Raw genomic sequence first — 57,209 nt, forward strand, 5'->3', positions numbered from 1 at the left:
GTACTCACCGTGCTGGGCGGTAGGCCCACGCGGGCGATGACCTACGTCTTCGGCAACGCCCTGATTGCTGTCGAGATGACGAAGCACTCCCCGCGCGTCGGGCTCTACGTGCCGCTCCGCCTTTTAGTGTACGAAATCGAACCCGGCCGTCTCGCAGTTACCTACGACGTCGCATCACGAGCCCTCGCGCAGTACGGCTCGCCAAAGGTCGACTCTGTTGCCCGGGGGTTGGACGCCAAGGTGGAGCAACTCGTAGCAGATGCTGTTCGTTTGTCGTCCTTGGCTATGGAGAACGCCTCATGACGGCGGCTCAGATCAGGCGCGTTGGGCCGGCTGAGGCCTCCGCGTATCAGTCCCTCTTTCTCGAGGCGCTGCGATCCGTTCCGACTGCCTTCGCCGCCGACTACGAACAGGAAGCGGCACGCGGCCTCGATGAAGTGGCCAGGCGTCTTGAGAGAGAGGCGAGCTACGGCGCGTTCCTGAGCGGAACATTGGTGGGAATCGTGACCCTGCAGGCGCAACCGACGCCGAAGCGACGCCATGTGGGGATGGTCTGGAATATGTACGTCGCCGATGGCCATCGAGGGACCGGCCTCGCGTCCGAGCTGTTCCAGCACGTGCTCCAGGTCGCGGAGCGCGAGGTGGACCAAGTCGACCTCTATGTCGCCGTGGTGAATCAACCGGCCTGGAAGTTCTATCGGCGATTCGCGTTCGAGTCGTACGGCGTCATGCCGCGCGCTCTGCGGGTCGCAGGGGTGGACTACGACGCGTTGATGATGACAAAGAAGTTTCGGTGACGGAGCAGCCAATGGAGACACCCGAGGCGATCGCACGCCACTACTCGGTTGGCACTGATCTCGACCGCCGGATCGACGAAGTGCTCGGCGCGGCGGGCTTTAACAAGGCGAAGCCCCCGTCGCCGGATATTCTTGCCGCGCTCGACCAGTTCCACGTCGGTGGAATCGGTGCTACGGCGGACCTTGGGCGCCTGCTGGCCCCGAATGCTGACGCCCGTGTCCTCGATGTCGGCTCCGGCTTAGGCGGGCCGTCGCGCTATCTGGCCGCACACTTCGGTTGCCGAGTCAGCGGAGTCGACCTGAGCGAGTCCTACTGTCGAGTCGCCTCCCTCCTCGCTCGACACACTGGCCTAGAGGATCGAGTGGACTACCGGCAGGCCGACGCGCTGCGTCTGCCATTCCCGGCGGAGTCTTTCGACGCCGTGTGGACGCAACACGTATCGATGAACATCTCGGAGAAGGAGACGTTCTACGAGGGAATCGCGAGAGTGCTCAAACGGACGGGCAGGTTCGCCCTGCACGACGTCGTGGGGTCCGGCGGCGAATCCATTCGCTTTCCGGTGCCCTGGGCGCGCGATGCAGCGTCGAGCTACCTCGTCACCGGTGATGAACTACGAAAGGCCGTACTGCACGCGGGCTTTTCTCTTGTCGCGTGGAACGACGTCTCCGTCGCCGCCCTGGACTGGCTCGGAGGCGTGATCGCGAACACAAGGACCTCCGGACCACCGACGCTCGGCTTGCACCTGGTGCTCGGCCCGGCGTTTCCGGAGATGATTGCGAACTTCCACAGGAACATCGAGGAACACCGGTGTGTGCTCGTGCAGGCCGTCTTCGAACGCATCGCATAGCACCCTGGGAGAGGGCTCAGTTGCGGTAACTTCTTTCGAACCTCCGACCTCTTGGTCCCGAACCACATCTCAGGTCCCCTCATGCTGCGGGGGGCCCTTTGGGGGCGGCGGATGAAGGCCGGCAACCCCGCTGACCGGTCCACGAGATTGCAGAGTGTTCCAAGAAGTCTCAAGAATGACGGAACCAAAATGGAACCACGGGGAGGCGGCTTGCGTGGAAGATTTTGCTAAGTTGTTGGCCTAATTGGTACGCCCGATAGGGCTCGAACCTATAACCTTCGGCTCCGGAGGCCGACGCTCTATCCAGTTGAGCTACGGGCGCATTGATATCAACTACTTATGGCTTGCGATTTCGCTGGCATCTCACTGGCAACATCGGCTTCAGCCTATTTTGCGACGCATCCAGCCGAAGACTGCCAGGGACCAAACGCACGAAACGAGTCTAGCACGTTCCGGCCGCGGTCGATTCCGCGGAATGTCCTTGCGGCTAGGGGCGGGCGAGCTCACAGATGTAGCGGTCTGATTTAGCAATCAGGAGGTTAACGTGATCGGGCTCCGCTCCTGACGCCCCTCTTGACCGTCCGCACGCCCTTGCCGACGTCCTCGACGACGCCGATGAACTCGTGACCCATGCGCCGCCCTTTCGCGGTCCGCTCCATCGACTGGTAGGGCCACAGGTCGCTGCCGCAGATGCAGGCCTTGGTCACCCTCACGAGGACGTCGGTCGGCTGGGCCAGCTTCGGGTCGGGTACTCTTTCCACACGGACGTCGCCGGCCGCGTACATCACGGTTGCTTTCATCGTGTTCTCACTTGCTCTCGAAGACGTCCTTGGCGACGGTGACGGCGGTGATCGCGCTCGGCCAGCCCGCGTAGAAAGCGAGGTGCGTGATCGACTCGACGATCTCCTCCTGGGTGACGCCGTTGTCGCGTGCGCGGACGAGGTGCGGTCGGAGTTGATCGGGGCGGTTCATGGCGATGAGCGCGCTGATCGTCACCAGGCTCCGGTCGCGAGGGGACAGCTGCGGGCGCGCCCACACGTCCCCGAACAGAACATCGTCGGTGAGCTGGATGAGCTTCGGCGAGAAATCGCCGATGAGGCGCTGGGCTGGCGTGGGCGGCCCGGCTGCGGCGGAAGGCGAGGCGGCGGTGGCGGCCGGCCGCCCGCGAACGGAACCGCTGTATTGCTCGTCGGTGACCTTCTCCATCCAGTCCGTGTTCTTGCCGTCGAGCTGCTCGACGATCGCGATGTGTGACATGCCCGCCGTGGGTGACGCGCCGTGCCAGTGCTTCTGGTCGGCCGGAATCCAGACGACGTCACCGGGACGGATCTCGTCGATGGGATCCCCCCACCGCTGCACGCGGCCGACCCCGCTCGCCACGATCAGGGATTGGCCGAGCGGATGGCTGTGCCACGCCGTGCGCGCTCCCGCTTCGAACGTCACGCGCGCGCCGGAAGCCCGCCCCGGAGCGGCGGCCTGGAACGGTTGATCGACGCGCACGGTACCCGTGAAGTTCTCGGCCGGTCCCTGGCGCGGGGACTGCCCCTCGGCCCGAGTGATGACGAGCCTGGCGTCCTGATCTGACATGGCAACCTCCTCTTCCGGCGCCGCCACTCCAATACCGAGCAGCGACGACACCGCGACCGCCACCAGCACTTGCGCTTTCATCGGTCCACCATGCGCTGCGAGGCCTCGGAATAGCGCGCGCCGTGGATCTCGATGCGCGATGTGGCCTCGTCGATCTCGCGCAGGTCGTCGGGGGTGAGAGACACGTCCACCGCGGCCAGGTTTTCCTCGAGGCGCGAGAGCTTGGTGGTGCCTGGGATGGGCACGATCCACGGCTTCCGGGCCAGCACCCAGGCGAGGGCGATCTGGGCCGGCGTCGCACGCTTGCGCGCCGCCACTCCGGCCACGAGGTCCACGATCGCCTGGTTGGCCTTGCGGTTCTCGGGTGAGAGCCGCGGCACCGTGTTACGGAAGTCGGTGCCGTCGAACTGCGTCGTCTCGTCGATCTTGCCGGTCAAGAAGCCTTTGCCCAGGGGACTGAAGGGCACGAAGCCGACGCCCAGCTCCTCGAGCACGGGGAGGATTTGCTCCTCCGGCTCCCGCCACCACAGCGAGTACTCGCTCTGCAGGGCGGTGACGGGCTGGACGGCGTGTGCCCGGCGGATGTTCTTCACACCCGCCTCGGAGAGGCCGAAGTGCCTCACCTTCCCCTGCCGGATCAGCTCCTTCACCGTGCCCGCCGCGTCCTCCATAGGCACGCTCGGATCGACGCGGTGCTGGTAGTAGAGGTCGATCACGTTCGTGCGGAGGCGCTTGAGCGACGCTTCCGTCATCCGCCGGATGTTCTCGGGACGGCTGTCGAGCCCCGACGGCTTGCCGTCGGCGTCGAATCCGAACGCGAACTTCGTCGCGATGACCACCTGGTCGCGCACGGGAGAGAGCGCCTCCCCGAGGAGCTCCTCGTTCGTGAAGGGGCCGTAGACCTGCGCGGTGTCGAAGAAGGTGACGCCGCGGTCGACCGCCGCCCGCAGGAGCGCGATCATCTCCTTCCTGTCCTTCGGGGGCCCGTAGCTGAAGCTCATCCCCATGCAGCCGAGGCCGATGGCGGAGACTTCGAGGTTGCTGTTTCCGAGCCTGCGCTTCTTCATCCGCGTCCTCCTCATCGAACTTACGCCCCCTGACCGGCGGCGACCAGACGGGGACGGCCGAATAGGGCTGTGAATGCAGCTCAACAATGCCGCAAAACGAGTTGAGCGTCCTCGCTGCCTTCGCGGTCGTGGCCGACGAGCGCAGCTTCACCAAAGCGGCAGTGCGGCTCGGCGTCAGCACGTCCGCAATCAGCCATTCCATCCGCGGGCTCGAGGAGCCTCTTCGCGTCCGGCTGTTCGCGCGCACCACGCGCACGGTCGCGCCGACCGAGGCCGGCCAGCGTCTCCTCGCCCAATTGGAGCCGACCCTCGGCGACATCGAGGCTGCCCTCACCGAGGTCGGCCGGCTCCGCAACGAGCCGGCCGGAACCATTCGCTTCATCGCCCCCGCCGTCGCCGCTTCTATGACGATCATGCCACACCTCGCTCGCTTCACGCGTAAGTATCCCGACGTGATGCTCGACGTCGTCACCCAGGACGACAGCCGGCACGACCTCGTCGCCGCGCGCTTCGGTGCCGGCATCCATCTCGGCGAGTTCCTGCAAAAGGACATGGTGGCCGTCCGCGTCTCGCACGAGCAGCGCACAGCGATCGTCGGCGCCCCGTCGTATTCAAGTCCCACCGCTCAAGACCGGAAGGACTTCAGCCCTTGGTAGTAGGTCCGTAGGGAGCCGCGACGCCTACCACCGTGTCGCCCATTCGGGTGCCTTCAGTAAACGCGGCTTGTTGAGATTCAGGTCCACCAGGAGCTGTTCACGGAGACCGTGCCCCCGAACCGCGGCACTGAACAGGCACCCATCTCCAGATGCCCGACAAAGCTTCTGCTTCTGGAGCGACCCCACGAGGTGGGTGCCCAGCCCTCGCCTGTTTGTTGGCTTGAACTCGTATACTGGACTTTGTATAATCCATCGGCGTGGTCAAGCCAATTCGCTGGATTGGACCCTCGCTGAACGATCTGAGGGCGTTTCCGGAGGACGCGTGACGCATGGCGGGATTCGAGCTTCGGAGGGTCCAGCAGGGGCTTCAGCCCACCGACTGGAAGCCGATGCCCAACGTGGGCACCGGTCTCGAAGAGATTCGAATCGGCACCGGGCAAGAGCACCGGGTCTTCTACGTTGCCCGCTTCGAGGAATGCGTCTACGTCTTGCACGCCTTCGAGAAGCGGTCTCGGAAGACTCCTGCCACGGAGATTGACATAGCGCGCGATCGGCTGCGTGAGGTGCTGGCGACGAGGCGGAGGCCACGATGAAGCAGAAGGCAAAGCCTAGAGTGACTCGCTCCAGCGGAAACGTGTTTCGGGATCTCGGGTTCCCTCCCGACAAGGCGGAGCACCTCCTGGTGCGTGCCGACCTCATGATCCGGCTCGAAAGGGAGCTCGACTCCCGTAGCTTTAAGCAAGCTCAGGCCGCCAAGCTTCTTGGAATCACTCAGCCACGAGTCAGCGACTTGCTCCGCGGCCGCGTCGAACTCTTCAGCGCCGATGCTCTCATCGACATGCTGGCTCGGCTCGGGATCAAGGTCCGTATCGTCGCCTCGACACGGAGGAGAGTCGCGTAGGGCCTGGATTCAGCTCCTGCTCGCCTGGTGCCGGCCAGCCGACAGTTCGACCACGCGACCCTTGGCCGGCTTGCCGCTGACGATCGCCTCGAGCCGGCGGCCCCACGCCTCAAGAGCCGCCCGTTTCTCCGGGTCATAGGAGTGATTAGATTACCTCGAGAGGAACGGCGGGCGCTGGCGCGTTGGGCCCGGCGAGCAGGACGAGGCCGGGTTCATCGGGCTATGCTAGGGGCCGTTCACCGCTTCGAGCAGACGGCGGCTGGATGACCGACGGGGACCCCGGCTCGCGACCCGCAGCCACGCGAGTCCGGCCGCCCTTGGCGGCTGAGTGATCCATCTGCGTCCAGGGCAAGGCCCTTCATGGTCAACGTTCGCCACCGGTTACTGGAAGCCCAACAAAGGGAGTAAGGCTGTGTTCGACAGCTATCGCAACAGATACGAAAACGCGAGAATGAAACGAGAAGATGGAATCCTCGAGGTCGCCTTGCATTCGGGAGGCGGGCCTCTTGTGTTCAACGGCTACGTGCATGAGGCCCTGGTTGGGGCATTCCGCGACATCGGTGATGATCGCGAGAACCACGTCGTCATCCTGACCGGCACCGGCACTGAATTCTGCGCCCAGATCACTCCCGATGGTTTCGACTTCTTCACACCTATTGGATTCGACAAGATCCTCCGGGAGGGCACCAAGCTCCTCGAGAACATTCTCGACATACAGGTCCCGATGATCGCGGCGATCAACGGGCCGGTGACGGTGCACTCCGAGTATGCCTTGCTCTGCGACATCGTCATTGCCACCGAAGATGCCTACTTCGAGGATGCGCCTCATCCCGCATTCGGCATCGTCCCAGGTGATGGCTTGCATATCGTGTGGCCCGAAGTCATCGGCGAGATTCGCGGTCGCTATTTCCTGCTCAGCGGCCAGAAACTGAGCGCCGCACAAGCGAAGGAGTATGGCGCGGTGAACGAGGTCGTTTCTCGTGAAGCCTTGCTGCCGCGTGCCTGGGAACTGGCACGGCACATGAAGAAGCAGAGCCCACTCACGTTACGGTACACGAGGATGGCGCTCTCGAATCGCTTTCGTCGCAGGCTCCAGGAGGGGTTGTCGTACGGACTCGCCCTCGAGGGCATCTCTGCGGCACAGGTCGCGCTGTTGAACGCTCGAGCCAAAAAGTAGGGCCTTGCTCCGTGGCTGCCGATACAGATGCCTTCCCGCAACTCAGCGGCGCCGAACTGGCGACGTTGGGGCAGCTCGGTGTTCGGCGAGCGGTCGGGGCGGGCGAGTACCTGTACCGGGAGAGCGACCCCGGTTACGATTTCTACGTCGTCCTTTCCGGCGCCGTCGAAATCATCGTCAAGTCTGAGGGTAAGGAACGCGTCATCGCCCGCCACGGAGCCGACCGGTTCCTTGGCGAGTTGAATCTCCTGACCGGCCAGCGCGTGTTCGTCTCGGCCCGGGTTGCCGAGGCCGGCGAAGTGATCGCCGTTCCGCGTGATGTGCTCAGGCGACTGATGGCCACGGACGCGAGTCTGAGCGACAAGATCCTGGCCGCTTTCCTCGCTCGCCGTGCGATTCTGATGAGTGGCGCCGCCTCGGCGATTCGCCTAATTGGATCGCGGTTCTCACCTGACTTCGGCCGCGTTCGCGAGTTCCTGGTCCGCAGTCATATCCCGCACGAGTGGCTGGACCCGGACGCTGACCGAGAAGTCGAGCGCCTTCTCCGGGAGTTCAATATCGCCCCCCAGGACTTGCCGGTCGTGATCGCCACGGGCGCGGTGCTGCGCCGCCCGACCCCGAGTGCTCTAGCCGACTACCTCGGGCTGACGGTCGGAAAACTGCCGGACCGCTGCTTCGATCTGATCGTCGTGGGCGCCGGTCCGGCTGGGCTCGCGGCAGCAGTGTACGGCGCCTCGGAGGGACTACGCACGCTCGTCCTCGAGATGGTCGCCGTCGGTGGCCAGGCGGGGTCCAGCTCAAGGATTGAAAACTACCTGGGCTTCCCGACTGGCATCTCTGGGGGGGACCTCACGCAGCGGGCAACGGTCCAAGCCCAGAAGTTCGGCGCATCTCTCAACAGCCCGTGCGCGGCGGTATCGCTGCGGGAGGAGGCCGGCCATCTCGTACTCCGCTTATCCGACGGCGCCGATGTCCCGGGTCGGGCGGTGATCGTCGCCACCGGAGCGCGCTACCGGAGGCTCGATGCCGTCGGGCTCGAGCAGTTCGAGTCCCGTGGCGTGTACTACGCCGCGACCGAGTTGGAGGCCCGGTCGTGCGCGGGGTCGCCTGTGGTGGTCGCCGGGGGCGGCAACTCCGCTGGACAGGCCACGCTGTTTCTAGCCACTGCGGCGAGCGCTGTCACCCTCGTGATCCGGGGACCGGACCTCGCGGCAAGCATGTCTCGCTACCTCGTCGATCGGATCGAAGCCGACAAGCGGATCGTCGTCCGGCGAAACACCAGGATCGTGGCGCTCGAGGGTGACCAAACTCTGACCGGAGTGCGGGTCAGCGGGCCCGATGGCGAGGAAAAGCTCGCCAGCACCGCCTTGTTCTCGTTCATCGGCGCTGACCCCGCCTCGGATTGGTTGTCGGGCTTCGTCGCGCTTGACGATAACGGATTCGTGCTCACCGACCGATCCCTCGAGCGCAAGCACCTCGATGGGCGTTGGGAAACGCTCGGACGCCCCCCGCTGCCCTTCGAGGCCAGCCACCCGGGGTTGTTCGCCGTCGGCGACGTCCGCTCCGGATCGACCAAACGAGTCGCGGCCGCGGTCGGCGAAGGCTCGGCCGCCGTTCGCTCGGTCCACGCCTACTTGGCATTCGATCGTCATGCCTGATTACGACGCGCGAGCCGCCCGGCGCAGGAGGATCTAGACATGGCGCCGCGCGTAACGACGACTCATCGCGGTAGGTCGCCTCGTTAGCGCAGCGAGCCGACCATGGAAATGGCATTCACGGGGTCAGGGGTTCGATCCCGATCTACTGCGGTGGCGCCCCCGCGTTCTGCGCGGCCTTTTCGATGAGAGAAGCAACCGCCGCCGGCTACGACACGTAAACCGCGCGGCTATCGGACCTACTTGAGCAGCTCTCCCGCACGCGCTATTAGATCCTTCTTTAGCTCGTCCTGGATGGGCTTCTCCCCCAGCCAAATGCCGAACACCGAGGCCGCAAAGGCCTTGTCCTTGATGGGAACCTTGTTGAGGCCCGCCACCTTGACCTCCAGCGCGCCCGCGGGGGTCAGATGGAACACGTACTCCTGCCCGTTCTTGGTGTCGCTGAAGTAACCCAAGAGGAGGTCAACTTTCGCGGCGTTGGCGCCCTTCAACGCGTCGCGGAAAGCGTCCCGAACCTGATCCGTGCTCACGTCACGAACGAACTTGAGCACCATCGCCTTCTCGAAGTCGCCCGAGACGAGAGCCTGGTAGAAGGCGGGTGAATTCGCCTGCCCCTTGTAGGCGGCGAGGGGCCCCGCCAGGGCGGAATCGGCCACATAGAGGCCCGCCGCGTAGACCTTGACTCTCCCCATCATCTTGCTGCGCACGCCCATCCCGAGCAGAGATGTGGGCCCCATCTTGGGCGCGAATCTCACTCCGCTTCGGGGCTCCACGATCTCCTGAGCCACGGCCGTCCCGACGAGACTTCCCGCGAGCAAAACGGTCACGATTGATCTCATGGCGAGGGATGTTACCACTGAGCAGGGGAGGAAGACGCGGCCAGGATCAACGCCGGCTGCGCTCCGCAGGCAACCGCCCGGTGAGGATCGGAGAGGCGTGTTAGGCTCCCCTAAATGATTCTTGACGAGCTCCTGTCGAAGCGTCTCCTGATTCTTTCCGGAAAGGGCGGCGTGGGCAAGAGCGCGGTGGGCACGGCCTTGGCTCTGACCGCGTGCGACCGTGCCAAACGCGTGCTCATGGTTGAGGTGGGTGCGTCCGTGGAGGCGGCTCGCTACCTAGGCGCACGGCCCGCAGGCGCGCAGGCCACCGAAGTGAGGCCCGGCCTCTTCACCGTTAACCTGGACCCGGGCGGTGTGCTCGACGAGTACGTCCGGCAGGTGGTGAAGATCCAGCTCTTGGTGCACCGAATCCTGGAGAACCCGGTCTACCGCCGCTTCGTCTCCGCCGCCCCCGGCTTGCGCGAGCTGATGGTGCTCGGGAAGCTCATGGTGTTGGAAGAGGCTCGCGACCGCTGGTCGCGGCGGCCCCTCTACGATCTGATCATCCTCGACGCTCCCGCCACCGGCCACGGTCTCTCTTTCCTCAAGGTTCCTTTGGCCGCGTCAGAGGCCATCCCCGTCGGCCCCGTGGGTCACAATGCCCGGCGCATCCTCCAGCTTTTGCGAGACCCTCGCCGCACCGGCCTGGCCATCGTGGCCACGCCCGAGGAGATGGCGGTGGTGGAGGCGCTGCAGTTCCACCGACAGGTGGCGAGCGAGGTCGGCATAGCCACGAGCGCGGTCATTCTGAACGCTTGCCATGAGAGGAGGCTGGGGGAGGCCCAGGAGAAGGAGGTACGGCGGCTCGTCGCTCAGGGTGCGCACGGACGGCTGGCGGGGAGGGTGAGCCTTGCCGCCGCCCTGCGGTCTGGCCAGCGGCACATCCGCCGACGGAAGCTCACCCGCTTCTACCAAACCCGGTTGCGGAAGGCTCTCGACCTGCCCCTCGTCTGCCTGCCCTACCTACCGTGTGAGGAGCTCGGTCCGGCCGAGGTTCGCCTGCTGGCGGACCGCCTCGAGGTCTCGTGACGGGCCGGCACGGAGCGAGCCCGGCGGATGCCCTGGCCAGCGAACTCCAGGCCCGGCGGATCGTTGTCGTCTGCGGCTCGGGGGGCGTCGGCAAGACGACCACCGCCGCCGCGCTTGGTTTGCGGGCGGCGCTTTGTGGCCGCCGCGTGCTGGTCTGCACGATCGACCCCTCCCGGCGGTTGGCCACCAGCCTCGGCCTCCAGCAGCTCTCCGGCCGTCCCCGCGCCCTGGACCTCGCCCGTTTCCACCCCCTGCCCGGGGGTTCACTCTCCGCGATGGTTCTCGACACCAAGACCACATTCGACGCTCTCGTGGAAGCGTACGCGCCCAGCGAGGCCGACCGGCGCCGCATCCTGGGGAACCGCTTTTACCGGCAGATCTCGGCCGCGCTCGCCGGTAGCCACGAGTACATGGCGATGGAGAAGCTCCTGGAACTGTCCGGGGACAAGCGCTTTCAGCTTGTGGTGCTGGACACGCCCCCCACCCGGCACGCCCTAGACTTCCTCGAGGCTCCCGACCGGCTCATGAGCTTCCTCGATACCAGCATCCTGCGCTGGTTCCTAAGGCCCTACTTTGTGGCCGGTAAGTTGACGATCAAGGTGGCCACCCGAACGGGGGCCACGGCCCTCAAGCTGGTCGACCGCTTCCTCGGCCTGCAGTTCCTCCGGGATCTCTCGGAGTTTTTCCTCGCCTTCGGGGGTATGTACGACGGGTTCAAGGACCGGGCCGCGCGCGTGCACGCCCTGCTGCGGGACGAGGCCTCGGGGTTTGTGTTGGTGGCCGGCCCCACTCGCCCCGCTCTCGAGGAGGCGCTCTATTTCCACGAGCGGCTTCGGGAAAAGAGGATGCCGTTCCTGGGCTTCATCGTGAACCGGGTCCATCCCGATCCCGGGCAGGAGATCGGGTCTGGGCCCCCCGACGCGGGCGGGGCGACGCGAGTCGACCCGAAGCTCGCCGAGGCCCTGCTCCAACTCTACCGCGATCAGCAAGGGGTGGCCCGGGTCCAGCACCGGGCCATTGCCCGCCTGGAGGTGGATACGGGAGAGCGCCCGATACTGGTCCCCGAGCTCGACCAGGACGTCCACGACCTGCGGGGTCTACGCGAAATGGGTGACGCGATGTTGGGGGAGCCCCCCGCGGACGGCCGAGCCCGGCGGCGGATATCTTCGTAAGATTAAGAAGAGATGCGCATCATCCTCTACTCGGGCAAGGGGGGCGTGGGCAAGACCAGCCTGTCGGCCTCCACCGCTCTCCGCGCCGCCGGGCTGGGACACCGGACCCTTGTCGTCTCCACGGACGCCGCCCACAGCCTGGCCGATGCCCTCGAGCAAGAGATTGGCCCCACCCCTACCCCCCTCGCTCCCAAGCTAGAGGGGCTGGAGGTGGACGTGAACCATGAGCTCGCAAATCGCTGGGGGGTGATCCACGAGTTCCTGACGCGCTTCATGACCTTCCGGGGTGTGGAGGAGGCGGTAGCGGAGGAGATCGCCATCCTGCCCGGCATGGAAGAGCTGTTCAGCCTGCTCAAAGTCAAGGACTACGCGGAGAGTGGCGCTTACGACGTGATCGTGATCGACTGCGCCCCCACCGGAGACACCCTCCGCATGCTGGGCATCCCCGAGATCCTGAACTTCTACTTCGCGCGCATCTTCCCCATCCAGCGCAAGGTCGTCCAAACCGTGCGGCCGGTGGCCCAGCGCATGACGGACATGCCCATCCCCTCCGACGAGGTCTTCGGCGCTGTCAAGTCGCTGTACCAGCAGCTCGAGGGCATGGGGCCCTTGCTTCAGGACCCGCGCCGAAGTTCGATCCGGATTGTTCTCAACCCCGAGAAGATGGTGATCAGCGAGTCGCAGCGACTCTACACCTATCTCAACCTCTTCGGCTTCCCGGTGGACGCCATCATCGCCAACCGGGTGCTGCCGGATCAAGCGCGCTCTCCCTACTTCGACCGCTGGTTCGGGATCCAGGCCGGGCACCTCGCGGCTGCCCGCCAGGCCTTCGACCCCCTCCCCTTCTTCCAGGCCCCCCTGTTCGACCGTGAAGTGGTGGGCGCGGCCCTCCTCGACGAGTTCGCCCGACGCGTGTTCGGCGACACCGACCCCACGGCCGTTCTCTACCAGGAGCGGCCGATGGAGGTGAAGAAGGAAGGCAAGGGCTACGCGCTCTACATTCGCCTGCCCTTTGTCGAGAGGGACCGGATTCAAGTCTGGACCCGGGGTGACGAGCTCGTCGTTCAGGTGGACAATCAGAAGCGACACCTCATGCTCCCGCGGACGTTGGCCTCGCGCCGGCTGCTGGGCGCCGCCTTCACCGAGCAGCGGCTGCGGGTGGCCTTCGGTGGGAAGGAGGACGCGTGAGCCGAGCCGATTCGAGCCCGAAGAAGGCGTGCTGCCTGATCTCGGAGATGCTGGAGGAAGCGGGCCTTGACCGCGAACGGGCGCGCCGCCTTCGGCGTCAGGTGTTGGAGGGAATTGTCGTTCTATGCCAGTGGCAGCTCGAGCGCATGGAAAGGCCGCCCGCCTCCTCCGCCTCCGGGCGGAAGACCCGCAAGGTCGCCGTGGAGTGACCATTCGTCCCCTCTGCTGAATCCCTGTGCAATCCGCTCTCGGGGCCGTCAGTCGTGGGTTCCCGCACGTCGATCCACAGCTTTTCCGCGACGTCTGTGGAAAAGCTTGGCTCGGGGGCGGTCTCCCGCCCGGAAGCACTCCCCAAGGACTCTCCACCCAGCCCCCACTCGAGCCGGGTTCGCCCGGTGGAGTGGACCTGGGGCCCGGGCCCCGACAGGGCTAACCGCTCGCACCGCGGTCTCGTCGCGTCGATGAACCTCTGGAACCCGGCGAGGGCTGGGCGCGCCGGTGCAGTCCCGAGTCGAGAGGTTAGCGGGCGATCTGGAGCGGTCGGGCATCAAACCCGATCGCGTAGGGGCAGAGGATGGGTGCACGCCGGGGCTCGCCGGCTGCGGTCACGGTGTAGGCCGTCAGGCGGAAATAGTGCTCGTCCGTGGTGCCGGAAAGCGACCCGTCGTCGTTGTAGTTCCAGGGCACCTCACGGAGCCGGTCGTTCACGCTCACGATGATGTAGACGTTCTCGGAGGTCATCCCCTGAAGGTCCGTCTCGCTGGGGTGGTTGGCGGCACGGCTGTACCCCCACATGGTGTGGGAGTGGAAATCCCCAATGACGGAGAGCTGGGGGATGTTTTGAAGGAAACGCTCGATCCTCTTGTGGGCTCGAGGGTTGCTGACCACGCCCTTGTGCCGGCGGCCCGCGGTCTGGAAGGGCAGGGCGTGCTCAACGATGAACGTCTCCTCAAGGCCCTTGCGGTCGCGGTAACCGATGAGCAGCCCGAAGCACTCGCGCTTGTAGACCTCGACCGCGGAGATGAGGAGGCCCCAGAAAGCGTTTTGTGAGACGTAGGCGGTCATGGGTGTGGGTGAGGGAGTTTCGGAGGACGCGATACCAAGAACAATTCTAGGGGGCCTCCCTCCTGCTGTCAACGAGTGTCTGAGATTTGACATAACCTGATCAAAATAGGATACTTAGCACATATGAGCCACTCAGACCGCCGCTATCACCGCACCGTCCGAGCCCTGCTCATCGCTGCCCTGCTCTTGGCGTCCCGGCCAGGGGGGGCGGCCGAGCTCGCCGCTTTCGTATCCGGCGCCACGCCGGGCCCCAACTGGAACGGCGGCGGGTTCGGTGTGTCTCTCACCATTACCCTCCTCAACCTGGTGGGGCTCGAGCTGGAAGGGGCCCGACAGGGAGGGGTCGTGACCGATTCGAGCATGCTGAGCGCTTCCAGCCGAGCGTTCCTCGCCCCTCCCATCGGTCGCTTCGTTCCCTACGCCGGCCTTGCCGTCGGCGCCTACAAGCAGACGCTCGCCTCGCACGACCAATGGGGGACGGTGTCGGGGGTCTTCGTCGGGGCCCGGATCAAGCTACCCCTCGGCATCCTCATCAAGGGCGAGTACGAATGGGTCAACCTCCCGAACGACGCCCTCATGAAGATGGATGCCCGTTATTACGGGGGCGTGGGCATCAGCTTCTGAACCCTCCGCCCGGGGAGCCGGGCAGCCCCGTGCTAAACTCATCGGCCCATGGTGTTCCTCAACTACACCACGATGCAGATGACGGCCAAGATCGTGTACTACGGTCCTGGCCTCTGCGGGAAGACCACCAACCTCCAGTGGATCCACCTCAAGACCGCCCCCCGTTCCCGGGGCGAGATGGTGAGCCTGGAGACCGAAACCGACCGAACCCTCTTCTTCGACCTCCTCCCTCTCGACGTGGGCGTGATCGGGGCCATGAAAGTCAGGTTGCAGCTCTATACCGTCCCCGGGCAGGTCTTTTATAACGCCACCAGAAGGCTGGTCCTCAAGGGCGTGGACGGAGTCGTTTTCGTGGCGGACAGCCAAACCGCGGCCATGGACACCAACCTCGAGTCGCTCAAGAACCTGCACGAGAACCTGGCCGAGCTCGGCCTCTCCATCGAACAGGTCCCCATCGTCTTTCAATACAACAAGCGCGACATACGCAACATCCTGCCCGTCGACAAACTGCACGAAGCGCTGAACCCGGGGGGAGTCCCGGAATTCGAAGCCGCGGCCATCCACGGGGTGGGCGTCTTCGAGACCCTAAAGGGAATCTCGCGTCTGGGCCTCGCTGCTATCCGGAGGAAGATCGCCGAAGACAACCGCAAGCAGGAGGCCGTTCAGCCCGTGGGCGTGGCCACGGGCAGGATTCCGAGGGGGGCGCCTGTGCCTGCGCCGCTGGCGATTTCGTTTTCCGCGCCTGCTCCTTCTGCCCCCGCTGCATCCTCGGCTCCCGCGGCCCCCATGGCCCCGGCCGCCAGCGCCACCAGCGCTGTCGACGCGGCCACCGCTGGCGATGATCTACTGGCTGGACTCGTCGCGGACTCCCCCGAGGTCAAGGAAGTGGAAGTCGAGTTCGCGGAGGAGGACACCGACAAGCACGCGGTACGGCCGGTGGCCACTCGGGACCTCCTTGACATCCATCGCGAGCTGGAGAAACTCCGGACCCTCGCCAACACCGGCCGCCGGAAGGCGTCTCCCCCCGCCCATGAGAAGGATGTCGAGCGGCTCTTCCAGGACTTGATGGTCTCCGAGCGGGACTCCCGGCAGGAGGTGAAGCGCAAGGTGAGCGTGGACGTGCCGAATGGCCTCCTCAAGGGCGCCTCCGACCTGCGCGTTCACCTGGCCTTCCAGCGGGACGGGAAGGAGGAAGTGGTGGAGGACGCGGTCACCGTCAAGTTGATGGGCAACCGTCGCCTGGAGCGGCTCATCCTCCACCTCGAACTGGACCTTAAGGGGAAGGGCTAGGGGTTAGACCGGCTCAATCGGGTGAAGAGGTCCTCCATCTTCCCCTCCACGCGCTCCCAGGAATACTCGTCTTCGACGTACCGCCGGCCCTGCGCACCCAGGGTCCGGCCCAGCTCAGGCCGGCTGAGCATCAGCTTCAGGGCCTCCACGAACTCCGCATAGCCGTGGTAGAAAAGCCCGCCCCCCGAACGCAGGCATTGACCCATGAGCACGCGGCAGCGGGCGTTGGCGAGGACGGGCGTGCCGAGCTTCCAGGCCTCGAGGGTGATGACGGACAGGCTCTCGTAGGGTGAGGGCACGAGCAGCAGACGGCACTGGCGGAGGGCCGCCACCTTCTCCTCCTCAGTTATGAAGCCTACGTGACGGATGCGGGGGTGGTCGGGAACGGGAATCACCGAGGTCCCGGCCAGCACAAGGTCCACGTCCTCCCCCGTCTCCTCCAGGAACTTCTGGAAATACGCGAAGAGGGTGATGCAGCCCTTGTTCTTGTCGATCCGGCCTACGTAGAGGAGGAAGGGGCGCGGGAGCCGGTGGCGGGCGCGGAAATCGAGGGCGGGGTCGGAGTCGGGCAGGTTGAGGCCGCTCCCGATCACCACCGAGGGCACCTCCCGGTTGCCGGCCGCGTCCTCGACCAGGGTCTGCTCCTCCGGGGTCAGATAGACGATGCCGCGCGGTGAGCGGAAGAAGGGCTTGAAGATCTGGAGGTGGATCGCGGGATCCTCCTCCGCGGTGGGGACGAGGAGGGCCCGTTCTCGAACCGCGGGCAAGCCGTAGTAGCTCTGGTAGTAGCGATAGCAATAGAAGAGGAAGAAATCGAACCGCGCGCGGGCCCCGGCCACGCCCTTGATGAGCTTGGGCGAATAAGGCCCGTTGGCCCTGACCCAGGCCTCCTCTTCCTCGCTGGTGTGCGGCTCGTGGAAGCACACGTTGCAGAGGGAGGCGAACTCTCGGGCGTTGCGGCGCTTGCCCACCGTGAAGCGGTGGACGGGGATGCCGTTCACGGTCGTGGTCCCCGCCGGATAATGGTTCCGCCATTCCAGATAATCGAGAGCCCGGGTGGCGAAGACCTCCACCTGGTGGCGGCGGGCCAGACGCTCGGCCAGCCATCGGCAATGCAGCTCGGCACCACCGTTGACCTCCGTCCCGTAGCGCTGGATCACGAAGGCTAGCCTCATGCCCCGGTCACGCGCGCGAGCAGCCGGTCGTACTTGGCCATGATGGCGTCCCAGGCGTAGTGGGTCTGGAAATAGGCGTGTCCCTGGCGGCCGAGGGTATCCGCGACCTTGGGCTCCGACCGCAAAAGGTCCAGGGCCTCCGCGAACTCTTCGTACCGTCGGTAGTAGAGGCCGCCCCCCGACCGCAGCACCTGGCCGCGCAGGACCTCGCAGTCCCCATTGACGAGGACCGGACGCTGCATCATCCAGGCCTCGAGAACCACCATGGAGAGGCTCTCGTGCCGCGAGGGCATGAGGAGGAGGCGCGCTCGGGCCAAGGCGGCCAGCTTTTCCGCCTCCGGCACCACCCCCAGCAAGCGGAGGTGGACGTTCTCCGAGATCTCCATGGTTCCCTTGCCCAGGAGGGCCAGGGTCAGGCTGGAGCGGGTCTCGCGCTGATAGCGAAGGAAGTGGTCCAGCATGACCGCACAGCCCTTCTCGGGTTCGATCCGACCGATGTAGATGAGGTAGTCCCCCAGAAGGTCCAGGCGGGAGGCCACCTCGTCCACCGGGATCACGGCCGGGCAGTTGATGCCGGTCCCCACCACGTCGCCTGGCACCGACTCGTTTGCGGTCACGCGTTGGATCAGGTCGCGTTCCTCAGGGGAGTTGTAGACGATGGCGGCGGGACGCTTGAAGAAGGGGGCAAAGAGCCGCAGGTAGATCACGCGGTCGTGCTCGGCGGTGGGTACGAGCAGGCTCTTCCCGGGGGCCACCTGCAACCCGTAGAAGGAGGTCCAGTACCGATAGGAGAAGAAGATGAGGGCATCGTAGCCGGCATGGCTCGCCTGCAGGTGCGCAAGGAGGGCCGGGCAGTAGGGGCCGTGCTCGTCCATCCACCGGCGTTCCTCTTCGTCCGTGTGCTCAAAGAAGCAGACCTTGTTCGCGACCTCGTCGTAGGTCTCGACCCTACGGGGGCGCTCGACCGAGAAGCGGCGTACCGCCACCCCGTTGATGTGGCTGGGACCGACGGGGTACTCGTTCGCCCAGGTCAAGTAGTCGGTGGCGGTGGTGGTCAGCACCTCAACCGCATGCCGCTCGGCCAGGTGCTCGGCCACCCAGCGGCAATGCAACTCCGCCCCCCCCACGACCTCGAGTCCGTAGCGTTGGACGACGAGCCCGATCCTCAAGGCCTCCCTTCCCGCCCCCGCTCCCGCTCGAGCTCCTCGCAGCGGTTCTTGAGGGCGGTGTGCTCAAGCTGGAGGCGGGTGAGCTCTCGGACCACGTTGTGGCAGAGGTGGACCATGTAGAGGTTGATCTGGGCCTGACGGCTCAACACGTGATCGGTGTAGAGGCGCACCAGCGGACGCACCAGCTTCTTGACGAAGACGATGAGCTGGCCGGGCAGGCCCCGCCGGTGGGTCTGGATCCGGTAGTCCACGGAGATGTTCCAGTTGTGGTCGGGGGCCATGAGGCGGGCCAGGAGCTCGGGGTCGATCTCGGCCTCGTCCGCGAAGGCCTGGAGCTTGAGGGCCGTCATCTCCTGAACCTCTTCGTCCGTGTAGCGGCCTAGCTCGCGCTTCCTGCGGATCCGCTCCCGAATCTCGGCCATGACCTCGGCGACGTCGATCCGCCCGTCCGGCTTGACCGTCCCGGCGTCTCCCATAGGAACCTTCCAAAAAACAAAAGGAGACGGGATCGCTCCCGTCTCCCTGGGCTCGTCGCAGTTGCCGACGGCTAGGGCTTCTTCGTGGCCGCCGGGGCCTTGGGAACCGGGGCCTTCCCCGCCGTGGCCGGGAGGGGTCCTGCGTCCACGACCTCGGGCCCGGACAGGGGACCCAGTTTGTCCGCCTCACCCACGTACAGATGGTAAACCAGGAGGCCCAGCTCCCGGTCATCGTTGTTGAGAGGGGGGGTCAAGAGCTTGGGGACGAACGACTGGTTCATGGCCAACCGGAGGTCGACCCACTCGTCGTTGCCCAAGTCGGCGGCCTTGACCCGGATCTTCTTCCGGAACACCTCCGAGCCTTCGATTGGGATCACGACCCCGTTCTTGCCCCCGATGGAGACCGTGAGCACGGGGGGCTGGGGGAAGAACTTCACGCTGGTGTCGGCCTGGAGGTACACGATCACGTCTTTCCTGGGGTTCTTGAAGGAGACCAGGGCCTCCTTCTTGGTCCAGGTCCTTTCCACGCTGGGGTTCTCGGGCTGGGCCTCGGGGTTGTGCCAGCCCTCCTTGTAGACCAAGAAGATGTTCTCGGTCTGGGGCAAAAGCTCCATCCGGGCGACCTTGTATTCGCGCAGCCCCTTGTCCTCGCCCTTCAGGGGCAGCCGCTCCCCCCGTCCCGGGTGCGGGTAGAGGCCCATGCGGACCTCCAGCTCGCCCACGTAGGGATAGATGGGAATGAACTTGGTGCGGGTGTAGGTGTAGGTCTTGCCCGGCTCCCAGGCGGAGGGAGGCGGGGTCGGCATGTGGTCGTCCTCGAAGAGCATGACATCGTGCGAGTCAAGGAAGTGCACGAGGGCGCGGTAGTCCTTGTCCAGCTTCTTGGCCCCTGGTTCCACCGTCCAGGTGTAGGTGATTTCGATGGCGCTGCCCAGGGGCGCGCGCTCCCGGTTGACCTTGAAGGACGGCACTATAGGGTTGACTTCGGCCGGCTTGCGCCGGTTGCAGGCGGGCAGCAGGGCCATGACCGCGAATGCGGCGGCCAGCCCCGTGGAACGTCCAAGCTTCATTCTCCCTCTCCTGGCGGTCCTTGATAGTTGCAGTTTGGCGGCCAAAACCCCCCAACGATACTGATTCGGGACAGGTGTGTCAATGAAGGCCCCACCCCATATGCTATAGTCGCGCTGTTCCCGGTCGACGCCTACCAAGCCGGCCTCGGGAGGTTCGAATGTCCATGGAAGCACTGGGGATGGTGGAGACCAAGGGACTCGTCGGCTCCATCGAAGCCGCCGATGCCATGGTCAAAGCCGCCAATGTTGTCCTCGTCGGGAAGGAATACATCGGGGCCGGCTACGTCACGGTGCTCGTGCGGGGCGACGTGGGAGCGGTCAAGGCGGCCACCGACGCCGGCGCGGCCGCCGCTCGCCGGGTAGGGGAACTGGTGTCGGTGCATGTGATTCCGCGCCCCCACCAGGAGGTGGAGAAGGTCCTCCCCGGCGGCGCCGACGCCAAGAAGGCTTAGCCTCTTCCCCCGCCGTCCATGACGATCCAGGACCCGGACCTCCTCTCCATCCAGCAGGCGCGGAGCTTGGCCGCGAAAGCGCGCGAGGCCCAGCGGGCGCTGGCCGAGTTCTCGCAGGAGAAAATCGACCGCGTCGTGGACGCCATGGCCGAGGCCAGCCGGGGCGCAGCCGAGCAGCTGGCCCGCCTGGCCCACGAGGAAACTGGCTTCGGCAACGTCAAGGACAAGACGACCAAGAACCTTTTCTCGGCGGTGGATGTGCACGCCTACATCCGGCCCCTGCGAACGGTCGGCATCCTGCGCGAGGACCCCGTGGCCCGGGTGGTGGAGATTGCCGAGCCCATGGGTGTGGTGGCCGCGATCATCCCCTCCACCAACCCCACCTCGACCGCGATCTTCAAGGCCCTCATCTCCATCAAGGCCCGCGACGCGGTCGTCCTGAGCCCACACCCTTCCGCTCGGCGCTGCATCCAGGAGACGGTCAAGGTCATGCACGGGGCGGCGGTGGCCGCGGGGCTGCCCCCCGACGCCCTCTCCTGCATGACGGACGTGACCCTCGAGGGGACCCAGGAGCTGATGCGCACCCGGGCCACGGGGGTGATCCTGGCCACGGGAGGGATCGGCCTCGTCCGCGCCGCCTACTCCTCCGGCAAGCCCGCCTACGGGGTGGGTCCGGGCAATGTCCCCGCCTACATCGAGAAGACCGCCGACGTGCCCAAGGCGGTGCGGGACGTGATCAACGGCAAGACCTTCGACTACGGCACCCTCTGCTCGTCCGAGCAGTCGCTCGTCTGCGACGAGGCGATCCGGGACCAGGTCATCGCGGAGGTGAAGAAAAACGGCGGGTACTTCCTGAACGAGGCGGAAACGGCCGCGGTCTCCCGGGTGGTGGTCACCCCCCAGCGTCTGGCCAATCCCGAGATCGTGGGCCGACCCGCCCCCTACATCGCCGAGAAGGCGGGCTTCGCGGTCCCCCCCGCTACTCGTGTCCTCCTGGCCCCCCTCGCGGGGGTGGGCCGTGACTTCCCGCTCTCGATCGAGAAGCTGTCACCGGTGCTGGCCTTCTATGTGGTCAAGGACTGGCACGAGGGCTGCGAGCGCTGCCTCCAACTCCTGCGCTACGGAGGAACCGGCCACACGCTGGGAATCCACAGCGGAGACGACGCGGTAATCCGGGAGTTCGCCTTCAAGAAGCCGGTTTTCCGGATCGTGGCCAACACCCAGACCTCGATGGGGGCCACCGGCTATACGACCGGCCTCGCCCCCTCCATGAGCCTCGGTTGCGGGGCCTACGCCGGCAACATCACCTCCGACAACATCACGCCCCTCCACCTCATCAACATAAAGCGCCTGGCCTACGAGCGGCCGCGCGGCGCCTCCGCCAAGACCCCGCCTGCCTTGATCGACAAGGTGGCCGCCTTCGTCGAGGGCCGCCTCGGTTCGACGCCGGCGCCGCCCCCAACCCCACCCCTGACCACCCGTGCCCCTGCCCCTGATGCCCTCCTCGACTTCGTGTCCGAGGACGATGTCCGGCGGGCTCTACGGGAAGGCCGGGTCTTGCGCCTGGCCCCCCGAGCCATTGTGACCCCCGCCGCCCGGGACGCTGCCTCCGGGACCCAGGTTCTCCTCGCGCCGGAAGGCCCGCCCGCCAAGTCCTGAGCGCTCTGTGCTACTATCCTGTGACACGCCGCCCGGAGGGTGCACTTGGGTCCATCGTGGACGGGTCGGAGGTGCGAAATTGTTGTGCTCGCGGGGGTTATTGCCTCCGGATGCGCTCACGGCGGCTCCGCTCCTCCCACTGCACCCCGGGCCCAAGCCAGCCCCTCTCCGGATCCAGTCGCGTCCCTGATCGCGGACGCGGACGCCCACCTTTCCACCGGTCTCGCCGAGGCCGGCAATGGCCACCTGAACCGCGCCCGCGAGGAATTCGATCGTGCCGTCGACACCTACTTGACGGCTCCCGGCGGTGCTCTGGCCAGCGTCCGGCTCGGCGAGGCCTACCGCCGAACCCTCGAGGTCATCCACCTACGCGAGATGGAAGCCTTTGCGGCCGGAGACGGCTTCACCGAAGCCCGGACCGAGCCCGCCTCCATCGATGACGTGGGCGACCTGCCCGTGGCCGAGCAGCCCGTCTCCGAGGAGTCGCGGGCGCGGGCCGCGGAGGCGGTCCAGGGTGAGGCCTTTGACCTCCCGGTCGAGCTGAACGACAAGGTGCTGTCCTGCGTCGAGCTCTACCAGGGCCGGCTCCGGGACTGGTTCGAGGCGGCCCTGTCCCGTGGCCAGCGCTACCTGCCCCGGATCCGGCAGGTCCTGGCTTCGGAGGGCGTCCCCCAGGACCTGGCCTATGTGGCTATGGTGGAGAGCGCCTTCCGGCCCGCGGCCTACTCCCGGGCCAAGGCCAAGGGAGTGTGGCAGTTCATCGCGGCCACGGGAAAGCGCTACGGCCTGGAGCAGGACTGGTGGGTCGACGAGCGCAGCGATCCCGAGAAGGCCACGCGTGCGGCGGCCGCATACCTGAAGGCGCTGTACGCTATGTTCGGGGACTGGAACCTGGCCCTGGCCGCCTACAACGCAGGCGAGCTGGTGGTGCAGCGAGGGATCGATCGGTACAAGACGAGCGACTTCTGGCAGCTCAGCCGAACCCGCGCACTGCGTCGGGAGACGCGGAACTACGTCCCCCTAATACACGCGGCGATCGTGGTGGCCAAGGCTCCAGAGAAGTACGGCATCGAGATCTCCCCCGAGCCCGTCCCGGCCTACGAGAGCGTCCCCGTGCGGGGAGCGGTGGATCTGCGCGTGATCGCGGAGTGCGTAGAGACGCCCGTGCAGGATCTCCAGATGCTCAACCCCGAGCTCCGGCGCCTGGCGACCCCCGCCAACCGGACCTTCGATCTCAAGGTTCCGGAGGGACGGGGCGCGCCGCTCGGAGCCTGCCTTGAGGCCTTGCCGCCTGAGAAGCGGGTCAAGTTCCGGACGCACGTGGTCGCCCGTGGCCAGACGCTCGCCAGCATCGCACAGGCCAATGCGGTGCGCGCCCGCGACATCGCCGACGCCAATGGCCTGTCGCTCCAGAAACGGCTGGCCGTGGGCACCGAGTTGATCATCCCCATCGATCCCCGCACCAAGGCGCCCCCGGTGCGACAGGCGGCCAAGGTGGCCCCCCCGCCGGTCAAGCCTTCCCCGACGGACCTCGCCGACCGCCGGCCCGCCCGCATCACCTACAAGGTCAAGCCCGGTGACACCCTGACCGCCATCGCCTCCCAGTACGGCACCACGATCCGTGATCTGCAGACCTGGAACGGGCTGCGTGGGACCCGTATCGCCGCGGGAGAGACGCTGACCATCTACACCGCCAGCGGCTCAAAGAACTGAGCCCGCCCCGTTCGCCCGAACGGAGCCGCGGTGGAAATCGCTCGGGGCGGCCCTCCGGACCCTGGGGCGGCACCATCGGGGATGTTGCGCTCCGGATACGGAATCGACCCATCTTCTTCAAGAAGTTGGAGAATTGCCTTGACCGGCCTACTCTCCCGTGCTAGCCTTCGTGGCCTTTCGCTCAAAGCCAGGGACGAAGTGTAAACGTCTGGTGACCTAAGTTTGGGCGGCCCCGCGCAGGGCCCGAGAAAGCTCGGAGCAGAGATGGCGAACGAGTTTTACACCCTCATCGTGGTTCCGCACGCCAAGGCCCGCTTTCGGAAATTCCAGATTTCGGTTCGGCTCACCAAATGGGTACTGGGCGTGGTCGCGGTTCTGGCCCTCGCTCTGGTCGGCATCCTCGCCCATTACACCTGGATAAACGTGGAGGTGGCCGAGCTGCGCCGCCTGCGCGTGGAGAACCTAGCCCTTTCTACCAAGGCACAAGCCTACGAACAGAATACAGGCAAGCTCCAGGCCAAGCTGCTCACCCTCCAGAACATGGTGATGAAGCTGGGGGTCATGGCCGGTCTCGAGCCCAGCCTGCCCGACGCCAAGCTGGGAGGCGTGGGGGGCGTCTCAAGCCTGGAGTCCACCGCGCCGTCCATCGAGCCGTCGCTCTCGATGCAGGCCATGGAGAAGAACGTCGAGGACCTGACGGAGCGGTCCTCGAGGCTTGAAGAGTTCTACCAGGACCAGAAGGTCCTCCTAGCCTCGACCCCGTCCATCTGGCCGGTTCGCGGGTACCTCTCGGCCGCATTCGGCAACCGGCTGGATCCCTTCACCGGGCTCAAGGACTTCCACTCCGGTATCGACATCTCCACGCCTCTGGGCACCAAGGTCCAGGCCCCGGCCGACGGGCTTGTGATTGCGGCGCACCCCAGCGGTGGCTACGGTAACGCGGTCGTAATCGACCACGGCTTCGGCATCGTCACCCGCTACGCCCACCTGGCCGGGTTCAACTCCCGGCCCGGGCAGCGCGTGCGGCGGGGGGACGTTATCGGTTTCGTGGGCAGCACCGGCAAGTCCACGGCTCCTCACCTGCACTACGAGGTCTGGGTCCGTGACCAGGCCCAGAACCCGATCCAGTTCATCCTGGACGAGTATCGGAGCTTTGGTTAGGCGGGGCGCCTCCTTTTAGGAGCCCCAGATCTCCCCTCCCTCCCCTAGCACCCTCCGTTCGCGGCCGGTCGCTCCAGACTCACTATTCCCTTCGCCTGCCGGGGTTTGACCCTGTCGGGGCCGCCCTGTTATTCTGTTGGGCTATAGTGGGGTCGAGGGCGGCTCAGCATCGGCTCCCCCCGCTGGATCCGCCCTCTCTCCGGGGGTGACCGTGGAGGCTCATTGCTGAACGCGATCCTCACCAAGATCATCGGCACCAAGAACGAGCGCGAGCTCAAGAAGATCAGGCCCCTGGTGCAGCGCATCGGGGAACTGGAACCATCCCTCCTCGGCCAGAGCGACGCCGCCCTCGCCGCCCGCACGGCCGAGTTCAGGCACCGCCTGGAGAAGGGCGAGAGCCTGGACGCCCTTCTTCCCGAGGCCTTCGCGGTCGTGCGCGAGGCCGGCCGGCGCGTGCTCAACATGCGCCACTTCGACGTCCAGCTCATAGGCGGCATCGTCCTCCACCGCGGCACCATCGCGGAGATGAAGACGGGCGAGGGCAAGACTCTGGTCGCCACCCTCGCCGCCTATCTGAACGCGCTCGAGGGCAAGGGCGTCCATGTGGTCACCGTCAACGATTACTTGGCCAAGCGCGACAGCGAGTGGATGGGCCGCATCTTCCGGTTCCTGGGTCTCACGGTGGGGGTGATCCAGCACCACCTGAGCGACCAGGAGCGCCAGGTGGCCTACGGGGCCGACATCACTTACGGCACCAACAACGAGTTCGGCTTCGACTACCTGCGCGACAACATGAAGTTCGACCTCGGAAGTTACGTCCAGCGCGGGCATCACTTCGCGATCGTGGACGAGGTGGACTCCATCCTCATCGACGAGGCCCGCACCCCCCTCATCATCAGCGGCCCCGCGGAGGAATCCACCGACAAGTACTACCGCATCAACGGAGTGGTGCCCAAGCTGAAGCCGGGGGCCCGCATCACGGGCGACAAGAAGGCCGAGGAGCGGGCGGAGCTGGAGAAGACCGGGGACTACATCGTCGACGAGAAGGCCAAGACGGTCACCCTCACCGAGCAGGGCATGCTGCACGCGGAGGGCCTGCTGGGGGTCCAGAACCTCTGGGACCCCTCCAACATGGAGGTCCTCCACCACGTCAACCAGGCCCTGCGGGCCCACACCCTTTTCCAGCGCGATGTGGACTACGTGGTCAACGACGGCCAGGTCGTGATCGTGGACGAGTTCACGGGCCGGCTCATGCCCGGTCGTCGCTGGTCGGACGGGCTGCACCAGGCGGTGGAAGCCAAGGAGAAGGTGAAGATCGAGCGGGAGAACCAGACCCTCGCCACCATCACCTTCCAGAACTACTTCCGGATGTACAAGAAGCTGGCGGGCATGACCGGCACCGCGGAGACCGAGGCCCCGGAGTTCGACAAGATCTACAAGCTCGAGGTCCTGGTCATTCCCACTAACCGGCCCCTGATCCGGGTCGAGAACCCGGACGTGGTCTACCGGACGGAGCCGGAAAAGTTCGAGGCCGTGCTGACCGAGATCAAGGAACTGCACGCCTCCGGACGGCCGGTGCTGGTAGGCACGATCTCCATCGAGAAGTCCGAGCATCTCTCGGGCCTGCTGAAGCGGGCGGGGATCAAGCATGTGGTCCTGAACGCCAAGTACCACGAGCGCGAAGCGGAGATCGTGGCCCAGGCCGGTCGCTTCGGGGCGGTGACCATCGCCACCAACATGGCCGGGCGGGGAACCGACATCATCCTGGGAGGAGTGCCCGACCACCGCGTCAAGGCGATCCTCCTCGAGAAGGAGATCGAGCCCGAGAAGGTAACACCCGCGGAGCGACAGGTCGCCACCGACCAGGCCTTGGGGGAAATGGCGGCCGAGTACAAGAAGACGCTGGTCGAGCACAAGCCCTCGGCGGAGGACCGCCAAACGTTGGCCCGGCGCTATCTCGGAATCCTCGCCTCCTTTGCCCCCGACCACCCTTCCGTCCAGGCCCTGCTCACCCTGGCCCCGGAAGCCTCCGGGCTAAGGGCCTACCTGGACACGGTGCGCGGCCTGCCCCGGCCGGCTAAGGAGAAGATCGCCCGCGCCTTCTATCCCCAGATCGAGAAGCCGGTGGACTTCCTCGCCGTTCATCCCCTGAGAGCGACGATCGACGGCATCGCGGCCTCCCGCGAGTTCGCCGCCGTGGACTCCTTTCTGGAAGCCAACGAGCGCGAACGGGTGGTGGCCCTGGGCGGCCTGCACATCCTGGCCACGGAGCGCCACGAGGCCCGCCGCATCGACAACCAGCTCCGGGGCCGGGCCGGCCGCCAAGGGGACCCCGGCTCCTCGCGGTTCTATCTCTCCTTGCAGGACGACCTCATGCGCATCTTCGGCTCCGACCGCATCAGCGGCCTGATGCTGAAGCTGGGCATGGAGGAAGGGGTGCCCATCGAGCATCGGATGGTCACCCGCTCCATCGAGCGGGCCCAGAAGCAGGTGGAGGCTCAGAACTTCGCGGTCCGCAAGCACCTCCTCGAGTACGACGACGTCATGAACAAGCAGCGGACCGCCGTCTACGACATGCGGCGCATGGTCCTGGAGGGGAAGGACACCCGCGCCTATGTGGTTAACCTCGCGCGCGAGGTGCTGGACTGGTACCTGGACAACTACTGCGCGGAGGCGCAGGACCCGGGGGAGTGGAACCTGGAGGGCCTGCGCCTGGCCTTGAAGGAGACCTACGGGATCGAAGTCAGCCTCGCGGAGCTCTCGCAGCTGGGCCGGACGGAGGCGGCAGAGAGCCTGGAGGCCCGGATCAAGGCCAAGTACGAGGAGAAGGAGCGCCAGGTCGGGCCGGAGCTCATGCTCTTCCACCAGCGCATGATCATGCTCCAGATCGTGGACACCCAGTGGAAGGACCACCTCTACTCCCTGGATCACCTCAAGGAGGGCATCGGGCTGCGCGGGTATGGCCAGCGCGACCCCCTGGTGGAGTACAAGAAGGAATCCTTCAACATGTTCCAGGCCCTCATGGACCGGATCGACGAGGAGATCCTGCGCTGGATCTTCCTCTACCAGCCGGTGCCGGTGCCGCCGGAGGACGAGGGGAGCGGCGGCGGTCCGACAACGCCCGCGCGGAGGCCGACCAGAGACCACCGCGGTGCCCCCGTGGACGCACGGATCCGGGAGCCGGAGCTGGCGCTGGCCGGAGCGCGCGCGCTCCCCCGCAACTTGAGCTTCAATGACCCCACCGAATCTCCCTCCGCCTTCGCGCGGGCGGAGCCCCGGGAGGCGCAGGGCGGGGGGGACGAGGTGCAGACCTACCGCCGGGAGGGCAAGAAGGTGGGCCGGAACGATCCCTGCCCCTGCGGGAGCGGCAAGAAATACAAGCGGTGTCACGGGGGGAATTGAAGGAGATGCTCGACGAGCGACTGCCGGAGGCCCTGACTTTCGACGACGTGCTCCTGGTCCCCCAGAAGTCGGAGGTACTGCCCTCCGACGTGGACGTGACCACCCGCCTCACCCGGAATCTCGCCCTCCAGGTCCCCATCATCTCTGCGGCCATGGACACGGTGACGGAGGCGCCCCTGGCCATCGCCATGGCCCAGGAGGGGGGCATCGGCATCATTCACAAGAACATGTCCATCGCCGCCCAGGCCTCGGAAGTGGACAAGGTCAAGAGATCCGAGTCCGGGATGATCGTGGATCCGGTCACCGTGGCCCCCCAGGCCAGGGTGGAGGACGCCCTGGCGGTCATGGCCAAGTACCGCATCAGCGGGGTTCCCGTCACGGTGGGGAGCAAGCTAGTGGGGATCTTGACCAACCGCGACCTTCGCTTCGAGACCCGCACCAGCCTGCCCGTCTCGGAGTTGATGACCAAGGACAACCTTGTCACTGTGCCCGTAGGTACCACCCTGCAGCAGGCCAAAGAGATCCTGCACCGGCACAAGATCGAGAAGCTCCTGGTCGTGGACAAGGACTTCAACCTGAAGGGTCTCATCACGGTCAAGGACATCCAGAAGCAGATCAAGTACCCGCGGGCCTGCAAGGACGCCCTGGGCCGGCTGCGCGTGGGAGCCGCGCTCGGCGTGACCCCCGACGTCCTCGAACGGGCGGCCGCCCTCGCGGAAGCCAAGGCGGACGTGGTGGTGGTGGACACCGCCCACGGCCACACCAAGGGCGTGCGCGAGACGGTGGAGGCGCTCAAGAAGCGCTTCCCCGATCTGGAGCTGATCGCGGGGAACGTAGGCACCCACGACGGGGCAGCCGAGCTGGTGGCGGCAGGAGTGAACGCGGTCAAGGTGGGAATGGGGCCGGGCTCGATCTGCACCACGCGGGTGGTCTCGGGAGCGGGCATGCCCCAGATAACGGCCATCGCCGAGGCGGCGCGGGCCACCGCCAAGGCCGGGGTGCCCATCATCGCCGACGGGGGGGTCAAGTTTTCGGGGGACGTGGTGAAGGCCATTGCCGCCGGGGCTTCCTCGGTGATGATCGGATCGCTCTTCGCGGGCACCGACGAGAGCCCGGGGGAGCTGATTCTCCGCCAAGGCCGCTCCTTCAAGAGCTATCGCGGCATGGGTTCGATCGGAGCCATGAAAGAGGGTTCTCGCGACCGCTACTTTCAGGAGTTCGAAGGCTCCGGGGACAAGCTGGTGCCGGAGGGCATCGAAGGGATGGTCCCCTACAAGGGCCCGCTCTCGGCCATGATCCAGCAGCTGGTGGGGGGCCTGCGGGCGGGCATGGGCTATTGCGGGGCGGCCTCCGTCCGGGACCTCCAGACCCGCTCGCGGTTTGTGCGGATCTCCCCCGCAGGGCTCAAAGAGAGCCACGTCCACGACGTCATCATCACGAAAGAAGCCCCCAATTACCGCCTCGAATAGGAAGGCCGGCAGGCGCTTCCTGCTCGCGGCCGTCCTGGCTTCGGCCTCCTGCGGGGGCGGGCCCCGCGAGCCGCTCCTCACCTACTTCAACGGAGAGTACGGCCTTTCCCTGCGCTATCCCGCGGGCTGGAAGACCGACCAGGCGGAGCAAGACGGGGTCTGGTACCGGTACTTCCTGGGGCCCCCCGCCGGCCCCGGAAAGAAGCCGGCCGTTTCCGTCACCCTGCTCGTGGGGCGCCTGGGCTCCACCCTGGACGACTATGCCCAGACCTATCTGGCCGGCAACACCCTGGCCTCATCCCGTGACGAGGTCCGCGGCGACGCCAAGGGCCGGTCCTATCTTTTCGCGTCGCCGGATGGGTCCACCCGCCACTCCCTCCTGCTTCTCGAGGAGAAGGGCCGGGTGTACGGCCTCTACACCCAGGCCGAGGCCCCCCTCTTCGAGCGCCACTTCCCCATCCTCGAGGAGATGGCGAAGAGCCTGAACCTGGAGCGGCTCGGCGCCTATCCCGAGCAGCCTTATCCGACCTTTTCCTTCTCCGTTCGCGTACCCCCGTCTTGGCGCGAGAGCCGCCACTTCGGGGGCGGGGGCACGCTGCTCCTGCAATACACGAGCCCCGCCCTGGCCGTGGACAAGGACCTTCAGACCGCCCACGCCTCCCTCACCCTGACCGTGGAACCGATACCGGGGGCCGGCACCCTGGACGCCTTCTACGAGGGGACGCGGCAGAAGCTGGGCTCCAACTTCCAAGTCCTCACCCACGAGGCCTGGCGGGGCGGCTACGCGGACGTGATGCGTACGGAGACGCCGATGGCGGTCTCCCGGGTCAAGCGTTTCTACCGTGCGCAGGAGGGTCGGGGTTACTCGCTCACCTTCGAGGCCCGCGAGGACGTCTACCCCCGCGTCTCGCGCTGGTACGATATCATTGCCTCCGGCCTGAAAATCGGGCCAGAAATGCAGAACCCGTGACGACGACCGCGCTCGGCCGCTGGGGCGGCGCCCTGGGACGGATGTGGCGGGGGCCCGAACGCCTGGAGATGGAGGTGGGCCCCGCAGGGCCCCGGGGAGAGCTGGGCGTGCCCTCCGCGGAGGACGGGGTCTGGGAAGTGGTGACCGTCCAGGGCCGGCCGTGCCTGACCCCGAACGAGACCTCCTACTACCTCTACGTAACCCTGCCCCCCCACGTCCTGGCCCGCTCCCCGGAGGCGATCTGGCTCGACGTCGAGTACTTTGGGGAGCGTTACGGTGAATTCCGCGTCCAATACGCCTCCCAGGACCGATCCCTTCCCCAAGACGGGCTCTACAAGCCCGCCGAGCAGCGCTGGACGGGCGACACCGCCGGCCTCCGTCGCTTCCGCCGGGCCCTCTTCTTCCTCCCGGCCTTCGACCCTGGCCGGACCCAGAATCAGGGCGCCTCGCTCCGTCTGGAGTTTCGCCGCGAGCTCCTAGTCTCCCGACTCCGCGCGAGCTTCGAGGAGCCCACCGACGTGGCCGCTTTCCCCGCGCTCGCCCCTCTCCCCGAGCTCAGAAAGATGCCGGGGCGGTTCTATCCCATCAACTACCTGTTCATCGAGATCACCAACGCCTGCAACTTCAAGTGCACCTGGTGCCCCGACGAGATCATGAACCGCCGCCGCGGCTTCATGAAGAAGGACAAGGTTTTCCGCCTCCTGGACCAGATTGCGGAGAAGAAGTCCTGGCTGGGCCCCCTCTACCCAGTGAAGCTCCACCAGATGGGCGAGCCCATGCTGCACCCGGACCTGGTCGAGATCGTGGAGCGGGCGGAGCGCCAGGGGGTGGGCATCGAGCTCAACACCAACTGTGGCCTCATCACGCAGGAGAAAGTGGACGGCCTCTACCGGGCCGGCCTCACCAACCTCATCCTCTCCTACCAGACCCCGGACCCCGACTCCTTCAAGACCCGGAAGGCCCCCCGCCTGGTGTTCGATGAGTACCGGGACAAGGTGCGCCTGGCCGTGGAGCGCAAGGCGGCCTTGCGGGCCCGGACCAACATCGAGATCGACATCATGAACACCAAGCACGTCGATGGCCAGCGGATCGTGAGCGCGGAGGAACAAGCGGTGGCCTTCGTGCAAGACTGGATCGCCTTCGCCCGGTCCCTCGAGAAGAAGTACGGGCTTCCCCCGCGAGACCACAACGACGAGGAGGTTCGCTCCCGCCGCTTCCTCGATCAGGACGAGAACGGCAGCCGCTACACCCTCTTGGACGGCGTCCACCTCATCTGGAAGCGCTACCACACCTGGGGCAACGTGATCGGGGGCCACACCACCGCCGTCGTGCCCGATACCTACTGCCCCGCCCCCTACGACCAGTTCGTGGTCCAGTGGAACGGCGACGTCACCACTTGTTGCACGGACTACGAAGGCCGCACCAAGACCGCCAATGTGTTCGCCACCTCCATCGAGGCCATCTGGAAGGGCGACCGTCTCAAGCAGCGCAAGAAGGACATGCTCGCGGGGCGCCTCTTGGACGTGTGCGCGAAGTGTCAGGGGGTCAAGTAGGCGGCGCGCCGGTCTCGGCGGGGGTCAGGCGGGGTGGGTACGGGTGAGGGCCCGGATGCGCTCGGCCTCCCCCGGGTAGCGCCGGATCAGCGCCTCCCGCTCGCCGCCTTCGTAGTCCAGGACGTCCCAGCCGGGGGCCATGGTCGTGCCCAGGAGGGCAAGGCGTCCTCCGGCCCGCAGCCGCGAACCCTGCCAGGCGCCGCGCGGTACCACCAGCTGCACACTCTGGCCAGCCTCCAGGTCGGGCCCCAGGACCGCGAGCTCGCTCTTTCCGTCGGCGTGGAGCAGGAGGAGCTCCACCGGGTCTCCCAGATAGAAGTGGTAGACCTCCTCGGTGGGGAGGCGGTGGAGGGCGGAGAAGGAGTCGGCTTCGTCGGTGAGAAGGTAGTAAATGGCGGTGGAGAGGGGCTTCGCGCGCCCGTAGCGGGCGGGCAGGGCGGCGGCGGGAAGCATCTCTTCCGACACGTAGGTCTGGCGGAAATGACCCCCTTCCACAGGCAGGGGGTCGAGGCGAAGCCGGGCGATCAATTCCTGGGCCGTGATCATGGCGCGCCTCAGCGCAGCGCCTCCTCGAGGGCGGCCGCGGCCTCCGTTTTCTCGTCGCGGTATTTGACGATCACGGGGGTGGCGAGGGCGAGGCCGTGCCGCTCCGCGAACGGCTCCGCCAGCCGGCGGGAGCCCGGTACCACCACCGCTCCCTCGGGGATCCGCAGGGGCGTGTCCGGAGTCCGCCGATAGGTCGTCTTCCGGGGGATGTCGTAGACGGTCACGGAGCCGGTCAGGACCACCCCCGAGCCCAGCACCGCCCTCCGGCCTACGATCGCCCCCTCGTAGACACCGCAGTTGCCCCCCACCAGCACCTCGTCCTCCACGATCACGGGCAACGCCCCCACCGGCTCCAGCACCCCCCCTAGCATGGCCCCGGCCGAGAGATGAACGCGCCGCCCCACCTGCGCGCAGGAGCCCACGAGGGCGTGGGAGTCGATCATCGTTCCCTCTCCCACGTGGGCTCCCACGTTCACATAGGCGGGGGGCATGATCACCACCCCCGGCCCGAGATGGGCGCCGGACCGCACGGCGGAGCCGCCGGGTACGATTCGGACACCGTCCTTCAAGCCCAGCCGACGGGGCGGAAGAGTGTCCTTGTCCACGAAGTGGAGGGGCCCCGCGGGCGGGAACTCGAGGAGGCGGCCGAGCCGGAATCCGAGCAGGATTCCCTTCTTCACCCAGGCGTTCACCCGCCAACCGTCACCGCCCGGCTCGGCGGCGCGGATAAGGCCCAGTTCCAGACCCTCCCGGAAGGCGTCGAAGACGGCGCGGGCCTCGTCGCCCAGGGCCTCCGCGGGCAAGGAGTAATACGCCTCGATCTGCTCGGGAAGCGCCTTTGGCACGCTCAGAGCAGCTCCAGCTCCTCTAAGGCGGAGCGGAGGGCCTCCCGGGTGGAGTCGGCAGGCGGGCAGAGGGGCAAGCGGAAGCTCTCCTCACAGAGGCCCAAGAGGGCGAGCGAGGCCTTTACGGGGATGGGGTTGGATTCGAGGAAATTCAGGTTCATGAGGCGCAGGAGCCGGTTGTGGAGCCGCCGGGCCTCCGCGAAGTCCCCGCGCGCGCAGGCTGCCACCAGGTCGTGCATGGGACGGGGAACCTGGTTAGCGGCCACGGAGATGACCCCTTCGGCTCCCAGCGCCATCAGGGCCAAGGTGAAGGCGTCGTCTCCGGAGAGTACCTCGAAGCCTGGTGGCCGGTCGCGGAGGATGTCCATGATCTGGCCCAGGTTGCCGGAGGCCTCTTTCACCGCGGCCACGTTCCCGTGCTGGGCCAGGCGCAGGAGGGCCTTGGCGTCGATGTTGCTTCCCGTCCGGCCGGGAACGTTGTAGACCACCACCGGCACCGAGCTCGCGTCGGCAATGGCCGCAAAGTGGCGGTAGTAGCCCTCGGAGGTGGGCTTGTTGTAGTAGGGACCCACCGAGAGCACGCCGTGTGCGCCCTGGGCCGCCGCGGCCCGCGCTTTCTCGATGGCGACCCGCGTGTCGTTGCTGCCCGCCCCGGCCAGGACCGGGGTCCTCCCCGCCTCCGCGAGCGTGATCTCGATGACCCGCCGCTGCTCCTCCCCGCTGAGGGTCGCGCTCTCCCCCGTCGTCCCGCAGGGCACCAGGACGTCGATCCCTCCTTCAACCTGGCGACGCACCAGCCGGCGGAGCGCGCCCTCGTCCAGGCTCCCGTCCTTCGTGAAAGGGGTGACCAGGGCCACCCCCGCACCCGCGAACGATCGTGCCATCCCTAACCTCTCTCGGATCGATACTCTCACGTCGGAGTCAGCGTCCTCGACGTGCCGTTCACGCTTCCCGCGGCGTCCGCCTAACGTCGGCGGGGGTCTGGACGCTCCACGTGCTTAACCTTCGGCCTCCTGGCCGTAGCGCCCGTCATGTGGGCGAGTCAGGATGCCACGCTACCACGAACCGACGCCGAGTCAGGTCCCATAGCCTTGTCCAGCCTCGGTTAGATCACAACCCGCTGGCGGGGATCGCGTTCGACTAGGTGCTTCAAGGGCAACCCTCCGGGACGTAGCCGATCGCCCGCAGCTTCTCGCAAGTCTCAGGGCTCAGGGGGGGCGGCCCCGGCTTCCCCTCCAGGAGCCCCCGCGTCCGCACCCACTCCCGGTCCGAGCGCTCCTGTAGCAGCTCCAGCTCGCGCCGCTGCACCCTGAGCTCGTCGGGCCGGGAGCGCGCGAGGTCGTGGGTCTCGCCGGGATCCGCCCGGCGGTCGAAGAGCGCGTAGCGGTTGCCGTCACCCACCGGAGTGGCTACGACCTTGAGCCGCCGATCCCAGGTTCCGCTCAGGTTCCGGTCGTTCTGCGCGTAGAGGCGCGGCCGGGCGGGGCCGGCCCCTCCGCGGATCACGGGCAGGAGGCTCTCCCCCGCCAGGTCGGGCGGGTAGGAGACCTTAACCGCATCGAGAATGGTGGGGACGATGTCCAGGGTGGAGGCCAGCACGTCGCTGCGCTGCCCAGGGGGGCCGCCGGGGAGGATCGCGATGAGGGGGATGCGCAGGGAGGGGTCGAAGAGGTCTTCGCCGTGATCGAAGAAGTAGTCGTGCTCCCCCAGGCTCTCCCCGTGGTCCGAGGTCAGCACGAGAATCGTGTTGTCGCGGACGGCGGAGGCCTTGAGCGCATCCACGACCTTCCCCACCTCCTGGTCCACGGTGGCGATCTCGCCGTCGTATTGGGCGACGTAGTAGCCCAGTCGGTCATGGCCCGGCACCGCCCATTGGTAGGGAATCCCCCCGTGGTAGTCCCTCACCACCTTGAGGTGCGGGCCCGCGGCGGCGGAGGGGTCCAGGAAGGCGGTGTCAAAAGGCGGGGGCGGGGTGTAGGGGGCGTGGGGGTTGACGTAGTGGAGCCAGAGCAGGAAGGGCCGGTCGGGGCGCGCCTCCCCCAGAAACTTGACCCCCGCCTCCGTGATGGCCCGCGTGCGGTCCATCTCCGAGGGGAGGGCCGCCTCCTCCCAGGTCTCCCGGTAGGCTTGGAAGCCCTTGGCGTAGCCGAGCGAGGCCGCGAGGTTCGGGTTGTCCACGACCGCGGTGGTGGCGTAGCCCGCGGCCTTGAGCACGCTTGCCAGGGTGGGGTTCATCTCCACGAGGATGGGGTGGGTCTTGCTGTAGCCGGTCTGGGAGGCCCGCCGTCCGGTCAAGAGGGCCACGAAACTCCCCCGCGTCTTCGGCCAATACGTATAGGCCTCCTCGAACACTGTCCCTTCCCGCCCCAGGGCATCGAGGCGGGGGCTGGTCTTCCGGGGGTAGCCGTAGGTCCCCAAGTGATCGGCCCGGAGGGTATCGATCGTGAGCAGGAGGACGCTGAGGCGCGTGCCCCCCGCGGAGGGCTTCGTCGAGACCTCTTTCCCGGGCCCGGGACAGGCGATGAAGGCCAGGGCCAGCAGGGCGGGAACACGCCTCACGCGGCGTCCTCCTCGATGCGCACGCGCCGCCGATCATCCCCCGCGTGCTCGAGGGTAACCCGGACGGGATGCGACCAGGGTACGCGCGAGAGGCGCTCCGCCCACTCCACGGCCAGGATGCCCTGGGGACCGGGCAGCTCCTCCAGCCCCAGCTCCCGCTCGTCCCCGTCGCCGTGCAGCCGGTAGAGGTCGGCATGGTGAAGGGTCAGCCGACCGGGGTAGGAGGTGAGGAGGACGAAGGTGGGGCTCGCCACCTCCTCGGGGTTCGCCCCCAGGCCCCGGGCCAGGCCCCGCACGAAGGCCGTCTTACCCGTCCCCAGCTCCCCGCTGAGAAGCACCACCTCGCCCCCGCGGAATCGTGCGGCCAGGGCGGCGGCCAGGTCGCCGGTCTCCGACTCGGCGTGGCTTAGGTGGTCGCGGATGAGGGGTCTCCGGGGCCAGGAGCCAGCAGGGACTGCAGGGCTTCGGGAATGGCGTCGAGCACGTCCCCGGCGAGGAGCGATTCCCGACCCCGTCGGGCGGCCGCCCGGTCCCCGGCGAGCCCGTGCAGATAGACGCCCGCCGCCCCCGCCACCCACGCCGGATGGCGGGCCAGGAGGGCCCCGATCATCCCCGCCAGCACGTCGCCCGTTCCGCCGCTGGCGAGGCCGGGATTACCGGTCGGGTTCACCGCAGCGCGGCCATCGGCCTCGACCACGAGCGTCCGATGACCCTTCAGAACCACGAGCGCCCCCGTCTCCTGGGCCAAGGCCCGGGCCGTCTCCAGGCGACGCTTCTGGACTTCGTCGCTCTTCAGGCCCGCCAGCCGCGCCATCTCGCCCGGGTGGGGCGTCACCACGGTGGGGTTGTCGCGCCGGAGGGCCTCCAACGAGCCCGCCGCTCGCGAAGAGGGAGAGGGGGCAAGAGCGTTTAGGCCGTCCGCGTCCACCAGGAGGGGGACCGGGCAGCGCCGAACGAACTCGCGGACGAAGTCGCGGGTACCCGGGTCCTGGCCCAGACCCGGCCCGAGCACGACCGCGTCCCTCTTTTTCGCCAGCGATACCGCCCGCTCCACCGCCTCGCGGGAGATGCCGCCGGACGCGGTCGCGGCCAAGGGCTCGGTCATGATCTCGGGTCGGGCTGCCGCCACCATGGGGAGGGCGGGGACGGCGGTGGCCACCGTCACCAGACCGACCCCGGTGAGGAGGGCCCCTCTCGCGGCCAGCACGGCCGCCCCCGTCTTGCCCAGCGACCCCGCCACCACCAGCACATGTCCGTAGGTGCCCTTGTGGGAGTCGGGGGCCCGTGCCGGGAAGGCCCGAGCGGCATCCGCTGCCTCCAGGAGGAAGAGCCGGGGCCCGGTCTGGTCGATCACTTCCTGGGTAATGCCGATGTCGGCCACCACCAGCTCGCCGATGTGGTCGCAGGCGGGAGGGAGCACGTGGCCGTACTTGGGCGCGCCGAATGTCACCGTCACCGAGGCGGTCACCGCCAGTCCGGGAAACTCCCCCTGGTCGGAGGAGATCCCGGAGGGGATATCCACCGCCACCACCGGCGTGCCCGCCTCCCCCCGGCGTGCGATCTCCGCCACCGCCAGCCCCACCACGCCCCCGGGCTCCTTGCGCAAGCCGGTACCGAGGAGCGCGTCCACCAGGAGATCCGCCCCCCGCAGGCGCTCGCGTGCGCCCTGCCAGGCGGCCTCGTCCGGCACTTCCGTGAGCGTGCCCCCGGAGCGCTCGTAGGCCCCCATGTGCAAGCGGGCGTCCCCGGTCACGTCGGCGCGGGCGCCCAGGAGAACGACTTGGGGGCGGAGACGGAGAAGGCGCCGCGCGGCTCCGAAACCGTCTCCTCCGTTGCTCCCTTTGCCACAGAGCACGGCGGGATGGCGGGCCCCGGGGTAACGCTCAAGGATCACGCGAGCCACCGCCGCCCCCGCGTTCTCCATGAGGAGGGCGCCGGGCAGGCCGATCTCCTCGATGGTTCGGCGGTCGGCCTGCCGCATTTCCGCGGCGGTGAGGACAGCCCGCACCCCTCGACTCTACAGCAGGTGCCCTCCCCGCACCAAGAGTAGCGCTCCCACGAGGGCGGCGAGGGCGAAGCGGTAGTACACAAAGGGCAAGTAGTTGCGCGTACGCACGTAGGCGAGGAGAACGCGGATGGCGAGGAAGCCGGAGAGGGCGGCGGCGACCATTCCCAGGAGAAGGGGTCCGTGCCCGCCCCCCGCGCGGATGAGGTGCGGCACCTTCAGGACGGCGGCCCCGAAGGTGATGGGGGTGGCGAGGAGGAAGCTGAAGCGTGCCGCCTCCTCGCGGCGGTAGCCGAGGAAGAGCCCCATGCTGATGGTGGCCCCTGACCGCGACACGCCGGGGACGATGGCTAGGGCTTGGGCGAGGCCGACAAGGAGGGCGTCGCGGGTGGTCACGCCCAGGGCCTCGCCCTGGCCGGTGGCCCGGCGGTCCGCGGCCAGCAGCACCCCTCCCATCGCGGCCAGGGTCAGGGCCACGAGACCGGGGGCGCGGAAGACGGTCTCCGCCCACTTGTCGAGGAGGACCCCCGCCACCGCACCCGGCACGGAGGCGGCGGCCAGCAGCCAGAGCAGACGGCTCTCCGCCTCCGCAAAGGGCGCGCCCCGGACGAGCCCGCGCAGCCCGGCCGTGATGAGCCGCCACCAGTCTCCGGCGAAGGCAGCGACCACCGCCCCCAGGGTACCCAGATGGAGGGCCACGTCAATGGCCAGGCCATGCTCCTCCCAACCGAGGATCCAGGGGACAAGGATAAGGTGGCCGGAGCTGCTGATGGGCAGGAACTCGCCGAGCCCTTGCACGAGACCGAGGACCAGCGCCTGAAGATACGTCATCGCGCGACCGGGGCGCGTTGACATCTCCGCGGAGCGTCTGTTAGCCTGCAATTCCTTGCGCGGTCCGCGCGATTCCAGGTGTCAGGCATGGGTTTTTTCGCCTCCGTGAACGGGAACGTGGTGCCGATCGAGGAGGCCCGGGTCTCCGTCCTCGACAACGGGTTCACGTTCGGGGACAGTGTCTACGAGACGCTCCGCACCTACCGCGGGCGGCCCTTCGCGCTCGGCCGGCACCTGACCCGCCTGCGGGCTTCCGCCGACCGCCTGGGCTTCGAAATTCCCTTCGCGGACGCAGTCTTGGCCGCCCGTCTCGACGCCCTCCTGGCCCGGGCCGAGAACCCAGAATCCTACATCCGCCTGATCGTGACCCGGGGGGTGGGTGACATCTCCTACCGATTCGAGCGGGTGAAGGGGCCCACGGTGGTGATGGTGGTGAAACCCTACGATCCCTACCCCGAGGGCCACTACCGGGAGGGCATTTCGGTGGTGGTGGTTTCCATCCGCCGCAACCACCCCCGCGCCCTCGATCCTGCCATCAAGTCCAGCAACCTCCTGAACAACATCCTGGCCGTGCGCGAGGCCCAAGCCCGGGGCGCTGAGGAGCCCGTGCTCCTGAACGAAAAGGACGAGATCACGGAAGGAGCGAGCACGAACCTCTTCATCGTGAAAGGAGGAACCGTACTCACGCCCCCCCTCGCGGCGGGGATCCTGGCCGGAGTCACCCGCGCCGTTCTCTTCGACCTGCTCCCCGACATCGGTCTCCCGGTGCGAGAGCAGACCGTGCGCGTCCACGACCTGAAGGCCGCGGACGAGGCCTTCGTGACCAGCACGACCCGGGAGACGATGCCGATCCGGGCCGTGGACGGGACCCCGATCGGAGAGGGCCGCCCCGGCCCCCTCACCCGGCGCATCCTCGAGGCCTTCCGAGCCTACGCCCCCCTCCATTCCCATTGACCTCCCTCCCCCCGTAAGGGACCCCCCCTCACTCTCCACGGGGGTCCCGGCGGGCCAGGAGCCAGCCGGGAATGAAGATCGCCACCCCCACCAGCATCATGCGCAGCATGGCAATCGTGCTCGGGGTTCCGAAGAAGGCCGTCGCCGACACCAGGGTCACCATGAGACCCGTGACCTGGAGGAAGCGGCCGAGAAAGTAGCGCCGCCAGACCCCCGCGTTCTCACCCCTCTTGGGCGACAAGCGGGCTCTCACTGGCGCCTCCAGCCCGTGCGCCCAAACCAGCGGCTCACGTCCTCGCGCGGGATGCGAACGCTGGTCGGGCGGCCATGGGGGCAGAGGGTGGGATGGGCAGTCGCCCCCAGATCGCGAACGATGGCGGCCATGCTCGCGGCGGACAGGGCCTGCCCCGCCCGCACGGCGGAGTGGCAGGCGAGGGTGGCGGCCGAGCGTTCCTGGGCGCCCGAAACGATCCATTCCCCCTCCTCGCGCTCCCGGAGATCCCGCAGGAAGCGCTCCAGGGCAGACGCCGCATCGCGTCCGCCGAGGAGGGCGGGCACGGCCCGGACGCGGGTGGAACCACCCCCGAACTCCTCCACGTCCCAGCCGAAGGCGGCCAGCGACTCTTGCCCCGCCTCCAGCAGAGGCCGCAGCTCGGGGGGGAGCGTGACCACCTGGGGCGCGAGGAGCATCTGCGATTCCACCGCGCCCCGCCCGAGCTCCTCGAGCAGGCGCTCGAAGCGCACCCGTTCATGGGCGGTGTGCTGGTCGACCAGGATCAGGTCCTCGCCGTCCGTGACCACGATGTAGGTGTCCCGGTGCTGGCCCAGCACGGCGGGGGGGCCTCCCACCGCGGAGGGTCCGCCTTCGGCCACGAGCCCGGAGAGCGCCCCGAAATGACTCCCTCTGGCCGCGCCCTCTCCACCCCCCGTGGCCAAAAAGGCCTGGACCGCCTCCTCCACCCTCGCCGTGTCCGCACGCGGTGCCTGTCGCACGCCCCCGGAAAGGGCTGTCCGGACCGCGCGCTCCACGGCCGTGAATACCGTGCGGGTATCCGCGAAGCGCACCTCCGTCTTGGCGGGATGGACGTTCACGTCCACCAGGTGAGGGGGCACCTCCACGAAGAGGACGGCCTCCGCCCCCCGGTCCCCCGCCCCCGCCGCCCGGTACGCTTCGCTCACCGCCTTGGCAAGGGCCCGGTCGCGCACGGGCCGGCGGTTCACGAAGAGGCGGAGGCTCGCCCGCGGGGGGCGGGGGCGATCGGGCCGCGACACCAAGCCTTCGACCTTGACCCATTCCTCCCCGCCGTCGACGGCCAGGAGATCCTCCAGGAAGCCCTTCCCGAAGACCTGGTAGACCCGCGACGGCAGGCTCTCGGCCGCCGGCGCCTCCAGGACTGTCCGGCCTCCCGACTTCAGGACGAAGCCGATCTCCGGTCGGGCCAGGGCCAGGAGCGTGACCGCTTCCGCCACGTGGGTGGCCTCCGTCGACTCCGCGCGCAGGAACTTGCGCCGCGCGGGCACGCCCCCGAAGAGGTCGCGCGCCTCCACCGTCGTTCCCCGCGGGTGCCCGGCGTCCCGCACGTGGATCTTCCGCCCGTCCCGAAACTCCACCTCCGTGCCCGCGGAGCTGCCCTCATCGCGGGTCCACAGCACGAGATGGGAGACGCTGGCGATGGAGGGGAGGGCCTCGCCCCGGAAGCCGTGGGTGGCGACGGCCTGCAGGTCGACGAGCGCCCTCAGCTTGGAGGTGGCGTGGCGCTCCAGGGCCAGCTCGGCATCTTCCCGGCTCATGCCCAGGCCGTCGTCGCGCACCCGGATCAGCGCCTTGCCCCCCGCCTCGATCTCCACCTGCACGGTCCGGGCCCCGGCGTCGATCGCGTTCTCGACCAGCTCCTTCACCACCGAGGCCGGTCGCTCCACCACCTCTCCGGCCGCGATCTTGTTGACGAGGTCCTCCGGGAGGCGCTCGATGCGACGCCCTCCTCCCACGCCGCGACCGTTCAATCCCCGACCGGCTTCTCGAGCTGGGCCTGGGCCGCGGCCAGGCGGGCAATGGGGACCCGGTAGGGTGAGCAGGAAACGTAGTCGAGCCCCACCCGGTGGAAGAAGTGGATGGAGGCGGGATCGCCCCCGTGCTCCCCGCACACCCCGATCTTCAGGTCCCGCTTGACCTGCCGCCCCTTGCGGACGCTGATCTCCACCAACTGCCCCACCCCCCCTTCGTCGAGCGACACGAAGGGGTCCTTGTCGAGCACGCCGTGCTCCTGGTAGTAGAGCAGGAACTTGCCCGCGTCGTCGCGGGAGAGCCCGAAGCCCATCTGGGTGAGGTCGTTGGTCCCCAGGGAGAAGAAATCGGCCTCGCGCGCGATCTCGTCCGCGGTGAGGGCCCCCCGCGGCACCTCGATCATGGTACCCACGAGGTACTCGACGCCCGAGCCGTCCTTGCCCAGGACCTTCTCCGCTTCCTCGAGGACAATCTTCTTCTGCCGCCTCAGCTCCTCCACATGGCCCACGAGGGGGATCATGACCTCGGTCTTGACGGGGGTACCCTTCTTCGCCACCTGGAGCGCGGCCTCGAAGATGGCCCGGGCCTGCATGCGGGTCATCTCCGGATAGGTGATGCCCAGGCGGCAGCCGCGGTGGCCGAGCATGGGGTTGAACTCGTGGAGCTCCTCCACCGCCCGCAGCAGCTTCTCCCCTTCCGCGATGGCCCTCTTGTTCTTGGCTTCCCCCTTGGCCCTGAGGACGGCGACCTTGACCATGAGCTCCTCCCGCTTGGGCAGGAACTCGTGGAGCGGCGGGTCCAGGGTCCGGATGGTCACGGGGGTGCCGCGCATCTCGCGGAAGAGCCCCGCGAAGTCCGCCCGCTGCATGGGGAGGAGCTTCTTCAAGGCTCCCGTGTAGTCGGCCATGGCCTTGCCGTACTCCTTCTCCACCTTGGCCAGCTCCTTGCGGATCTCCGCCGCCTGGCCTCCCTTGGCCTCGCGCAGGCGCTCCTTGAGGCGCGACGCGAGATCCAGGCCGCGCTGGCCGCGCGCCGCAGAGAGGATCATCTTCACCACGTGGGGCAGGCGCTCCTCGGCGAAGAACATGTGCTCCGTCCGGCAGAGGCCGATGCCGCCCGCGCCGAAGGCGAAGGCCATCTTCGCGTCGGGAGGGATGTCGGCATTGGCGCGGATGCCCAGGCGCCGGATCTGGTCCGCCCAGGAGAGCAGCTTCTCGAACTTCTGGTAGAGGGGGGAGGACTCCGGCTTGCGCTTCCCCATCACCACCTGGAGCACTTCCGAGGGGCTGGTGGGGAGCTCCTTGAGGATAACCTCACCCGTGGAGCCGTCGATGGAGATGCTCTCTCCCTCCCGGACCACCCGGCCCCCTACCTTGAAATGCCGGGCCCGAGCGTCGATATCGAGCGCCCCGCAGCCCACCACCGAGGGCTTGCCCATCTGTCGGCCCACGACCGCGGCGTGGGAGGTGGTCCCGCCGGTCGCGGTCAGGATGCCCTGGGCCACGCTCATGCCGTGGATATCGTCGGGCACCGTCTCCATGCGGACGAGCAGGACGCGCTTGCCCTTGTGGCTCCAGGCCACGGCGTCGTCGGCGGTGAACACCACCGCCCCCGTGGCCGCCCCCGGCGACGCGGCCAGCCCCCGGGCCGCCACCTCTGCCTTCTTCCGCTCCTTGGGGTCGAAGATCGGGTGCAGGAGTTGGTCGAGGGCCTGCGGCTCCACCTTCATCACCGCCTCGCGGGAGGTGAGGATCCCCTCCTCCACCATATCCACGGCGATGTGGACGGCGGCCAGACCCGTCCGCTTGCCGTTGCGGGTCTGGAGCATGTAGAGCTTGTTCTCCTGGATCGTGAACTCGAAGTCCTGGACGTCCTTGTAGTGCCGCTCCAAACGGGTCGTGATCTCCCGAAGCTGACGGTAGGCTTCGGGCATCACCTTCTCGAGCTCGGCAATGGGGTGCGGAGTGCGGATGCCCGCCACCACGTCCTCTCCCTGCGCGTTCTGGAGGAACTCCCCGTAGAACTCCTTGGCCCCGGTGGAGGGGTTGCGGGTGAAGCCGACCCCGGTGGCGGAGGTGTCGCCCATGTTCCCGAAGACCATGGTCTGCACGTTGACGGCGGTGCCGAGGTCGTGGGGGATGTCGTTCAGCTTGCGGTAGGTGACGGCGCGCGGGTTCATCCAGGACTTGAAGACGGCGTCGCGCGCCCCCTTGAGCTGCTCCCGGGGGTCTTGGGGGAAGGGGCGGTGGGTCTCCCTGTCCACCACCGCCTTGAAGCGGGCGATCACGTCATCGAACGCGGCCTCCCCGAGGTCCACGTCGGCGGTTACTCTGTGCTTCTTCTTCACCGCAGAGAGCTCGTGCTCGAAGCGGTCCTTGTCGATCCCCAGCACGACGTTGCCGTACATCTGGATGAAGCGCCGGTAGGAGTCCTTGGCGAAACGCCCGTTCCGGGTCTTGGCCTTCAGCCCCAGCACGGACTGGTCGTTCAGGCCCAGGTTCAGGATGGTGTCCATCATCCCCGGCATCGAGAACTTGGCCCCACTCCGCACGGACACGAGCAGGGGGTCGGCGGGGGCCCCCAGCTTCTTGCCCACGAGGCCCTCCAGGCGGGCGAGGGCTTTGGCGACCTCCTCCTCGATCTCGGGGGGCAGGGAGCCCCCCCGCTCCACGAAAAGATTGCAGGCGGCGGTGGACATCGTGAAGCCAGGGGGAACGGGTAGGCTGGCGTTGGTCATCTCGGCTAGGCCGGCACCCTTGCCCCCGAGCAGGTCCTTCATGTCCTTGTTGCCGTCCGCCTTGCCGCCACCGAAGAAGAAAACGTATTGGTTCACGCTAGCCTCCGAGTCTGGAAATATCGGCGATGCGACTAACAGGCTTAATCAAGTATTCCATCAAACCGAGCCGATTCCGCCTAAGGTGTTCCTGTTCCGCCAGAACAAGTACCTCGGAAAAGAAGCGGTCGACCGATCCCGCGAGTTGGCCGACAGAACGAAGCCGAGTCTCGTACTCTGTTTCCGACAAGTGACCCTTATCATCTCTCCAACCCCGGCGAGACTCTTCGATAGCTCGGTACAGGGCGATTTCTGCATTCTCGACGAGGTGCCTTTCGTCAAAGAAACCGATGCCGGGCGACTTGGTCAGAATGTTGTTCGCACGTTTGAAGGCCGTCGCTAGTTGTGCGAAATCGTCCTGATGCTCCGCTCTTACCTTGTGGAGGGCGCGCAACCGCAGAAGACAGTCGTACGGATCCTCTAGCGCGTAAGGGCCTACTGTGGGATCCGTGTAGAGAACTGCAGCGACCTCAACAGCTGCGAAACCTCGATACTCAAGTAAGTACGCCAGACGATCTAGCAAGAAGAGCTGAAGCGCACCGGTTACCTTGTCGTGCGGCCCACGAAGCTCGATACCGCACTCTCGGTAACCTCCGAAGGCCTCGTCAATCAGTCGGATGATGTTAGTTCGCTCTTCGTTCGACGTTGGCCTCCAGAAGTCGAGCACGACACGCAATGCTCCCTGCGCCGCTCGACGAAGACCGAAAGGATCCCGGCTACCTGTGGGATCCTCCCCGATTCCAAAATAACCTACCAGAGTGTCGAGTTTGTCTGCCAGCGACACAGCCGCGAAGATCCGGGCGGCCACACCTGATTCGGCAAATTCGAGCGCCGGCCGGTCCTCTTGGCCGATGGCTATTGGCTCGTAATGCCAGCGCACGGCCTCAGCCACGTCCTCAGCCGCCCCCTGCTTGCGGAGGTAGAGCCCGCCCATGGTCCCCTGTAGTTCTGGGAACTCGCGGACCATAAGCGTAGTCAGGTCCACTTTGGCGAGCTCCGCTGCTTCTGACGCTGCTCTTCGCTGCGCATCGTCCATGAGACCGAGCTCGCCCATGACTTGAACGAGTTGGACTAGGCGCTTAGCCTTGTCTCTATAGGTGCCGAGACCCTGGTGAAACGTGATTCCCGTCAGGTCACCTACCCGCTTGGCGAGAGGCCGCTTCAGGTCTTCCTCGTAGAAGAACGAAGCATCGCGTAGCCGAGCAACCACAACTCGCTCCATACCCCGACGGATCTCATCTTCCGTGGAGCCGTCTGTGTTGGTCACGGCCGCAAAACCAACCACCTGCGCCTCGCGCACGCCGAGAGGAAGGTACTTCTGGTGGTGAACGAGCACGGTCGTGATCACTTGCTCGGGGAGATGATGGAACTGCTCGGGCACCCGACCGCGTATGACCGTGGGATACTCAACGAGGTCGCGCCATTCGACACGCAAGTCATGGTCATCGCTTCCCAGGGCGTCGACTGCGAACGTTGCTAGCTCTCGCGCTATTTTCGCTTCCCGATCGGCTGCGTCCAGCAGGACGAAGTTCCTACTTAGGGCCTCACAAAGATCCGCGAACGATCCGACCGTCTGCGGCCTGCCGGCCGCACCCTTCGGCAGGAACCGGTGTCCGTAAGTAACATTTCCGGTTTCCACGATCGCTTGACCTCTTGTACCCCGGACGAGCTCGTAGATCGTAAAGGGTACGACTTTCGAGTTGATGAGGGCCACGAGCCAACGAACTGGCCGTCCGAACGGGAAAGAACCCTTGCCGTCTTCGAGCCAGGCGTCCCAACTCATTCGCTTGGGAAACGCAAGGTACCTTAGCGTGCCGGCGATCACTCCCGGAAGGACCGCTTCTGCCAGTTCCGCAGGCAGCTCTCTTCGAAATAAGAGGTGCTCCTCCGTGCCGGCCTTGACGCCGGTCTTCAGCTCGTCGGGTGGGACGCCGACCTTCGCCGCGAAACCCAACGCTGCCCGTGTCCACACCCCGCTTTGATCCTTGGCGGCCTTAAGCGACGGGCCCCAGATTTCAGCCGTTCGCGGCTGTTGACGGGCAGGCACTTCGCTCTTGAGCACGAGGCGACGCGGAGTGAACCACGCCTGGGTTGCTTCAAAGAGTGCGTCCCGTTCAGAGGCAGGAGAGGGAACTCCGGGCGCCAATGGCTGGCCAAAGCAAAGTCGCTGTTCAAGGGCGCAATCGACGAATCCGTCCCGGAGCTGTTTGCTCAGCTGCACCAGCCAAGCTGCGGGGAGTTCCTCGCAGCCGATCTCGAGGAGAAACTCAGCCACGTGTAGCCCTGTCTGAGCTATCGAAGCGTGTTTGGCCCTCTGGTTCTTCCGGGGGCTTGATGTACGCCGCTGCAACGGCACACGCCAGCTTCCGTATCGCCAGGATCATCCCCGCCCGCTGGCTCACGGAAATGGCGCCGCGCGCGTCCAGGACGTTGAAGGCGTGGGAGGACTTCAGGCACCAATCGTAGGCGGCGAGTACCGAACGCCCCCCCGGCGCCTTCATCACCCGCCATCCTTCCGCCAAGTAGCTATCGAAGAGCCTCCGGTGGAGCTCGACGTCGGCCAGCTCGAAGGAGTACCGCGAGAGCTCGTACTCCTCCTCGTGGCGCACATCGCGGTAGAGACGGTCGGCCGACCAGCGAAGGTCGTAGACATCGTCCACGTCCTGGAGGTACATGGCGATGCGCTCCAGGCCGTAGGTGATCTCCCCGGAGATAGGGGCGAGGTCGATGGCCCCCGCCTGCTGAAAGTAGGTGAACTGCGTGATCTCCTGTCCGTCCAGGAGCACTTGCCAGCCGATCCCCCACGCCCCCAAAGTGGGCGACTCCCAGTTGTCCTCCTCGAACCGAACGTCGTGGGCGGCGGGATCGATGCCGAGCGCTTCCAGGCTCTGCAGGTAGATGCCTTGGATGTCCGCCGGGGGCGGCTTCAGGATCACCTGAAACTGCATGTGCTTGTAGAGCCGGTTGGGGTTCTGCCCGTACCGCCCGTCCGCGGGCCGGCGCGAGGGCTGGACGTAGGCCACGCGCCAGGGATCTCCTCCCAGCACGCGGAGAAAAGTCTCTGGATGCATGGTGCCGGCGCCCACCTCCCCGTCCCAGGGCTGGTGGATCAGGCAGCCGCGGTCCGCCCAGTAACGCTCCAGGACGAAGACGAGGTCTTGGAGGGTAGCTGGCGTCTGGCCCCTCAACTCCCTACCTCGCGGGCCACGTCCTTGAGGACGCGGTGGGAGCGCAGCCGCCGCTCGAGGTGGTTCGAGATCAGGTCCTGGTGGAACGTTTCGAGGGGCATGGCCTCGGGAGGGAGGGGTCCTTTCATGTCCGCGGGCGCCCGCGAGAAGACCTCGGCCAGAAAGGCCCGAGCCCCCTCGGGGAGCACCGGACCCGAGACGGGTCCGCAATTCTCGCACACGAAGCCCCGCGCCGCACTGTGATACCGCAGGGGGCCGAACCCGAGCGCCCCCCCGCAGGAGGCACAGCGGTCGAGGGGCGGGTAGATCCCGTGGATACGCAGGAGCCAGGCTTCGAGGTAGCGCGCGAGGAGGCGGTCGGGCGTGCCCTCTTCGGCGGCTCGGATGGTGGCCAGGGCCAGGCGGTAGACCTTCTCCTCCGCCTCGCCTTCCTGGGCGAAAGCGTCCAGCAGCTCCGCCAGGTAGGACAGGGTCATGACCGTTTCCAGGCCGCGCCGGCCCGCGCCGAAAGCTGACCGCAGCAGCTCGCACTCGCCCAGGCGGAAAAGGTCTGCGCCCTGCCGGCCGTAGAGTCCCACCCGGACTTCGCTGAGCGGCTCCAGGGCCGACTGGTAACGGGGTCGGGGCCCTCGGGCCCCCTTGGCCACGGCCCGGACTTTACCCCGCTCCCGGGTGAGCAGGACGACCAATTTGCTCGTCTCGCCCAGCTTGTACGTGCGAAGGACCAAGGCCTCCGAGGTGATGAGGGGCATGGCGCGCGTCCGGCGACTCGCCCGAACACGCTACGCTAACACAGCCGCCGAGCGCGCGCCATTGTTGAAGGAGCGGACGGGCCCGTGCTAGGTTCAGACCCATGGGCCTGCGCTTCGGGCGGATCGTCGCGATCTTGGGGCTGGGAGCGGCCCTCGGCCTCCTCTGGAACGGCTTCTCCGGCCGCGGACTTGCCCTGGGGCGGAGCGTTTTCGTCCAGCGGGGGGACGAGGTCATCGAGGCGGGCGAGGCCAAGGCGCGCCTCGACCGCGGCGCCCTCTTCCTCGACGCGCGGCCAGCCGACTTCTACAAGATGGGCCACATTCCGGGGGCTCTTCCCTTGCCCGAGCCCGACTTCGAACGCGCCTTCGCGGCTCTGGAACCGCGGCTCCGCCGCCACTTCAACCTGGTCGTGTACTGCAGCGGCTACGGGTGCGAGGCCAGCAACATCGTGGCCCGCCACCTCCGCGAGAAGGGCATCCACGCCGCCATCCTCAACGAGGGGTGGCCCGCGTGGACCGACGCCGGCTACCCCGTCCGCTCGGGCGAGGCGCCATGAACGCGCTCCGCCACCCCGGACTCCATCTCATCCTCCGTCTCCTCCTCGGCGGTCTGTTCGTCTATGCCAGTCTGAACAAGATCGCAGACCCCCCCGCCTTCGCCCGCATCGTCTACCAATGGCAGGTCTTTGGAGCCGTCCCCTCCAACCTGGTGGCCGTGATCCTGCCCTGGGTCGAAGCCCTGGCCGGGATCCTGCTCCTGGCCGGGATCTGGAAGCGCGAGGCTGCGCTCGTGGTCGCGCTCCTGCTCGTGGTGTTCCTGGCCGCGGCGGGCTCGGTGATGGCCCGCGGCATCGACGTCGAGAACTGCGGTTGCACCTCGGTGGCGGCCAAGGCGGAGGCAGGCGTATTCCACGGCGTCGGCTGGTTCCTGGTGCTCCGCAACGCCTTCCTGCTGGCCTCGAGCCTGGTCCTGGTGGGCGTACCCGCGGATGCGGTCGAGGGCCGCCGCGCCCTGGTGCAGGCGGAGGGTCCCTCCCGTTGACATTGCCGGCGGCCCCCGCCTAGCATCCTTCGCTTGCGTGCCGCACGGAATGACCGTCCGGCCCTTCCCAGGGAGGCCTGCACTCTCCTGGCCGCCCTTTGGCTGGGCGCGTGCAACCACCCGCCCCTGAAGGAGGTGGCGGCCGCGGAGAGCCTGCTCGAGCAGGCCCGAACCGAGGGCGCGCAGGAGTTCGCCCCCGAGCGCTGGAAGGAGGCTCAGGAGGCGCTCCGAACGGCCAAGGCTCGCCTTCAGGATAGGGACTACCGGGGGGCCATCTCCTCCGCCACCGAGGCCGCGGAGAGGTCGCGGGCCGCGGGCCAGGCCGCGATAGCGGGAAAGGCGGCGGCCCGACAGGCGGTGGAGGCGGATCGGGCGGAGGTGGACGCGGTCCTCGCCGAGCTTGCTTCTCTCCGGGAGCAGGCCACAAAGGCGAAGGTGCCGGACGCGGTCCTCGCCGAAGTCGAGGGGGCGGCGGCGGCCGTCAACGAGGGTATGCGGGAGGCCGAGACCCGCCTGCAGCAAGGGGATCTCCTGGCGGCCCAGGCGTTGGCGGCGGAGCTCAAGGCCCGGGCCGCGCCCTTGACCACCGCCTTCCGCCAGGCCCAGGTGAAATGGGAGGCGGCCCACCCCCGCGGAGGCCGACGGAGGCGATGAGCAATACCGTCACCCGGGGCGTCCGCGTGCAAGTGAAGAGCAGCTACCTCCCGGAACGCAGTTCACCCCGCGACGAGCACTACTTCTTCACCTACCGGGTCCGCATTTCCAACGAAGGGCCGGAGACCGTGCAGCTCGTGAGTCGGGAGTGGATCATCACCAACGCCGAGGGCGAGGTGGAGAGAGTCCGGGGGCCGGGCGTCGTCGGTGAGCAGCCGGTGCTGGGCCCGGGGGAGTCGTTCGAGTACACGAGCTTTTGCCCACTGAGAACACGGATTGGCTCCATGCACGGCTCGTATCGGATGGTGACCGCGAGCGGCGAGTCATTCGATGCCGCCATTGCCCCCTTCTCGCTGGCGGTGCCGACGGCGCTGAATTGAGCGCGCGGGCGCCGCGCGGACTCCCGCCCCAGCCGGGGGTGGTCCGGAGGTGAGCCGAGGCCAGGGGCCGCAGGGGGGGCCGGTGCGTCCGACCCTCGCCCACCGCCCGCGGACCTAGGCCAGCCACTCCCCTTCGAAGAGGATCTCGACCTCGCCCGTTTGGAAGACGGCTCCTCCCTCCGGCCACTCGACTTCGAGCGTGCCGCCGTCACACACCACGCGCAGATGACGGTTGGCGCGGCCGGCGAGGATGGCGGCCACGGCCGCGCTGGCGGCCCCCGTCCCGGAGGCGCTGGTCGGCCCCACTCCCCGCTCCCAGAACCGGGCCCGCACCTGGCCGGGGTCCGTCACGGAGACGAACTCGACGTTGGTGCGATGGGGAAAGAAGGGATGGCCCTCGAGGGCCGGGCCGAGGAGGGCGATGAGGGCGTCCTCCGCGGGCTGCTCGAGGAGGAGAGCGCAGTGCGGGTTCCCGAAGGAGAGCGCCGTGATCCGGACCGTGCGACCGGCGGCCTCCAGGGGATGATCGACGAGGAGGGGTTGCGGCGGTTCGAGGGCGACGGGAATGGATGCCGTGGCCAGGATCGGGGGGCCCAGGTCGGTGCCCACGCGAAAGCGGCTTCCCTCGAGGCTCTCGACCCGCACCCGCCGGGGTCCGGGCGCGGTGTGGACGACGTGCTCGGCGGGTGCCCAGCCCGCGCGCACGGCCAGGGCGGCAAGGCAGCGCACTCCGTTGCCGGAGATCTCGGCCTCGCTACCATCGGCGTTTACCAGACGCATCCGGACCCCGTCGGGAGCGGGTTCGTGGAGAAGCAAGCCATCCCCCCCGATCCCCCGGTGGCGATTGCACAGGCGCCGCGCCCATGGGGCCACCGGGGACGGCGCGTCCCGGGCGGCGACGAGGATGAAGTCGTTGCCCAGGCCATGGGCCTTAGCGAAATTCACTTCCGGGTCTTCCCTCGCCGGAGCGGGGACGGGGGCGGGAAGGTGGCCACGGCCAGGACGCTCTCGCCCTGAAAGCCGGCGGGCCGCCACTCTTTTCCGCCGTCCAGGGTGTGGAACAGGCCTTGGTCCGTGGCCAGGAACGCCTCCAGGCCGGCCGCGGGAGCCAGGGGGAACAGGAGCTGGGTGGGGGACCCCGCCCCCGCCGTGCCCAGCCGGGTCCAGGTGGTTCCCGCGTCCTCGCTGCGGAAGAAGCCGCCATCCGCGGCCGCGTAGAGGAAGGGCCCGAGCCAGATCAGGTCCCCGACCCGGTGGCCCGCCAACCCGGCCGATACCCAGGTCCGGCCCCCGTTCGAGGATCGAAAGACCCCCGCTTGGCCGACCCCCACAAAGAGGACGGGGTCCACTGCGAAGAAGGAAGAGAGGGCCATCGCCCGGACGTCCCCCGGCGGCAGGCCCTCCCCGGGCCCCTCGAAATGCGCGCCGGCGTCGTTGGAGATCAGGACGCCGCGGCCGGTCGCCATGACCAGCGCCGGCCCGGGCCACTCCAGCCGGAAGACGGAGGTCCCCCAGAGGCTCGTGGACGCGAACGTGCGCCCCCCATCTCCGGATTTCAGAAGCCCAGCGGCGGTGCCCACGAAGAGGGTCGGGTCCGACTGGGGGTAGCGCGAGGACAGCAGGCAAAGAACGGGGGGCGAGCTCCCGGTCCGCTCCCAGATCTCCCCGAAGTCCTTGGAGAGGTAGATCCCCTCCTCGCCCCCCACGTATACCAACGGACCCAGGGGCATGATGCCGCGGGCGGCCCCGAGGAGGTCCAGCTGGGCCCCCGTGGTCTGCCCAAGCACGCGCTGCCAGCTGCCACCCCAGTCTCGGGACCGCCAGAGGCCGGCCGGGGTCCCCGCGAAGAGCGTGAGGCTGGCGGTGACGGGATCGGTACGGTTCTGCCCCGCCGACGGCCCCCCCGCGAGGGAAGCCGACAGCAGCAGACACACGGCCAGCGCGCGGGGGGTCGTCAGCGCGGAAAGTAGGCGCGTAGGCGCTCGCAAGCCTTCACCGGATCCTCGGGGATCACCCGGGTATCGCCGAACACGGTTAGGAAGTTCGTGTCGCCCGTCCAGCGCGGGACCATGTGGAGGTGGATGTGATCGGCCACCCCCGCTCCCGCCGGACGCCCGAGGTTCATGCCTAGGTTGATTCCCTCGGGGTGATAGGCGTCGGCCAGCACTTCCTCCAGGCGACGGGCCAAGCCCATCATCTCCGCGAGCTCCTCGGGGGTGGCTCCGCTGAGGGTGCCCACGTGCCGCCGGGTCGCCACCAGGAGATGCCCGGCGTTGTAAGGGAAGAGGTTCATGACCACAAAGTTCAAGGAACCCACGTGCACCACCAGGCGGTCGGCCCCTCCCGCCCCCTCCAGGGCGCGGCAGAGGACGCAGCCGGATGGCTGACCCGCGGAGGTCACGTACTCATGCCTCCAGGGCGCCCACATCCGCTCCATCAGCGGTCCTCATAGTCCACATCGTACACGGGAAGGCTGGACCGGACCCCCTTGAACTTCGCGTCCCCCGCGTAGCGGAAGAGGATTCGGCGCCCGATGACCTCGTCCTCGTACTCCACGATTCCCTCCCCGTGGACGAGAGCCAGATGGGTCTCGAGTTGAACGAGGGTGTCCCGGCTGATGGCAATCCCCTCGTTGAAGAGGCCGCCCCGGGCGTCCACGATCACGCGCAGGCCGGAGGCACGAACGGGCCCCGGGGGCGGCGGCGCCTCCGCCTCGTCCTCCTCCATCGGCTTCTTGGCGCCCGAGGAGAGCCGGCCCGCGAGGTTGACATTGCGTCCGATGACCGTGCTTTGCACGGTCTTCTCGTCGGCGAGAAAGCGGGCCAGATAGGCGCGCCCATAATGGATGGCGATCCCCATCTTGAAGTACGTCATGCCCCCCTCGCGCTGGCGGCGCAGGGTGTCCTGGCAAAGAATGGCGGTGCGCAGCGCGTTCAAAGGGTCCAAGGGATCGGCGTGGCCGGTACCGTAGGTGACCATCATGCCGTCCCCAAGGAACTTGTCCACCGTTCCCCCGAAGCGCCGGACGTGGGGGATGAAGGCGTCGAACACCGTATAGAGCTCCTGGGTCAGGTCGCGCTCCGAGATCTGGCCTTCCGACGTTTGGGTGAACCCACGGAGGTCCAGGAAGAGGACGGTGGCATTGACGGCATTGTTGTGGACCTGGGCGGACTCCCCGAACTCATAGATGCGCAGGCCGCGGCTGGCTTTGTCCTCGACATCCTTCTCCTCCCCCAGGGCGCCGCCCAGGAGGCAGATGCGGTCCCGCACCTGGGTAAGGATCTCGAAGCGCTTGACTCCCGTCACCACATCCAGGAAAGCGTCGACGATCTCCGCCGGCTTGCGGCGCTCCAGCTCCGCCTTCAGCAGGGTCGAGGCCATGAGCCGGCTACCCGTGGCCCAGGCATCGCCCAGGAGGTAGGTGAGGATGTGGCCGTTCATCATGATCTTGGGGAGGCTGGAAGGCTTCAGGTACTGCTCCCGGGGCAGCCCGGGCATGTGGCGGGAGGCGCGGGCGAGCAGACCCCGGTCTCCTTCCCGCAGGCGGCGCTCGGTCTCGCGGAGCAGGATCTGCTGGATCTCTTGGAAGGCTTCCGCGGTGATGCGGTAGCGCTTGTTGGCGCTCAGGAAGTGGTTGAAGTCGAGTTCCGCCACCGAGCATTCGGTGAAGGCAAAGCCGTCCTCGATGATGGACTCGATCAAGGCCGGGCTGTCATCGCCCCAGATCTGGGGTCCCTCCCCATTCCGGCGCGACTCCTGATCCAGGCGCCGGTAGAAGGAGGCGAGCAGGGGGTGCAGGGAATACTTCGCCTTGCGGACGGCCGGGGTCTTGGCTTCCAGTTCACGGAGAAACTCCGCCACGTCGCGGCTGTGGCCCAGCCAGAATAGGTTGAGCAGGCCGGACCGTCGGTCGACGGCCCGCATGGAGCGGAGAATCCGACCGAGGGCGGTCTCGTACTCCGCCTGGTCGCGGGACGCGTCGGGGCGGAAGCCTTGGGACTCCAACCCAATCTGGGCGAGCAAGCTCTGGAGGAAGCGGCGAAGGAGCGTCCGCAGCCGGGGGTGAAATGTGAGGAGGTAGACGTCGCGCTCGCCGTCCCGCTCCAGGGGAGGGAGGCGCGGGAGGGGGGAGCCCAGGAGCCCCTCCGTCTCCGCGACGCCACCCGCTACGAAACGGGAGGAGATGGGATCCTTGTGGAAGAGAGAAACGGGTCCCATCGCGAAGGGAGCAGATTAGCGACGGTTGATCAGCTCCCGGAGTTCCTTGCCGGGCTTGAAGTGCGGAACCTTCTTGGCGGGCACGAGCACTCCCGCTCCCGTCTTCGGGTTCCGGCCGGTACGGCTGTCCCGTCGCCGGATCCGGAAGCTGCCGAAGCCCCGCAGTTCGATCTTGTCGCCCTTCTGGAGAGCGTCGATGATGGAGGAGAACACGGCTTCCACGATGACCTCCGAGTGCTTGCGGGTGAGGTCGGAGACGCGCGAGACCTCATCCACCAGCTCCGCCTTGGTCATGGAGCCCTTTACTCCTCCGCGCTCTCCCGCGCAGCTTGGGCAGCCCGGAAGGCGTCCCCGAGAGTGGAACGGTCGCTGCCCGCCGTTTCCCGGTAGCTGTCCAGGTCCTTCTGGGTCTCGTCCTGCTTCACCGCGCGGATGGAGAGACCGATCTTCTTCTCCCCCTCGTTGATCTTGATGATCTTCATGGGGAAAACGTCTCCCACTTTGAAGGCTTCCCCGGGCTTCTCAGTCCGCTTCTCATCAAGCTCGGAAACGTGGACGAGGCCCTCGATGCCCTCGTGGAGCTCCACGAAGGCGCCGAAGTTGGTGAGGCGGACGATCTTGCCTTCCACGATGTCCCCCACCTTGTGGTGGGTGAAAAACTCGTCCCAGATGTCGGTGGCGAGCTGCTTCAGGCCCAGGGAGAGCCGCTGGTTCTCGGCGTCGATGTTGAGAACCACCGCTTCGACCACGTCGCCCTTCTTCAGGACCTCGGAGGGGTGCTTCACGCGCTTGGTCCAGGAGAGGTCGGATATGTGGATGAGGCCGTCGATCCCCTCCTCCACCTCGACGAAGGCTCCGAACTCGGTCAGGTTCCGTACCTTGCCCTTGATGTGCGAGCCGACCGGGTACTTCTCGACGAGCTGGGCCCAGGGATTGGCCTCGACCTGCTTCAAGCCCAGGCTAATCCGGTGGGCTTCCTGGTCGATGCCGAGCACGGCGCACTCCACCTCCTGGCCCACGGTCAGGATCTTGGAGGGGTGCTTGACCTTCTTGGACCAGGACATCTCGGAGACGTGGATGAGGCCCTCGACACCCTGCTCCAGCTCCACGAAGGCGCCGTAGTCCGTGAGGCTGACCACCTTGCCCTTCACCCGGGTTCCCGCCGGGTACTTGATAGTGGCGGTGGTCCAGGGATCAGCCTTGAGCTGCTTGTATCCCAAGGAGACGCGCTCGGTCTCGCGGTCGAACTTCAGGACCTGGACCTTCACTTCGTCCCCGACGTTCAGAACCTCGCTCGGGTGGTTGATCCGGCCCCAGGACATGTCGGTGATGTGCAGCAGACCGTCGATGCCCCCCAGGTCCACGAAGGCCCCGTACTCGGTGATGTTCTTCACCACCCCCATCAGGACCTTACCCTCCTCGAGCGTCTCCAGGGTGTCGCGCTTCTTCTCGGCGTTCTCCTCCTCGAGGACGGCCTTGCGGGAGAGGACGATGTTGCCGCGCTTCTTGTTGACCTTGATGACCCGCATGCGCAGCTCCTGGCCCCGGAGGCTGTCCAGGTTCCGCACCGGCCGCAGGTCCACCTGGCTGCCGGGAAGGAAAGCGCGCACGCCGATGTCGACGGCCAACCCGCCCTTGACCCGCTCGATGACGCGGCCGGTCACGACGCGGCGCTCCTGGTAGGCGCGCTCCACGTCGTCCCAGACCTTCATCTTCTCGGCCTTCTCCTTGGACAGGACAACGTAGCCTTCCTTGTCCTCGGTCTTCTCGAGAAGGACGTCGACGATGTCGCCGGCTTTGATCGAGAGCGTGCCCGTCTCGTCCCGGAACTCCTCGATGGGGATGATGCCTTCGGACTTGTAGCCAACGTCGACAATCACTTCCGAGGCCGAGACCTGCAGGACGACCCCTTTCACGACCTCGCCCTCGGCGAAGTTCTTGAAGCTGACCTCGTACATGTCGAGCTGGCGTTCGAACTCTTCGGGGTCGATTATGGGTTCGTGGGTGGGCTCGGGGGTGGGCGGGGCGGGTACGGCCACCGCGCTCTTGGGCGCGATGGGGGCGACGGACTTCTCTGCTTTTTCAGTCTCCGGCATGAGTGGGGCGAAACCTCCAGGGTATGGATTATCCCAGGCGAACAATAACCCTTTAAGGCCACCGCTCGTCAGGGACTAAACACCAATTCTAGGGGCTT

Annotated in this window: 53 protein-coding genes, 1 tRNA gene and 2 pseudogenes; 27 read left to right on the forward strand and 29 right to left on the reverse strand. The window is 67.2% G+C overall.

Annotated features, from left to right (window positions below; translation table 11 throughout):
- The 3 genes from VN461_07185 to VN461_07195 form a co-directional block, all read left to right on the forward strand.
- On the forward strand, positions 1 to 303 hold a 303-nt coding region (locus VN461_07185), incomplete at its 5' end, for a DUF302 domain-containing protein (protein HXB54551.1).
- Positions 300 to 797: a GNAT family N-acetyltransferase gene (locus tag VN461_07190; protein HXB54552.1), complete on the forward strand. Its 498-nt coding sequence runs from the start codon at positions 300 to 302 to the stop codon at positions 795 to 797. The genes VN461_07185 and VN461_07190, both read left to right, overlap by 4 nt.
- 11 nt (positions 798 to 808) lie before the next feature.
- Positions 809 to 1,645: a methyltransferase domain-containing protein gene (locus tag VN461_07195; protein ID HXB54553.1), complete on the forward strand. Its 837-nt coding sequence runs from the start codon at positions 809 to 811 to the stop codon at positions 1,643 to 1,645.
- 245 nt (positions 1,646 to 1,890) lie between these two features.
- Here the strand turns inward: VN461_07195 and VN461_07200 are convergent.
- The 4 genes and pseudogenes from VN461_07200 to VN461_07215 all read right to left on the reverse strand — a co-directional run bounded on the left by VN461_07200 (position 1,891) and on the right by VN461_07215 (position 4,299).
- Positions 1,891 to 1,967 (reverse strand) — tRNA-Arg (locus tag VN461_07200).
- A 244-nt stretch (positions 1,968 to 2,211) separates the two neighbouring features.
- Positions 2,212 to 2,445 (reverse strand): annotated as a pseudogene (locus VN461_07205) (alcohol dehydrogenase catalytic domain-containing protein).
- Between the two features lie 7 nt (positions 2,446 to 2,452).
- On the reverse strand, positions 2,453 to 3,313 hold the full coding sequence (locus VN461_07210) for a carboxymuconolactone decarboxylase family protein (GenBank protein ID HXB54554.1): 861 nt from the start codon (positions 3,311 to 3,313) through the stop codon (positions 2,453 to 2,455).
- The gene (locus tag VN461_07215; protein HXB54555.1) at positions 3,310 to 4,299 is read right to left on the reverse strand and encodes an aldo/keto reductase; all 990 of its coding nucleotides are present in this window, start codon (positions 4,297 to 4,299) and stop codon (positions 3,310 to 3,312) included. Before VN461_07215 ends, VN461_07210 begins: the two co-directional genes overlap by 4 nt.
- A gap of 86 nt (positions 4,300 to 4,385) precedes the next feature.
- Between VN461_07215 and VN461_07220 the strand changes: the two genes are divergently transcribed.
- The 5 genes from VN461_07220 (at position 4,386) to VN461_07240 (ending at position 8,691) form a co-directional block, all read left to right on the forward strand.
- Positions 4,386 to 4,955 carry a LysR family transcriptional regulator gene (locus VN461_07220; protein HXB54556.1) on the forward strand — a complete coding sequence of 190 codons (570 nt, stop codon included), beginning with the start codon at positions 4,386 to 4,388 and terminating at the stop codon, positions 4,953 to 4,955.
- Between the two features lie 329 nt (positions 4,956 to 5,284).
- On the forward strand, positions 5,285 to 5,548 hold the full coding sequence (locus tag VN461_07225) for a type II toxin-antitoxin system RelE/ParE family toxin (protein ID HXB54557.1): 264 nt from the start codon (positions 5,285 to 5,287) through the stop codon (positions 5,546 to 5,548).
- Entirely contained in the window at positions 5,545 to 5,856 is a 312-nt protein-coding gene (locus VN461_07230; protein HXB54558.1) for a helix-turn-helix transcriptional regulator, read from the forward strand. The genes VN461_07225 and VN461_07230 overlap by 4 nt, the downstream gene beginning before the upstream one ends.
- A gap of 412 nt (positions 5,857 to 6,268) precedes the next feature.
- Positions 6,269 to 7,033 carry an enoyl-CoA hydratase/isomerase family protein gene (locus tag VN461_07235; GenBank protein ID HXB54559.1) on the forward strand — a complete coding sequence of 255 codons (765 nt, stop codon included), beginning with the start codon at positions 6,269 to 6,271 and terminating at the stop codon, positions 7,031 to 7,033.
- 11 nt (positions 7,034 to 7,044) lie between these two features.
- Positions 7,045 to 8,691, forward strand: coding sequence for an FAD-dependent oxidoreductase (locus tag VN461_07240; protein HXB54560.1), 1,647 nt, complete (start codon positions 7,045 to 7,047; stop codon positions 8,689 to 8,691).
- Positions 8,692 to 8,927: 236 nt separating this feature from the next.
- On the opposite strand, the gene VN461_07245 is transcribed toward VN461_07240, so the two are convergent.
- Complete coding sequence (locus tag VN461_07245) at positions 8,928 to 9,515, reverse strand: chalcone isomerase family protein (protein HXB54561.1); 588 nt, start codon at positions 9,513 to 9,515, stop codon at positions 8,928 to 8,930.
- Positions 9,516 to 9,641: 126 nt separating this feature from the next.
- On the opposite strand from VN461_07245, the gene VN461_07250 reads away from it, so the two are divergent.
- Genes VN461_07250 through VN461_07265 form a run of 4 tightly spaced genes read left to right on the forward strand, consistent with a single transcriptional unit; the run spans position 9,642 to position 13,164 of the window.
- Positions 9,642 to 10,595, forward strand: a complete 954-nt coding sequence (locus VN461_07250; protein HXB54562.1) for an ArsA family ATPase — start codon at positions 9,642 to 9,644, stop codon at positions 10,593 to 10,595.
- Positions 10,592 to 11,767 carry an ArsA-related P-loop ATPase gene (locus VN461_07255; protein ID HXB54563.1) on the forward strand — a complete coding sequence of 392 codons (1,176 nt, stop codon included), beginning with the start codon at positions 10,592 to 10,594 and terminating at the stop codon, positions 11,765 to 11,767. Before VN461_07250 ends, VN461_07255 begins: the two co-directional genes overlap by 4 nt.
- Before the next feature lie 12 nt (positions 11,768 to 11,779).
- The gene (locus tag VN461_07260; GenBank protein HXB54564.1) at positions 11,780 to 12,955 is read left to right on the forward strand and encodes an ArsA family ATPase; all 1,176 of its coding nucleotides are present in this window, start codon (positions 11,780 to 11,782) and stop codon (positions 12,953 to 12,955) included.
- Positions 12,952 to 13,164 (forward strand): hypothetical protein, encoded by a 213-nt coding sequence (locus tag VN461_07265; GenBank protein ID HXB54565.1) that lies wholly within the window; start codon positions 12,952 to 12,954, stop codon positions 13,162 to 13,164. The genes VN461_07260 and VN461_07265 overlap by 4 nt, the downstream gene beginning before the upstream one ends.
- Positions 13,165 to 13,474: 310 nt before the next feature.
- Here VN461_07265 and VN461_07270 read toward each other — a convergent pair whose 3' ends face one another.
- A complete protein-coding gene (locus VN461_07270; protein ID HXB54566.1) occupies positions 13,475 to 14,020 on the reverse strand; it encodes a Mov34/MPN/PAD-1 family protein in 546 nt (181 codons plus the stop codon).
- A 123-nt stretch (positions 14,021 to 14,143) separates the two neighbouring features.
- Here VN461_07270 and VN461_07275 point away from each other — a divergent pair, with 123 nt between their 5' ends.
- Entirely contained in the window at positions 14,144 to 14,644 is a 501-nt protein-coding gene (locus VN461_07275) for a hypothetical protein (GenBank protein HXB54567.1), read from the forward strand.
- A 48-nt stretch (positions 14,645 to 14,692) separates the two neighbouring features.
- Positions 14,693 to 15,271: pseudogene (locus VN461_07280) on the forward strand (GTPase domain-containing protein).
- Between the two features lie 659 nt (positions 15,272 to 15,930).
- Here VN461_07280 and VN461_07285 read toward each other — a convergent pair.
- The 4 genes from VN461_07285 to VN461_07300 all read right to left on the reverse strand — a co-directional run bounded on the left by VN461_07285 (position 15,931) and on the right by VN461_07300 (position 19,824).
- Positions 15,931 to 17,109 (reverse strand): glycosyltransferase family 4 protein, encoded by a 1,179-nt coding sequence (locus tag VN461_07285; protein ID HXB54568.1) that lies wholly within the window; start codon positions 17,107 to 17,109, stop codon positions 15,931 to 15,933.
- Entirely contained in the window at positions 17,106 to 18,278 is a 1,173-nt protein-coding gene (locus VN461_07290; protein HXB54569.1) for a glycosyltransferase, read from the reverse strand. Before VN461_07290 ends, VN461_07285 begins: the two co-directional genes overlap by 4 nt.
- The gene (locus VN461_07295) at positions 18,275 to 18,754 is read right to left on the reverse strand and encodes a hypothetical protein (GenBank protein HXB54570.1); all 480 of its coding nucleotides are present in this window, start codon (positions 18,752 to 18,754) and stop codon (positions 18,275 to 18,277) included. The genes VN461_07290 and VN461_07295 overlap by 4 nt, the downstream gene beginning before the upstream one ends.
- 71 nt (positions 18,755 to 18,825) lie before the next feature.
- On the reverse strand, positions 18,826 to 19,824 hold the full coding sequence (locus tag VN461_07300) for a hypothetical protein (protein ID HXB54571.1): 999 nt from the start codon (positions 19,822 to 19,824) through the stop codon (positions 18,826 to 18,828).
- Between the two features lie 158 nt (positions 19,825 to 19,982).
- Between VN461_07300 and VN461_07305 the strand changes: the two genes are divergently transcribed.
- From VN461_07305 to VN461_07340, 8 genes are all read left to right on the forward strand, one after another.
- Positions 19,983 to 20,276 carry a BMC domain-containing protein gene (locus VN461_07305; GenBank protein HXB54572.1) on the forward strand — a complete coding sequence of 98 codons (294 nt, stop codon included), beginning with the start codon at positions 19,983 to 19,985 and terminating at the stop codon, positions 20,274 to 20,276.
- Between the two features lie 18 nt (positions 20,277 to 20,294).
- On the forward strand, positions 20,295 to 21,935 hold the full coding sequence (locus VN461_07310) for an acetaldehyde dehydrogenase (acetylating) (protein ID HXB54573.1): 1,641 nt from the start codon (positions 20,295 to 20,297) through the stop codon (positions 21,933 to 21,935).
- Positions 21,936 to 22,019: 84 nt separating this feature from the next.
- Positions 22,020 to 23,648: a transglycosylase SLT domain-containing protein gene (locus VN461_07315; GenBank protein HXB54574.1), complete on the forward strand. Its 1,629-nt coding sequence runs from the start codon at positions 22,020 to 22,022 to the stop codon at positions 23,646 to 23,648.
- A gap of 264 nt (positions 23,649 to 23,912) precedes the next feature.
- Positions 23,913 to 24,809 (forward strand): M23 family metallopeptidase, encoded by an 897-nt coding sequence (locus VN461_07320; protein ID HXB54575.1) that lies wholly within the window; start codon positions 23,913 to 23,915, stop codon positions 24,807 to 24,809.
- A 222-nt stretch (positions 24,810 to 25,031) separates the two neighbouring features.
- A complete protein-coding gene (gene secA / locus VN461_07325) occupies positions 25,032 to 28,211 on the forward strand; it encodes a preprotein translocase subunit SecA (GenBank protein HXB54576.1) in 3,180 nt (1,059 codons plus the stop codon).
- A 5-nt stretch (positions 28,212 to 28,216) separates the two neighbouring features.
- Positions 28,217 to 29,680 carry an IMP dehydrogenase gene (gene guaB, locus VN461_07330; protein HXB54577.1) on the forward strand — a complete coding sequence of 488 codons (1,464 nt, stop codon included), beginning with the start codon at positions 28,217 to 28,219 and terminating at the stop codon, positions 29,678 to 29,680.
- Positions 29,592 to 30,650 carry a hypothetical protein gene (locus tag VN461_07335; GenBank protein HXB54578.1) on the forward strand — a complete coding sequence of 353 codons (1,059 nt, stop codon included), beginning with the start codon at positions 29,592 to 29,594 and terminating at the stop codon, positions 30,648 to 30,650. Before guaB ends, VN461_07335 begins: the two co-directional genes overlap by 89 nt.
- Complete coding sequence (locus VN461_07340; protein ID HXB54579.1) at positions 30,647 to 32,203, forward strand: radical SAM protein; 1,557 nt, start codon at positions 30,647 to 30,649, stop codon at positions 32,201 to 32,203. The genes VN461_07335 and VN461_07340 overlap by 4 nt, the downstream gene beginning before the upstream one ends.
- Before the next feature lie 24 nt (positions 32,204 to 32,227).
- On the opposite strand, the gene VN461_07345 is transcribed toward VN461_07340, so the two are convergent.
- The 7 genes from VN461_07345 to VN461_07375 all read right to left on the reverse strand — a co-directional run bounded on the left by VN461_07345 (position 32,228) and on the right by VN461_07375 (position 38,989).
- Positions 32,228 to 32,749 carry a cupin domain-containing protein gene (locus VN461_07345; protein HXB54580.1) on the reverse strand — a complete coding sequence of 174 codons (522 nt, stop codon included), beginning with the start codon at positions 32,747 to 32,749 and terminating at the stop codon, positions 32,228 to 32,230.
- 8 nt (positions 32,750 to 32,757) lie between these two features.
- Complete coding sequence (locus tag VN461_07350; GenBank protein HXB54581.1) at positions 32,758 to 33,594, reverse strand: 2,3,4,5-tetrahydropyridine-2,6-dicarboxylate N-succinyltransferase; 837 nt, start codon at positions 33,592 to 33,594, stop codon at positions 32,758 to 32,760.
- A gap of 2 nt (positions 33,595 to 33,596) precedes the next feature.
- Entirely contained in the window at positions 33,597 to 34,478 is an 882-nt protein-coding gene (gene dapA, locus VN461_07355) for a 4-hydroxy-tetrahydrodipicolinate synthase (protein ID HXB54582.1), read from the reverse strand.
- A gap of 265 nt (positions 34,479 to 34,743) precedes the next feature.
- Positions 34,744 to 36,153, reverse strand: a complete 1,410-nt coding sequence (locus VN461_07360; protein HXB54583.1) for a sulfatase — start codon at positions 36,151 to 36,153, stop codon at positions 34,744 to 34,746.
- Entirely contained in the window at positions 36,150 to 36,656 is a 507-nt protein-coding gene (tsaE, locus tag VN461_07365; GenBank protein ID HXB54584.1) for a tRNA (adenosine(37)-N6)-threonylcarbamoyltransferase complex ATPase subunit type 1 TsaE, read from the reverse strand. The genes VN461_07360 and tsaE overlap by 4 nt, the downstream gene beginning before the upstream one ends.
- The gene (locus VN461_07370) at positions 36,560 to 38,161 is read right to left on the reverse strand and encodes an NAD(P)H-hydrate dehydratase (GenBank protein ID HXB54585.1); all 1,602 of its coding nucleotides are present in this window, start codon (positions 38,159 to 38,161) and stop codon (positions 36,560 to 36,562) included. Before VN461_07370 ends, tsaE begins: the two co-directional genes overlap by 97 nt.
- 9 nt (positions 38,162 to 38,170) lie before the next feature.
- Complete coding sequence (locus tag VN461_07375) at positions 38,171 to 38,989, reverse strand: undecaprenyl-diphosphate phosphatase (protein ID HXB54586.1); 819 nt, start codon at positions 38,987 to 38,989, stop codon at positions 38,171 to 38,173.
- Between the two features lie 87 nt (positions 38,990 to 39,076).
- Here VN461_07375 and VN461_07380 point away from each other — a divergent pair, with 87 nt between their 5' ends.
- Positions 39,077 to 39,943: an aminotransferase class IV gene (locus VN461_07380; protein ID HXB54587.1), complete on the forward strand. Its 867-nt coding sequence runs from the start codon at positions 39,077 to 39,079 to the stop codon at positions 39,941 to 39,943.
- A 28-nt stretch (positions 39,944 to 39,971) separates the two neighbouring features.
- Here the strand turns inward: VN461_07380 and VN461_07385 are convergent, their stop codons facing one another.
- The 6 genes from VN461_07385 to recO are packed head-to-tail and all read right to left on the reverse strand — an operon-like array spanning position 39,972 to position 48,721.
- A complete protein-coding gene (locus VN461_07385; GenBank protein HXB54588.1) occupies positions 39,972 to 40,196 on the reverse strand; it encodes a hypothetical protein in 225 nt (74 codons plus the stop codon).
- Positions 40,193 to 41,947 (reverse strand): DNA mismatch repair endonuclease MutL, encoded by a 1,755-nt coding sequence (gene mutL, locus VN461_07390; GenBank protein ID HXB54589.1) that lies wholly within the window; start codon positions 41,945 to 41,947, stop codon positions 40,193 to 40,195. The genes VN461_07385 and mutL overlap by 4 nt, the downstream gene beginning before the upstream one ends.
- Positions 41,944 to 44,781, reverse strand: coding sequence for a pyruvate, phosphate dikinase (ppdK, locus tag VN461_07395; protein HXB54590.1), 2,838 nt, complete (start codon positions 44,779 to 44,781; stop codon positions 41,944 to 41,946). The genes mutL and ppdK overlap by 4 nt, the downstream gene beginning before the upstream one ends.
- A gap of 1 nt (position 44,782) precedes the next feature.
- On the reverse strand, positions 44,783 to 47,056 hold the full coding sequence (glyS, locus tag VN461_07400) for a glycine--tRNA ligase subunit beta (protein HXB54591.1): 2,274 nt from the start codon (positions 47,054 to 47,056) through the stop codon (positions 44,783 to 44,785).
- Complete coding sequence (locus VN461_07405) at positions 47,049 to 47,969, reverse strand: glycine--tRNA ligase subunit alpha (protein ID HXB54592.1); 921 nt, start codon at positions 47,967 to 47,969, stop codon at positions 47,049 to 47,051. The genes glyS and VN461_07405 overlap by 8 nt, the downstream gene beginning before the upstream one ends.
- Entirely contained in the window at positions 47,966 to 48,721 is a 756-nt protein-coding gene (gene recO / locus VN461_07410; protein ID HXB54593.1) for a DNA repair protein RecO, read from the reverse strand. The genes VN461_07405 and recO overlap by 4 nt, the downstream gene beginning before the upstream one ends.
- Positions 48,722 to 48,822: 101 nt before the next feature.
- On the opposite strand from recO, the gene VN461_07415 reads away from it, so the two are divergent.
- From VN461_07415 to apaG, 4 genes are read left to right on the forward strand one after another with little or no spacing between them, the layout of a single operon-like run.
- A complete protein-coding gene (locus VN461_07415; protein HXB54594.1) occupies positions 48,823 to 49,278 on the forward strand; it encodes a rhodanese-like domain-containing protein in 456 nt (151 codons plus the stop codon).
- A complete protein-coding gene (locus VN461_07420; GenBank protein HXB54595.1) occupies positions 49,275 to 49,763 on the forward strand; it encodes a MauE/DoxX family redox-associated membrane protein in 489 nt (162 codons plus the stop codon). The genes VN461_07415 and VN461_07420 overlap by 4 nt, the downstream gene beginning before the upstream one ends.
- Before the next feature lie 33 nt (positions 49,764 to 49,796).
- Positions 49,797 to 50,417, forward strand: coding sequence for a hypothetical protein (locus VN461_07425; GenBank protein HXB54596.1), 621 nt, complete (start codon positions 49,797 to 49,799; stop codon positions 50,415 to 50,417).
- The gene (gene apaG, locus VN461_07430) at positions 50,414 to 50,797 is read left to right on the forward strand and encodes a Co2+/Mg2+ efflux protein ApaG (protein ID HXB54597.1); all 384 of its coding nucleotides are present in this window, start codon (positions 50,414 to 50,416) and stop codon (positions 50,795 to 50,797) included. Before VN461_07425 ends, apaG begins: the two co-directional genes overlap by 4 nt.
- 114 nt (positions 50,798 to 50,911) lie before the next feature.
- Here apaG and dapF read toward each other — a convergent pair whose 3' ends face one another.
- The 6 genes from dapF to VN461_07460 are packed head-to-tail and all read right to left on the reverse strand — an operon-like array spanning position 50,912 to position 57,111.
- The gene (gene dapF, locus VN461_07435) at positions 50,912 to 51,742 is read right to left on the reverse strand and encodes a diaminopimelate epimerase (GenBank protein ID HXB54598.1); all 831 of its coding nucleotides are present in this window, start codon (positions 51,740 to 51,742) and stop codon (positions 50,912 to 50,914) included.
- Positions 51,739 to 52,785, reverse strand: a complete 1,047-nt coding sequence (locus VN461_07440; GenBank protein HXB54599.1) for a hypothetical protein — start codon at positions 52,783 to 52,785, stop codon at positions 51,739 to 51,741. Before VN461_07440 ends, dapF begins: the two co-directional genes overlap by 4 nt.
- Complete coding sequence (locus VN461_07445) at positions 52,752 to 53,234, reverse strand: HIT domain-containing protein (GenBank protein ID HXB54600.1); 483 nt, start codon at positions 53,232 to 53,234, stop codon at positions 52,752 to 52,754. The genes VN461_07440 and VN461_07445 overlap by 34 nt, the downstream gene beginning before the upstream one ends.
- Entirely contained in the window at positions 53,234 to 55,015 is a 1,782-nt protein-coding gene (locus tag VN461_07450; protein HXB54601.1) for an adenylate/guanylate cyclase domain-containing protein, read from the reverse strand. The genes VN461_07445 and VN461_07450 overlap by 1 nt, the downstream gene beginning before the upstream one ends.
- A gap of 15 nt (positions 55,016 to 55,030) precedes the next feature.
- Positions 55,031 to 55,309: an HU family DNA-binding protein gene (locus tag VN461_07455; protein ID HXB54602.1), complete on the reverse strand. Its 279-nt coding sequence runs from the start codon at positions 55,307 to 55,309 to the stop codon at positions 55,031 to 55,033.
- Between the two features lie 8 nt (positions 55,310 to 55,317).
- Positions 55,318 to 57,111 (reverse strand): 30S ribosomal protein S1, encoded by a 1,794-nt coding sequence (locus tag VN461_07460; protein ID HXB54603.1) that lies wholly within the window; start codon positions 57,109 to 57,111, stop codon positions 55,318 to 55,320.
- Positions 57,112 to 57,209: the final 98 nt, after the last annotated feature.

Source organism: Vicinamibacteria bacterium (genome assembly GCA_035570235.1).
Classification (GTDB): Bacteria; Acidobacteriota; Vicinamibacteria; order Fen-336; family Fen-336; genus DATMML01.

Coding starts and splice junctions, on each gene's coding strand:
- dapA (HXB54582.1), bottom strand. CDS start 34,478: ATGGCACGATCGTTCGCGGGTGCGGGGGTGGCCCTGGTCACCCCTTTC.
- VN461_07345 (HXB54580.1), bottom strand. CDS start 32,749: ATGATCACGGCCCAGGAATTGATCGCCCGGCTTCGCCTCGACCCCCTG.
- VN461_07300 (HXB54571.1), bottom strand. CDS start 19,824: ATGAAGCTTGGACGTTCCACGGGGCTGGCCGCCGCATTCGCGGTCATG.
- VN461_07375 (HXB54586.1), bottom strand. CDS start 38,989: ATGACGTATCTTCAGGCGCTGGTCCTCGGTCTCGTGCAAGGGCTCGGC.
- VN461_07445 (HXB54600.1), bottom strand. CDS start 53,234: ATGGAGCGGATGTGGGCGCCCTGGAGGCATGAGTACGTGACCTCCGCG.
- apaG (HXB54597.1), top strand. CDS start 50,414: ATGAGCAATACCGTCACCCGGGGCGTCCGCGTGCAAGTGAAGAGCAGC.
- VN461_07415 (HXB54594.1), top strand. CDS start 48,823: ATGGGCCTGCGCTTCGGGCGGATCGTCGCGATCTTGGGGCTGGGAGCG.
- recO (HXB54593.1), bottom strand. CDS start 48,721: ATGCCCCTCATCACCTCGGAGGCCTTGGTCCTTCGCACGTACAAGCTG.
- VN461_07285 (HXB54568.1), bottom strand. CDS start 17,109: ATGAGGCTAGCCTTCGTGATCCAGCGCTACGGGACGGAGGTCAACGGT.
- VN461_07230 (HXB54558.1), top strand. CDS start 5,545: ATGAAGCAGAAGGCAAAGCCTAGAGTGACTCGCTCCAGCGGAAACGTG.
- VN461_07460 (HXB54603.1), bottom strand. CDS start 57,111: ATGCCGGAGACTGAAAAAGCAGAGAAGTCCGTCGCCCCCATCGCGCCC.
- VN461_07260 (HXB54564.1), top strand. CDS start 11,780: ATGCGCATCATCCTCTACTCGGGCAAGGGGGGCGTGGGCAAGACCAGC.
- guaB (HXB54577.1), top strand. CDS start 28,217: ATGCTCGACGAGCGACTGCCGGAGGCCCTGACTTTCGACGACGTGCTC.
- VN461_07225 (HXB54557.1), top strand. CDS start 5,285: ATGGCGGGATTCGAGCTTCGGAGGGTCCAGCAGGGGCTTCAGCCCACC.
- VN461_07270 (HXB54566.1), bottom strand. CDS start 14,020: ATGACCGCCTACGTCTCACAAAACGCTTTCTGGGGCCTCCTCATCTCC.
- VN461_07455 (HXB54602.1), bottom strand. CDS start 55,309: ATGACCAAGGCGGAGCTGGTGGATGAGGTCTCGCGCGTCTCCGACCTC.
- VN461_07295 (HXB54570.1), bottom strand. CDS start 18,754: ATGGGAGACGCCGGGACGGTCAAGCCGGACGGGCGGATCGACGTCGCC.
- VN461_07210 (HXB54554.1), bottom strand. CDS start 3,313: ATGAAAGCGCAAGTGCTGGTGGCGGTCGCGGTGTCGTCGCTGCTCGGT.
- VN461_07380 (HXB54587.1), top strand. CDS start 39,077: ATGGGTTTTTTCGCCTCCGTGAACGGGAACGTGGTGCCGATCGAGGAG.
- VN461_07320 (HXB54575.1), top strand. CDS start 23,913: ATGGCGAACGAGTTTTACACCCTCATCGTGGTTCCGCACGCCAAGGCC.
- VN461_07275 (HXB54567.1), top strand. CDS start 14,144: ATGAGCCACTCAGACCGCCGCTATCACCGCACCGTCCGAGCCCTGCTC.
- VN461_07195 (HXB54553.1), top strand. CDS start 809: ATGGAGACACCCGAGGCGATCGCACGCCACTACTCGGTTGGCACTGAT.
- VN461_07220 (HXB54556.1), top strand. CDS start 4,386: ATGCCGCAAAACGAGTTGAGCGTCCTCGCTGCCTTCGCGGTCGTGGCC.
- VN461_07450 (HXB54601.1), bottom strand. CDS start 55,015: ATGGGACCCGTTTCTCTCTTCCACAAGGATCCCATCTCCTCCCGTTTC.
- VN461_07305 (HXB54572.1), top strand. CDS start 19,983: ATGTCCATGGAAGCACTGGGGATGGTGGAGACCAAGGGACTCGTCGGC.
- VN461_07310 (HXB54573.1), top strand. CDS start 20,295: ATGACGATCCAGGACCCGGACCTCCTCTCCATCCAGCAGGCGCGGAGC.
- VN461_07215 (HXB54555.1), bottom strand. CDS start 4,299: ATGAAGAAGCGCAGGCTCGGAAACAGCAACCTCGAAGTCTCCGCCATC.
- VN461_07250 (HXB54562.1), top strand. CDS start 9,642: ATGATTCTTGACGAGCTCCTGTCGAAGCGTCTCCTGATTCTTTCCGGA.
- VN461_07420 (HXB54595.1), top strand. CDS start 49,275: ATGAACGCGCTCCGCCACCCCGGACTCCATCTCATCCTCCGTCTCCTC.
- VN461_07190 (HXB54552.1), top strand. CDS start 300: ATGACGGCGGCTCAGATCAGGCGCGTTGGGCCGGCTGAGGCCTCCGCG.